The 55173-nt window shown below is 69.4% G+C and carries 52 protein-coding genes and 1 pseudogene; 25 read left to right on the forward strand and 28 right to left on the reverse strand.

Features of this window, described 5'->3' with window-relative positions:
- Positions 1–678: pseudogene (locus tag AC16DP_RS27520) on the reverse strand (AHH domain-containing protein); the annotation flags it as partial.
- Positions 679–962: 284 nt separating this feature from the next.
- Between AC16DP_RS27520 and AC16DP_RS27525 the strand changes: the two are divergent.
- The 3 genes from AC16DP_RS27525 to AC16DP_RS27535 are packed head-to-tail and all read left to right on the forward strand — an operon-like array spanning position 963 to position 2418.
- On the forward strand, positions 963–1574 hold the full coding sequence (locus tag AC16DP_RS27525; protein ID WP_329731471.1) for a hypothetical protein: 612 nt from the start codon (positions 963–965) through the stop codon (positions 1572–1574).
- Positions 1571–2188, forward strand: coding sequence for a hypothetical protein (locus tag AC16DP_RS27530; protein WP_329731472.1), 618 nt, complete (start codon positions 1571–1573; stop codon positions 2186–2188). The genes AC16DP_RS27525 and AC16DP_RS27530 overlap by 4 nt, the downstream gene beginning before the upstream one ends.
- The gene (locus tag AC16DP_RS27535; protein WP_329731473.1) at positions 2185–2418 is read left to right on the forward strand and encodes a hypothetical protein; all 234 of its coding nucleotides are present in this window, start codon (positions 2185–2187) and stop codon (positions 2416–2418) included. Before AC16DP_RS27530 ends, AC16DP_RS27535 begins: the two co-directional genes overlap by 4 nt.
- A 164-nt stretch (positions 2419–2582) precedes the next feature.
- On the opposite strand, the gene AC16DP_RS27540 is transcribed toward AC16DP_RS27535, so the two are convergent.
- Both AC16DP_RS27540 and AC16DP_RS27545 read right to left on the reverse strand, forming a co-directional pair.
- The gene (locus AC16DP_RS27540; protein ID WP_329731474.1) at positions 2583–3248 is read right to left on the reverse strand and encodes a retron system putative HNH endonuclease; all 666 of its coding nucleotides are present in this window, start codon (positions 3246–3248) and stop codon (positions 2583–2585) included.
- 1 nt (position 3249) lies between these two features.
- On the reverse strand, positions 3250–4491 hold the full coding sequence (locus AC16DP_RS27545) for an AAA family ATPase (RefSeq protein ID WP_329731475.1): 1242 nt from the start codon (positions 4489–4491) through the stop codon (positions 3250–3252).
- Between the two features lie 119 nt (positions 4492–4610).
- On the opposite strand from AC16DP_RS27545, the gene AC16DP_RS27550 reads away from it, so the two are divergent.
- From AC16DP_RS27550 to AC16DP_RS27560, 3 genes are all read left to right on the forward strand, one after another.
- Positions 4611–5240, forward strand: coding sequence for a YdcF family protein (locus AC16DP_RS27550; RefSeq protein WP_329731476.1), 630 nt, complete (start codon positions 4611–4613; stop codon positions 5238–5240).
- 123 nt (positions 5241–5363) lie between these two features.
- Positions 5364–6284, forward strand: coding sequence for a DUF2167 domain-containing protein (locus tag AC16DP_RS27555; RefSeq protein WP_329731477.1), 921 nt, complete (start codon positions 5364–5366; stop codon positions 6282–6284).
- Between the two features lie 31 nt (positions 6285–6315).
- Positions 6316–7476 carry an App1 family protein phosphatidate phosphatase gene (locus AC16DP_RS27560; RefSeq protein WP_329731478.1) on the forward strand — a complete coding sequence of 387 codons (1161 nt, stop codon included), beginning with the start codon at positions 6316–6318 and terminating at the stop codon, positions 7474–7476.
- A gap of 38 nt (positions 7477–7514) precedes the next feature.
- Here AC16DP_RS27560 and AC16DP_RS27565 read toward each other — a convergent pair whose 3' ends face one another.
- The gene (locus AC16DP_RS27565; RefSeq protein WP_329731479.1) at positions 7515–9686 is read right to left on the reverse strand and encodes a tryptophan synthase alpha chain; all 2172 of its coding nucleotides are present in this window, start codon (positions 9684–9686) and stop codon (positions 7515–7517) included.
- Positions 9687–9925: 239 nt separating this feature from the next.
- On the opposite strand from AC16DP_RS27565, the gene AC16DP_RS27570 reads away from it, so the two are divergent.
- Positions 9926–12205 carry a sensor histidine kinase gene (locus AC16DP_RS27570; protein WP_329731480.1) on the forward strand — a complete coding sequence of 760 codons (2280 nt, stop codon included), beginning with the start codon at positions 9926–9928 and terminating at the stop codon, positions 12203–12205.
- A gap of 56 nt (positions 12206–12261) precedes the next feature.
- Positions 12262–13011, forward strand: a complete 750-nt coding sequence (locus AC16DP_RS27575; protein WP_329731481.1) for a hypothetical protein — start codon at positions 12262–12264, stop codon at positions 13009–13011.
- A gap of 12 nt (positions 13012–13023) precedes the next feature.
- Here the strand turns inward: AC16DP_RS27575 and AC16DP_RS27580 are convergent, their stop codons facing one another.
- Positions 13024–13950, reverse strand: coding sequence for an MBL fold metallo-hydrolase (locus tag AC16DP_RS27580; protein ID WP_329731482.1), 927 nt, complete (start codon positions 13948–13950; stop codon positions 13024–13026).
- 154 nt (positions 13951–14104) lie between these two features.
- On the opposite strand from AC16DP_RS27580, the gene AC16DP_RS27585 reads away from it, so the two are divergent.
- The 3 genes from AC16DP_RS27585 (at position 14105) to AC16DP_RS27595 (ending at position 16012) form a co-directional block, all read left to right on the forward strand.
- The gene (locus AC16DP_RS27585; protein ID WP_329731483.1) at positions 14105–14758 is read left to right on the forward strand and encodes a site-2 protease family protein; all 654 of its coding nucleotides are present in this window, start codon (positions 14105–14107) and stop codon (positions 14756–14758) included.
- Positions 14759–14868: 110 nt separating this feature from the next.
- Positions 14869–15396, forward strand: coding sequence for a hypothetical protein (locus tag AC16DP_RS27590; protein ID WP_329731484.1), 528 nt, complete (start codon positions 14869–14871; stop codon positions 15394–15396).
- A gap of 178 nt (positions 15397–15574) precedes the next feature.
- Positions 15575–16012, forward strand: a complete 438-nt coding sequence (locus AC16DP_RS27595; RefSeq protein WP_329731485.1) for a hypothetical protein — start codon at positions 15575–15577, stop codon at positions 16010–16012.
- 123 nt (positions 16013–16135) lie between these two features.
- Here the strand turns inward: AC16DP_RS27595 and AC16DP_RS27600 are convergent, their stop codons facing one another.
- The gene (locus AC16DP_RS27600; RefSeq protein ID WP_329731486.1) at positions 16136–17032 is read right to left on the reverse strand and encodes a TIGR02266 family protein; all 897 of its coding nucleotides are present in this window, start codon (positions 17030–17032) and stop codon (positions 16136–16138) included.
- Between the two features lie 461 nt (positions 17033–17493).
- Between AC16DP_RS27600 and AC16DP_RS27605 the strand changes: the two genes are divergently transcribed.
- A complete protein-coding gene (locus AC16DP_RS27605; protein ID WP_329731487.1) occupies positions 17494–17880 on the forward strand; it encodes a hypothetical protein in 387 nt (128 codons plus the stop codon).
- 8 nt (positions 17881–17888) lie between these two features.
- Here AC16DP_RS27605 and AC16DP_RS27610 read toward each other — a convergent pair whose 3' ends face one another.
- Positions 17889–19241 (reverse strand): RtcB family protein, encoded by a 1353-nt coding sequence (locus AC16DP_RS27610; protein WP_329731488.1) that lies wholly within the window; start codon positions 19239–19241, stop codon positions 17889–17891.
- 197 nt (positions 19242–19438) lie between these two features.
- On the opposite strand from AC16DP_RS27610, the gene AC16DP_RS27615 reads away from it, so the two are divergent.
- On the forward strand, positions 19439–19726 hold the full coding sequence (locus AC16DP_RS27615) for a hypothetical protein (protein ID WP_329731489.1): 288 nt from the start codon (positions 19439–19441) through the stop codon (positions 19724–19726).
- A 15-nt stretch (positions 19727–19741) separates the two neighbouring features.
- Here AC16DP_RS27615 and AC16DP_RS27620 read toward each other — a convergent pair whose 3' ends face one another.
- Positions 19742–19870: a hypothetical protein gene (locus tag AC16DP_RS27620; protein ID WP_329731490.1), complete on the reverse strand. Its 129-nt coding sequence runs from the start codon at positions 19868–19870 to the stop codon at positions 19742–19744.
- Here AC16DP_RS27620 and AC16DP_RS27625 point away from each other — a divergent pair.
- On the forward strand, positions 19854–19985 hold the full coding sequence (locus AC16DP_RS27625) for a hypothetical protein (RefSeq protein WP_414640769.1): 132 nt from the start codon (positions 19854–19856) through the stop codon (positions 19983–19985). The genes AC16DP_RS27620 and AC16DP_RS27625 overlap by 17 nt on opposite strands.
- Here AC16DP_RS27625 and AC16DP_RS27630 read toward each other — a convergent pair.
- On the reverse strand, positions 19951–20628 hold the full coding sequence (locus tag AC16DP_RS27630) for a tetratricopeptide repeat protein (RefSeq protein WP_483956888.1): 678 nt from the start codon (positions 20626–20628) through the stop codon (positions 19951–19953). The two genes, AC16DP_RS27625 and AC16DP_RS27630, sit on opposite strands and share 35 nt — an antisense overlap.
- Positions 20629–20788: 160 nt before the next feature.
- On the opposite strand from AC16DP_RS27630, the gene AC16DP_RS27635 reads away from it, so the two are divergent.
- On the forward strand, positions 20789–21574 hold the full coding sequence (locus AC16DP_RS27635; protein ID WP_329731491.1) for a pilus assembly protein N-terminal domain-containing protein: 786 nt from the start codon (positions 20789–20791) through the stop codon (positions 21572–21574).
- A 73-nt stretch (positions 21575–21647) separates the two neighbouring features.
- Positions 21648–22244: a DUF2059 domain-containing protein gene (locus tag AC16DP_RS27640; RefSeq protein ID WP_329731492.1), complete on the forward strand. Its 597-nt coding sequence runs from the start codon at positions 21648–21650 to the stop codon at positions 22242–22244.
- Positions 22245–22278: 34 nt separating this feature from the next.
- Here AC16DP_RS27640 and AC16DP_RS27645 read toward each other — a convergent pair whose 3' ends face one another.
- The 9 genes from AC16DP_RS27645 to sitA6 all read right to left on the reverse strand — a co-directional run bounded on the left by AC16DP_RS27645 (position 22279) and on the right by sitA6 (position 29995).
- Entirely contained in the window at positions 22279–23115 is an 837-nt protein-coding gene (locus tag AC16DP_RS27645; protein ID WP_329731493.1) for a hypothetical protein, read from the reverse strand.
- A complete protein-coding gene (gene dgt, locus AC16DP_RS27650) occupies positions 23108–24541 on the reverse strand; it encodes a dGTP triphosphohydrolase (RefSeq protein WP_329731494.1) in 1434 nt (477 codons plus the stop codon). The genes AC16DP_RS27645 and dgt overlap by 8 nt, the downstream gene beginning before the upstream one ends.
- A 178-nt stretch (positions 24542–24719) precedes the next feature.
- Positions 24720–25178 carry a PaaI family thioesterase gene (locus AC16DP_RS27655; RefSeq protein ID WP_329731495.1) on the reverse strand — a complete coding sequence of 153 codons (459 nt, stop codon included), beginning with the start codon at positions 25176–25178 and terminating at the stop codon, positions 24720–24722.
- A gap of 3 nt (positions 25179–25181) precedes the next feature.
- Complete coding sequence (locus tag AC16DP_RS27660; RefSeq protein WP_329731496.1) at positions 25182–25634, reverse strand: PaaI family thioesterase; 453 nt, start codon at positions 25632–25634, stop codon at positions 25182–25184.
- Between the two features lie 20 nt (positions 25635–25654).
- A complete protein-coding gene (locus AC16DP_RS27665) occupies positions 25655–26587 on the reverse strand; it encodes a tetratricopeptide repeat protein (protein ID WP_329731497.1) in 933 nt (310 codons plus the stop codon).
- A gap of 4 nt (positions 26588–26591) precedes the next feature.
- Positions 26592–27068: a hypothetical protein gene (locus tag AC16DP_RS27670; protein WP_329731498.1), complete on the reverse strand. Its 477-nt coding sequence runs from the start codon at positions 27066–27068 to the stop codon at positions 26592–26594.
- A 2-nt stretch (positions 27069–27070) separates the two neighbouring features.
- Positions 27071–28420 carry an ATP-binding protein gene (locus tag AC16DP_RS27675; RefSeq protein WP_329731499.1) on the reverse strand — a complete coding sequence of 450 codons (1350 nt, stop codon included), beginning with the start codon at positions 28418–28420 and terminating at the stop codon, positions 27071–27073.
- A gap of 107 nt (positions 28421–28527) precedes the next feature.
- Positions 28528–29253, reverse strand: a complete 726-nt coding sequence (gene sitI6, locus AC16DP_RS27680; RefSeq protein ID WP_483956889.1) for a SitI6 family double-CXXCG motif immunity protein — start codon at positions 29251–29253, stop codon at positions 28528–28530.
- Positions 29254–29278: 25 nt separating this feature from the next.
- Positions 29279–29995 (reverse strand): SitA6 family polymorphic toxin lipoprotein, encoded by a 717-nt coding sequence (gene sitA6, locus AC16DP_RS27685; protein WP_329731501.1) that lies wholly within the window; start codon positions 29993–29995, stop codon positions 29279–29281.
- Positions 29996–30075: 80 nt separating this feature from the next.
- On the opposite strand from sitA6, the gene AC16DP_RS27690 reads away from it, so the two are divergent.
- The gene (locus AC16DP_RS27690) at positions 30076–33402 is read left to right on the forward strand and encodes an FAD-dependent oxidoreductase (protein WP_483956890.1); all 3327 of its coding nucleotides are present in this window, start codon (positions 30076–30078) and stop codon (positions 33400–33402) included.
- A 40-nt stretch (positions 33403–33442) separates the two neighbouring features.
- On the opposite strand, the gene sitI6 (AC16DP_RS27695) is transcribed toward AC16DP_RS27690, so the two are convergent.
- The 3 genes from sitI6 (AC16DP_RS27695) to AC16DP_RS27705 are packed head-to-tail and all read right to left on the reverse strand — an operon-like array spanning position 33443 to position 36910.
- Positions 33443–34168 (reverse strand): SitI6 family double-CXXCG motif immunity protein, encoded by a 726-nt coding sequence (sitI6, locus tag AC16DP_RS27695; RefSeq protein WP_329731503.1) that lies wholly within the window; start codon positions 34166–34168, stop codon positions 33443–33445.
- A gap of 52 nt (positions 34169–34220) precedes the next feature.
- A complete protein-coding gene (locus AC16DP_RS27700; protein ID WP_329731504.1) occupies positions 34221–36083 on the reverse strand; it encodes a protein kinase domain-containing protein in 1863 nt (620 codons plus the stop codon).
- Positions 36080–36910 carry a DUF2381 family protein gene (locus AC16DP_RS27705; RefSeq protein WP_329731505.1) on the reverse strand — a complete coding sequence of 277 codons (831 nt, stop codon included), beginning with the start codon at positions 36908–36910 and terminating at the stop codon, positions 36080–36082. The genes AC16DP_RS27700 and AC16DP_RS27705 overlap by 4 nt, the downstream gene beginning before the upstream one ends.
- A 243-nt stretch (positions 36911–37153) precedes the next feature.
- Here AC16DP_RS27705 and AC16DP_RS27710 point away from each other — a divergent pair, with 243 nt between their 5' ends.
- On the forward strand, positions 37154–37450 hold the full coding sequence (locus tag AC16DP_RS27710) for a hypothetical protein (protein ID WP_329731506.1): 297 nt from the start codon (positions 37154–37156) through the stop codon (positions 37448–37450).
- A gap of 33 nt (positions 37451–37483) precedes the next feature.
- Here the strand turns inward: AC16DP_RS27710 and AC16DP_RS27715 are convergent, their stop codons facing one another.
- From AC16DP_RS27715 to AC16DP_RS27725, 3 genes are all read right to left on the reverse strand, one after another.
- Entirely contained in the window at positions 37484–38320 is an 837-nt protein-coding gene (locus tag AC16DP_RS27715) for a hypothetical protein (protein ID WP_329731507.1), read from the reverse strand.
- Positions 38317–39024: a hypothetical protein gene (locus AC16DP_RS27720; protein ID WP_329731508.1), complete on the reverse strand. Its 708-nt coding sequence runs from the start codon at positions 39022–39024 to the stop codon at positions 38317–38319. The genes AC16DP_RS27715 and AC16DP_RS27720 overlap by 4 nt, the downstream gene beginning before the upstream one ends.
- Before the next feature lie 104 nt (positions 39025–39128).
- The gene (locus AC16DP_RS27725) at positions 39129–39848 is read right to left on the reverse strand and encodes a tetratricopeptide repeat protein (RefSeq protein WP_329731509.1); all 720 of its coding nucleotides are present in this window, start codon (positions 39846–39848) and stop codon (positions 39129–39131) included.
- Positions 39849–40049: 201 nt separating this feature from the next.
- Between AC16DP_RS27725 and AC16DP_RS27730 the strand changes: the two genes are divergently transcribed.
- The 3 genes from AC16DP_RS27730 to AC16DP_RS27740 are packed head-to-tail and all read left to right on the forward strand — an operon-like array spanning position 40050 to position 43172.
- Positions 40050–40568 carry a PepSY domain-containing protein gene (locus AC16DP_RS27730; RefSeq protein ID WP_329731510.1) on the forward strand — a complete coding sequence of 173 codons (519 nt, stop codon included), beginning with the start codon at positions 40050–40052 and terminating at the stop codon, positions 40566–40568.
- A gap of 4 nt (positions 40569–40572) precedes the next feature.
- Complete coding sequence (locus tag AC16DP_RS27735; protein WP_329731511.1) at positions 40573–42789, forward strand: TonB-dependent receptor; 2217 nt, start codon at positions 40573–40575, stop codon at positions 42787–42789.
- Positions 42786–43172, forward strand: coding sequence for a hypothetical protein (locus AC16DP_RS27740; protein ID WP_329731512.1), 387 nt, complete (start codon positions 42786–42788; stop codon positions 43170–43172). Before AC16DP_RS27735 ends, AC16DP_RS27740 begins: the two co-directional genes overlap by 4 nt.
- 123 nt (positions 43173–43295) lie before the next feature.
- Here the strand turns inward: AC16DP_RS27740 and AC16DP_RS27745 are convergent, their stop codons facing one another.
- Both AC16DP_RS27745 and AC16DP_RS27750 read right to left on the reverse strand, forming a co-directional pair.
- Positions 43296–45671: a WD40/YVTN/BNR-like repeat-containing protein gene (locus AC16DP_RS27745; RefSeq protein ID WP_329731513.1), complete on the reverse strand. Its 2376-nt coding sequence runs from the start codon at positions 45669–45671 to the stop codon at positions 43296–43298.
- 185 nt (positions 45672–45856) lie between these two features.
- On the reverse strand, positions 45857–48811 hold the full coding sequence (locus AC16DP_RS27750; RefSeq protein WP_329731514.1) for a serine/threonine-protein kinase: 2955 nt from the start codon (positions 48809–48811) through the stop codon (positions 45857–45859).
- Between the two features lie 303 nt (positions 48812–49114).
- Here AC16DP_RS27750 and AC16DP_RS27755 point away from each other — a divergent pair, with 303 nt between their 5' ends.
- The 3 genes from AC16DP_RS27755 to AC16DP_RS27765 all read left to right on the forward strand — a co-directional run bounded on the left by AC16DP_RS27755 (position 49115) and on the right by AC16DP_RS27765 (position 52603).
- On the forward strand, positions 49115–50452 hold the full coding sequence (locus tag AC16DP_RS27755; protein WP_329731515.1) for an MFS transporter: 1338 nt from the start codon (positions 49115–49117) through the stop codon (positions 50450–50452).
- A gap of 577 nt (positions 50453–51029) precedes the next feature.
- On the forward strand, positions 51030–51662 hold the full coding sequence (locus AC16DP_RS27760) for a DUF6932 family protein (RefSeq protein ID WP_329731516.1): 633 nt from the start codon (positions 51030–51032) through the stop codon (positions 51660–51662).
- Positions 51659–52603, forward strand: coding sequence for a hypothetical protein (locus AC16DP_RS27765; protein ID WP_329731517.1), 945 nt, complete (start codon positions 51659–51661; stop codon positions 52601–52603). Before AC16DP_RS27760 ends, AC16DP_RS27765 begins: the two co-directional genes overlap by 4 nt.
- A gap of 449 nt (positions 52604–53052) precedes the next feature.
- Here AC16DP_RS27765 and AC16DP_RS27770 read toward each other — a convergent pair whose 3' ends face one another.
- A complete protein-coding gene (locus AC16DP_RS27770; RefSeq protein WP_329731518.1) occupies positions 53053–54024 on the reverse strand; it encodes a bestrophin family protein in 972 nt (323 codons plus the stop codon).
- A gap of 130 nt (positions 54025–54154) precedes the next feature.
- Between AC16DP_RS27770 and AC16DP_RS27775 the strand changes: the two genes are divergently transcribed.
- Positions 54155–54799 carry a carbonic anhydrase gene (locus tag AC16DP_RS27775; protein ID WP_329731519.1) on the forward strand — a complete coding sequence of 215 codons (645 nt, stop codon included), beginning with the start codon at positions 54155–54157 and terminating at the stop codon, positions 54797–54799.
- On the opposite strand, the gene AC16DP_RS27780 is transcribed toward AC16DP_RS27775, so the two are convergent.
- Positions 54796–55164: a hypothetical protein gene (locus AC16DP_RS27780; RefSeq protein WP_329731520.1), complete on the reverse strand. Its 369-nt coding sequence runs from the start codon at positions 55162–55164 to the stop codon at positions 54796–54798. The two genes, AC16DP_RS27775 and AC16DP_RS27780, sit on opposite strands and share 4 nt — an antisense overlap.
- Between the last annotated feature and the right edge of the window lie 9 nt (positions 55165–55173).

A 55173-nucleotide genomic window follows, 5' to 3' on the forward strand; every position in this document is an offset into this window, starting at 1 on the left:
GCCCAACCACGCGAGCAGCACCACGGACAGCGCCGCCGCAGCCGCCTTCGTGCTCGGCTCGGGTAGCAGCCAGAGCGCCAGGTACAGCCCCGCGGCCCACACCAGCGACGAGAGGATGGCCTTCGGGCTCAACTCTCGCCCGAGGGCCGCCTGCGTCTCGTAGAGCACCGTGCCAAAGGCCAGCGCCAGAGCCAGGGTACGCCTGTCGTCCGTGCGCAGGTAGGGCCCATCCGTGAAGAGGCCCAGGCAGTCGCCACCACCCCGGTGCTCGCACCAGCGCAGGTACTTCTCCTTGAGCGCCGCCTCCGCCTCGGGCACGAGCGGGCCCTTGTCGTTGAGGGGCACCAGGGAGAGCACTCTGTCGCGGTAGACCTCGGCGAGCAGCTCTTCCTCCGGCATGACCTGGAGGAGCCCCTGGGCCGTCTCCTGGGCCGTGCCCTTCACCTGAAAGCGCTGGCCGAGCAGCTGCACCGCGCGCTGGTACTCGGCCGCCGTGAGGGCCACCACCTGGGTGTTGCCGTGCGCCGTGGGGCTGTCGGCAAAGACGACAACCACGGGCTCGAGCTTTCGCGGCGCTGAGCGGGCCTCCTTCGTCGGCGCCGGCCGCCAGCGACTTCCCCCGGCGAGCTGCCCACCCATGGGCGCCTGCGTCGCGCACGCCGAGAAGAGGAAGAGCACGATGAGCCCGAAGGCTCCAGCGGGTGCCCAGCGCGGCGGGCCCCCCGTCCTCCCTCTCCGAGTCTCGAGCTGCGTACCCCCGCCATCCCCCGCCCCAGGACTTCGGTACTCATTCGCCATGGCGCTGCCCTTTCCCCCAGGAGAAACAATCCTGAAGGAGAGAATACAGGCTGCGCTCGGCTCCACGGCCACCTGCGTGGCGGCCAGGGTCGGCGCGATTCCCAGGTGTGTCGTGGAACAGCCGCGGTGTCGACATCGCCGGCCCGGGCGGACAGAGTGACCTCATGAGTCAGCCGGATTTTACAGACGTGGATGTTGCCGCCCTGCGGCGCGCGGGGGAGGTGGTGGACTCGAAGGCCTGCCAGGATGCGCTCAGGAGGCTGCTGCTCCGCATGCCGGCCCCGCGTGCATGGGAGTTGGCCCGGCAGCAGGTCGCTTCCCGATGGACATTGTTCGAGCGCCATCAGCCAGGGGTGGAGTGGCCGCTCAGGTTCATCGAGGCCGCGAAGAACCCCGGCGTGCGGGAGCAACTGGAGTGGCCCGATGATGATGACTTCGCGGGCCCCGGTGCGAACAACTTCATCCGTGCCGTGGAATACCTCTGGGGCGCCAGTCGTATCCTGAATGACGACGAGAAGCGGGTCACGGCACTGGTGGACGCCATTGCGAATGCCATCATGTCGGAGCGGTTGGAGGATTGGGGCGCCCGGCACCCTTCGCAGTGGCGCCGTTGGTACCAGGACATGATGGAGGGGGGGTGGAGGGTGGAGAACCAGAGGATGCAGAGGGAGATGGTGCTCGGACCAGAGGGGATGAAGGTGGGACGCGCGGCGTGGCTGGCGCTGGCCGACGACATGGAGAGGGCCGTGCGCCACCGGGAGGGCACGGCTTCTTGAGGGAAGTCGAGTCCGAGCCCATGCCGATTTCAGCGGAGTCCCTGCTTGCTGTCGCCCGGAACTACTGGCGTTCGGACCATGCCTTCGATGGCAGACTGGAAAGGAGCCCGGAAACGGAGAGGTTCCAGGCCTTGTGGGAGGAGGCGCTCGAGAGGATGGGGGAATGGCACATGCTCATGGATGAGCTCCAGGCGGCGTTGCCTCGGTTCCTCATTGGGAATGCCACGGCCACCTGTGATGCGTGTTTCCGCTGCTCCGTGTACATGGAGCGGGAGCCCCTCCGTTCGAATCAGGGGAATGAACAGTTGACGCGCCGCCAGGTGGTGGTCGGCTGCGTCAGCATTCTGGCTCCTGTCTATACGGTCCACGGCGCGCAGTACGATTACAGAGGCGAAGAGCGCATCGCCGACAGGGCATTATTCGAGCCGCTTCCTCCTGAGATGCGCGCTCCCGCGGAGATCGTGGCCAGGAAGATCGAGGCGAGGTTCGGGGTCGAGGCCGTTCCTCGCGAGATCGCCGAGACCCGGATCCCGCTCATCGTGGGTCCACGTGAGCCGCCCGATACCACGCTCTTTCATGCGCTCTTCACGGGTTGGCCCGAGCGCGTACCTTGATGCGCTGGACGTACAAGGTGGAGCAGCCACTGCCGGACGGCGGACGTGCCGTGACCCGGGTAGTGGGGGCCGTCTCCATCCTCGCGCCGCTGTACCTCGTCTACGTGACCGCGCAGAGGATAGGTCCCGACGACACGGCGACACGGCCGCAGCTCGACTTCACGCCCGGCGGCGAGGCGAAGTCCGCCGCGGACGCGCTGGCCAGGATCATCGAGCAGGTGTTCGGCTAACGCCCCTTTCCAATGGAACTGGCGGACGTTCCCTGCCGGAGCTCCGTGTCGAGTCGCTGCACGAGTCCGCCACGCTCCTCGGCGCCTTCTTCGCGGACCGGGGCCCACGGCCAACCTGCCCTGAACACGGTTGGGGGCCGAGCGCGGGCGGGGCTTCGTCCCGGTCAGGCGCTGCTCTGGCCGAGCCGTCCCATCCGCTTCTTGATCCAGAAGATCGGAACCTGGCAGTACTCGCCGAGCCTGCCGGAGGCGTCCGGCCGCGTCAGCTCCTCGAGCTCGCGCGTCATGGCGGCTTCCGTCCAGGTGGTGCCGGGGTACTTCCGCTTCATCGCCTCCAGGAAGCCATCCAGGGTAGCTCGCCGGTTGTGCTTCAAGCGGGCATGGTTCAGGTTCAGCGTCTGGTTGAGGTCGCCGTCGATGGTGGAGTCCTGGGACGCGATGGTGCCATCCGCGAGGAAGCGCACGAGCCGCTCGCAACCCTCGTCGGTGGGGTTCACCTGGATGGGGGTGTCCCCCTTCCGGGTGTCACAGTGCTGCTGCCGCTGCGGGCTTCCCTCTCCTCCCTTGCACGCGCCGAGGAGGTTCTTCCAGTCGAGCTGGCGATGGCGGGTGGCGGGCGCGCTCTGCGAAGCCCAGTGCTCGATCTTCATCCCCTCCGGTTCGGGCTTGATGCGTTGCATGCAGTAGCAGCACAGGAAGCCCTGCTCCCGGGCGAGGCGTTCGCGCAGCGCGTCCTTCACTTCCTGCGGAAGGCCCTCGTAGGTGGCATGGGGCGTGAGCCGGTACCCCAGCAGGCTCTCGGGCTCCTGTCCCTTGCGGATGTAGCGCATCTCAGGCGTCCAGGAATCCGATGAGGGCGCGGAGACGGACCACCTCCGAGTCGTGCTCTCCGAGTTGCCGCGCCAGCTCGTCCAGGGCCCGGCGGGCCTCGGGCAGCTCCTCCCGGTCGATCATCCTGGCGATCTCCTGGATGCGCTCGGCCGTGGCTTCCGGCCGCTCGGGCACTCCCATGACCTCGGTGAGAATCGAGTTGCTGTCCCTGCCGAGCGTCCCGGTCGATGGCTCCGCACGCTGGAACCGGTCGAGCAGGATGACGGCTTCGGCGGGAACCTGGCTCAGCACCTGGGGGGAGTGCGTCGTCAGGATGAACTGGCAGTTGGGGAAGGTCTCCTGGAGGCGCTTCACGACCATTCGCTGCCAGCCGGGGTGGAGGTGCAGTTCGATCTCATCGATCATCACCACGGCCTCTCCCTGGAGAGGGTTCTCGAGTGAAGGATTGGCCATGGCCAGCCGGCGCCCGAGGTCCCCCGCCATGGCCAGCAGGGTCTTCTCTCCATCCGAGAGTTGGTTGACCTCGAGCCGGGCATTGGGGGCGTCGTCCTTGAGGATCACCATGCGTTGAGGGGCTCGCTCCACCTGGATGCCCCACATGCCTGGCACGAGTCCGGCGATGGCGCCGCGCACCGCTTCGAGCTGTCCATCCCGGTACCCGTAGTCCTGCAGTCTGCGACTCTGTTGGTTCTCCAGGTCCTCTCGTTCCCGGAACCATTCGAAGAAGAGACGGAAGTTCCTGCCCCCCCCCTCCAGTGCCTGATCGAACGCGGAGAGAGGCCCGAACTCATGCTGTTCCCGGATTCGTGAGGGAACATCCGGTGCGCGGTTGACCGGGTAGTAGATCGCCAGCGGGAGTTGATACTGCCCGCGGGCATTCTCCTCCTGCACCAGGGTGATGAGCTCCTTCAAGCCGGAGAGGTTGCTCGATACGATCCGAGGCATTCCCTTGCGCACGAGCGCGAGGGACCACTTGACGAGTTTCTCCCCGAACGCCGCCTCGACCGAGTTGAGGGTGTGGGGTTGCCCATACTGGATGTCCGATTCGTAGAACCGGCGGCCATGCCCCGTGCCGGACAGGATTCCCGAGGAGACCTGCGAGAGCAGCACCGCGAGGCAATCGAGGATCGATGTCTTGCCAGCCCCGTTGGTTCCGACGAGCACGGTCATCGGCCCGTTGAACTCCAGGGTGAGCTCGCGGAAGCCGCGGAAGGAGGTCATGTCGAGACGGCGGACCTTCATTCGGAGAATCGACTCCCAGTCAGGAGCGCACGACGCTACAGCCGTGTCGCCCCGAGTGCGAGAAAAGCATCGCCTGCCCCATCCGGACACGCGCTCCCCGATGGCGTAGCCTGCGCCCCATGCCTCCGCTCGCTCTCCGCAAGGGGCCCGGTGCCTTGCGCAAATGGCTCTTCGTGGGCCTCGGTGCCGCCACCTTCGGCCTCTATGGCATGGCCTTCGTCGTGGACCGCTTCGGCCAGCACGAGCGCGCCGTCCCCTCCGATGTCCTCGTGGTGCTCGGCGCTCGCGTCCTTCCCGGCGGCCAGCCCTCTCCCGCCCTCCGCGCCCGCATCGAGAAGGCCGTCGAGCTCTACCACCAGGGCCTCGCCCCCCGGCTCCTCTTCTCCGGCGGCGTGGGCGTCCACCCTCCCGCCGAGGCCCGCGTCATGCGCGACCTCGCCGTGAGCCTCGGCGTCCCCCCCGATGCCTGTCTCCTCGAGGACCAGAGCCACTCCACCGAGCAGAACGCGCGCTTCTCCTCGGACATGCTGCGCTCGCTCGGCGCCCGGCGCGTCCTCGTCGTCTCCGACCCCTACCACCTCCTGCGCGCCCGCCAGTACTTCCGCCTCCACGGCTTCGAGGTGGCCACCAGCCCCGCCTTCCTCACCGAGCGCAACCTGCGCTTCGTCGATCGCGTCTACTGGACCGTCCGCGAGGCCGCCGCCCTCCTCCTGCATCCCCACGTGCTCCTCGCTCGCAAGCCCTCCTGAAGCCCACTTCCGGACTGTCTTCCCCCCTCCGGGTCTACCGGGGGGGTGGGTTGTGTCCGCCCGGGCCGAACGGCTATACCGCGCCGCCATCTCCCCGCTGTCTCCGTGAAGAGAGGCCGAGCGATGCGAATCGCCTGGAGTTGGACTGTCGCCGCCGTGCTGGTCCCCCTGCTGGTGTGGGCCGCTCCTCCTCCCTCGCAGGACTCCGAGCCCCAGGAGGAGTCCGGGCCCGCGTTCCACTGGCTGCCCGGTCCCCGCACGGTGGAGCTCGGCCACGAGCTGACGTTGGACCTGCCCGAGGCGCACCTCTTCCTCGAGAAGGCCGAGGCCTCGACGCTGCTGGAGATGAACGGTTCGTTCCACAACGACAACCTGCTCGGCGTGGTCACCTCCAAGGACGAGGCCTCGTCCTGGGTCGTCATCGTCCGCTACGAGGACGAGGGCTACATCCAAGACGACGAGGAGATCGACGCGAAGGAGCTCCTCACCGCCATCCAGGAGGGCACCGAGGAGGCCAACAAGGAGCGCGTGGAGCGCGGCTTCAAGCCCCTGCACGTCAATGACTGGTCCGAGGCCCCCCACTACGACAAGGCCCGCCACCACCTCATCTGGGCGCTGGAGGCGCTCTCGGACAACGGCACCTCGGTGAACTACAGCACGCGCGTGCTCGGCCGCCGCGGCTATGTGTCCATGAACCTGGTGGTGGATCCGGTGGGGCTCGCCGGCAGCAAGCCGCACATGGCGAAGCTGCTCGAGAGCACCCGCTTCAACCCGGGCGCCCGCTACGAGGACTTCCAGGAGGGCACCGACAAGGTGGCCGAGTTCGGCCTCGCGGGCCTGGTGCTCGGGGGCGCGGGCGTGGGCGCCGCCAAGCTGGCCAAGGTGGGCTTCCTGGCCAAGTCCGGCAAGTTCTTCGTGGCCCTCCTGCTCGCCGGCAAGAAGGCCCTCCTCCCCCTGCTGGTGGTCATCGGGGCCCTGTTCTCCAGGCTGTTCGGTGGGAAGAAGACGGAAGCGGCCCCTCCCCCCGCCAATCCGGGCGAGTAGTCGCGTGGGCCGCTGGTAGACTCCGGCGGCCATGTCCCGGAAGCCTCCACATCCCCTCGTCAGGCTCGCCTTCCACGTCGAGCACAACGTCGAAGCCTGGGGCTGGCGCGTCCGGCGCAAGCTGGGGCTGGCGCGTCCGCCGCGCATCCTGCCGTACCGCGGCTACGGCTCCTCCCGTCAGTGCGTCATCAAGGCCCGCGTGCTGGAGAACCGGCACGTGCGCCCGCCCTGGAGGCGCCACACGCTGCTGGGCAGCGCGATTGCCTCGTGGAAGCGCTACAACACCGTGGAGATTCCCCGCGCCCGCGTGCTCGCGCGCTGGGGCGAGCACCGCTGGGAGGGCACCACCGACGAGGAGGGCTTCCTCGAGCTGTGGGTGGAGCCTCCCCCCGAGGCCAAGGCCGGGTGGAACGACGTGGAGCTGGAGCTGCTCTCGCCCTCGCCCGGCGGGGTGGAGCGGGTGCGCGCCCCCGTGCTGCTGGCCGGCCCCGAGGCCCGCTTCGGCGTCATCAGCGACATCGACGACACCGTCATCGTCACCAACGTCACCAACTTCCTCAAGCGCGCCTGGACGCTCTTCCTCACCGAGCACCGCACCCGGCTGCCCTTCGAGGGCGTGGATGCCTTCTACGAGGCCCTGCACCTGGGCAGCAGCGGCGCGGCCGTCAATCCCATCTTCTATGTCTCCTCCAGCCCGTGGAACCTCTACGAGCACCTGGACGAGTTCCTCCAGTTGCACCGGATTCCCGCCGGGCCGCTGCTGTTGCGCGACTGGGGCCTGAGCCGTACCGGTTTCGCGCCCGGCGGCGGGCACGGGCACAAGCTGGAGAAGATTCGCGGGCTGATGGGCACGCTCGAGTCGCTGCCCTTCATCCTCATTGGCGACAGCGGGCAGGAGGACGCCGAGCACTACCGCACCATCGTGCGCGAGTTCCCCGGCCGCATCCGCTGCGTCTACATCCGCAACGTGTGGCACCGCGCGGGGCGCGAGAAGGAGCTGGCCTTCATCGCCGCGGACATCCGCGCCGCCGGCAGCGAGATGCTCACCGTGGATGACACCGTGACGGCCGCCCGCCACGCCGCGAGCCAGGGATGGATTCGCTGGCAGGAGGTGGCCGAGGTCCAGGCCCACCAGGCCGAGGACGCCCAGGCGCGCACCCTGCTCGACAAGCTGGACCGCGAGCACGGGTGAGCCGCGCTCCCTCTCCCTCTGGGAAAGGGGACGACGCGTCAGCGGCTGGTTTCTCGGGACACGGACTCGGTGATGTGCAGCGTGTAGCGGATGGGCGAGGCCGTCTCCGTCCCGCTCATCCCATCCACCACCACCAGCACCCGCTGTCCCTTCTCCAGCGTCAGCTTCACCACCGGCGCGCCCGTCTTCCCCGCCGTCCGGCTCGCCGAGCACCCCAGCTCCAGGCCCCGGCACCCCGTCAGCACGTACAGCGCGTTGCCATACCCACCGCCCACCGTGTCGAAGACGAAGGTGCCCGCCTTCGGCGCCGTCCACAGGTGCGCCCGGTCCTGCTGCAGCAGCGCGCCGCACGTGCCCTGGTAGCCGTCTCCCGCCCGCGCCGTGTCCCCGGAGAACGTCACCGGCAGCGCGCTGCCCAGGTCCGTGTCCGCGCACCCGCGCCCGTCGCAGAAGGGCTCGCCCTGGCAGTCCGTGTCCGCGCAGTCCACCCACCGGTCCCCGTCGTTGTCCGCTCCGTCGAAGCAGTGCCCCGCCTCCGTGGCCGCCAGCTCCTGGATGTGCAGCTCGAAGTCCCCCTTGCCGAAGCTCCCCCCCGTGGCGCCGTCCACCACCACCAGCACCCGCTGGCCCGCCTCCAGCGCCGCCGACACCCGCGCCCCTCCGCCGTAGCTGATGCCGCCCGTGGCGCACGCGAGCTCCTCGCCCCCGCAGCCCTCCCGCTTCAGGCACAGGAGCGTGTCCATCGCCGAGCGCGCCGTGTCGAAGGTGAAGGTGCCGCTCCTCGGCGCCGTCCACAGCAGGCCCCGGTCCGGCGTGCCTCCGCCCCCGCACGAGGCCATGTGGTCATCGTTCGCCCACAGCGTGCTGCCCTTCAGCCGCACCGGCAGCGCGTTGCCCAGGTCCCGGTCCACGCACACCGGCGGGGCGCGGTAGCACACGTTGGCCACGCCTCCGCCGCCACACGTCTCCCCCGCCGCGCACGTGCCGCACTCCAGCACCCCGCCGCACCCGTCCGGCACCGGGCCGCAGTCCCTTCCCAGGAAGGCGCACGTGGCGGGCCGGCAGCCGGGCTCGGCGCAGACGTTGGGCACGCCCCCGCCGCCGCACACCTCGCCCGCCGCGCACATGCCGCAGTCCAGCACCCCGCCGCACCCGTCCGGCACTCCGCCGCACTTCGTGCCCAGCTCGGCGCACGTGGCCGGCAGACAGCGCGCGCTCCCGCACACGTTGGCCACCCCGCCTCCGCCACACGTCTGTCCCGAGAAGCACTCGCCGCAGTCGAGCAGCCCTCCACAGCCGTTGGAGAGGGTGCCGCAGTTCTTCCCCTGCGCCGCGCACGGGGTGGGAATGCACGAGGCCGGGCCGCACACGTTGGGGCCGCCGCCTCCGCCACACGTCTCGCCCTCGGGGCAGGTGCCACACTCCAGCACGCCGCCGCACCCGTCCGGAATGGGGCCGCAGTTCTTCCCCAGTCCCGAGCACGTCAGGGGCGTGCACGCGGGAATGCCGCAGACGTTGGACACGCCGTCGCCGCCGCACGACGTCCCGTCCGGGCAGGTGCCGCAGTCCAGCACGCCGCCGCACCCGTCCGACAGCGTGCCGCAGTTCTTCCCCAGCTCCGCGCACGTGGAGGGCCGGCAGGTGGCGCGGCCACACGCGTTGGGGGAGCCGCCCCCGCCACACGTCTCGCCCTCGGGGCAGGTGCCGCAGTCGAGCGTCCCTCCGCACCCGTCCTGCACGCCCCCGCAGTTCTTCCCCAGGCCCGCGCAGGTGGCCGGGGTGCACGAGGCCTGGCCGCACACGTTGGGCACGCCGCCGCCGCCACACGTCTCGCCGCCCGCGCAGGTGCCGCACGAGAGCGTGCCCCCGCACCCGTCCGGCATGGCGCCACAGTTCTTCCGCGCGGACGCGCAGGTGGCCGGGGTGCAGGGCGCCGGGCCGCAGACGTTGGGCACGCCACCGCCGCCGCACACCTCGCCCCCGGGGCAGGTGCCACAGCGCAGCACGCCGCCACAGCCGTCGATGGCCGTGCCGCACTCCAGGCCCTGTTGCTCACAGGTCCGGGGCTGGCACCCGTTGCGCGCGAGGGTGCCGGGTACCGGGTCCGCCGTCTCCGTCCCACCGCATGCCAGCCACCCGCACACCAGCCACCCGTACGCCAGCCACGAGGCCAGGGTCACCCACCCCGGCCCGCTCCCTCGCCCGCCCATGTTCCGTCCTCCACTCGGCCTCCGAGTGGCCCTGGGGGCACAACCTGGGGTGGCGCCCCTCGGGACGGAAGGGGCCCCGGCACGCGAGCCGCCCGGTGGTGAACGCAGGGGCCTGCCCCCGGGGACAGGGGAGGTGCCCGGTTTCCGGCGTCCCCCTGCCCGCGCGCCCCGATTCCTGCCCCCGCGCGCGTGCGCCACTTTGTAGGGCTGGCCACGCGCAGGTGGGTGGGGGGAGGAGCTTGAGGCGTCCCTGGACTTTCGCGAGGCGCATCGCCGTGGGGCTCGCCGCCTCGCTGGGGGTGGCCCTGGCCATCGCCGCCATCACCGCGCTCGCGTTGAGCTCGGTGCTCACCGGCAACGAGCACGTCTCCGCGGAGGGCCTCCAGCACCGGCTGGCGGTGGAGCAGCTGCGCCGGGCCTTCAGTGACAAGCTCGCCAGCCAGCATGCCCATGCGCTCACGGACGAGCCGTCCCTCCTGGAGGAGGCGCGGCAGGCCCGGCTCCAGTTCCAGGCGCTGCTGCGGCTGTTGCGCTCGCACGAGGAGGGCCAGGAGGCGCGGGGCCTGTTGGACGGGCTGGAGCTGGCCGAGCAGGCGCACGAGGACGCCACCCGGGCCCTGGAGGCGGCCCGGGGCCGGGGCGTCTCGCGGGAGGAGCTGGAGGTGCTGCGCGGCGGGGTGGAGTCGGCCCGCTACGGCACGTACGAGGCCCTGGACTGGCTGGCCTGGTACACCGAGGCCGCGTTCAGCGAGCTGGCGATGCGGGCGGACCAGGCGGAGCGGCGGGCCTTCTGGCTCATCATCCTGGTGGCCACGCTGGGGCTGCTGGTGGCCATGGGGTTGGCGTGGGTGCTCACCCGGGCGTTGTGGCCGCTGCACCACGAGGCCCGGGCGAGCGAGACGCGCTTGCGGCTGCTGGTGGAGGGGGTGAAGGACTATGCCCTCTACATGTTGGACCCGGAGGGCCGGGTGGTGAGCTGGAATCCCGGCGCCGAGCGCATCCAGGGCTGGCGGGCCGAGGAGATCATCGGCGGCAGGGCGGACGTCTTCTACACGCCGGAGGCGCGCGCGGAGGGGCAGCCGGGGAGGGACCTGGAGCGGGCGGCGCGCGAGGGGCGGCTGGAGTGGGAGGGCCCGGGGGTGCGCAAGGACGGCTCGCGCTTCTGGGCCGAGTCGCTCGTCACCGCGCTGCGGGGCGCGGACGGACGGCTCGAGGGCTTCGCGGTGCTCACGCGCGACAACTCCGAGCGCAAGCGGCTGGAGCGGGCCCGGCACCTCTTCGTCGAGGCCGAGCGGCTCTTCCTCACGGAGAAGGATCCGGATCGGGCGGTGGAGGCGCTGGCGCGGCTGCTGGTGCCGGAGCTGGCGGAGGGCTGCCTGCTCTTCCTGCTCTCGCCCGAGGGCGCGCTGGTGCCCCGCGCCGTCACCCACGTGTCGCCGGAGAAGGAGCGGCTCTTCTGGGAGCTCATCCGTCACAGCAACGGGCCGAGACGGGGCCGGCCGCACGGCGCGTGGCAGACGCTGCTCACGGGGAGGACGGAGCGCATCCCGGAGGTGACGCGGGAGTTCCTGGATGAAACGGCGGACGACGCGGTGTTCCTGGAGCGGCTGAGGGCGCTGGCGGCGGCCTCGCTGATGTTGGTGCCGCTGCGCGCGGCGGGGCAGTCGGTGGGGGTGTTGATGCTGGTGTCGCACCGGCCGGAGCGGCGCTTCACGGAGACGGACCAGGTGTTCGTCGAGGAGCTGACGGGCCGGGCGGCGCTGTCGCTGGAGAACGCGCGGCTGTTGCGCGAGGCGCAGGCGGCGTTGGACCTGATAGGCGTGGCGGCGCATGACCTGGGCAATCCGCTGCAGGCGCTGCAGTTGATGCTGGGCAAGCTGAGGAGGCAGCCGCCGCCGGAGCCGGAGAAGCTGCGCGAGGTGCTCACCGCGGCGGTGCGGCACACGCAGCGGCTGGGGCGGCTGTTGCACAACCTGTTGGACCTGTCGCGGCTGTCCTCGGGGAGGATGGAGCTGGAGGTGGGGGAGGTGGACCTGGGGGAGCTGGCGCACGAGGCGGTGGAGCGGCACGCCGAGCAGGCGGCGGAGGCGGGCAGCCAGGTGGTGCTGGAGGTGGAGCCGGGGGTGGTGGGGCGGTGGGACCGGCTGCGGCTGGAGCGGGTGCTGACGAACCTGCTGTCCAACGCCTTCAAGTACGGGAAGGGCAAGCCCATCGAGCTGCGCGTGGAGCGCACGGAGGGGCACGGGCGGCTGAGCGTGAGGGACCAGGGGCCGGGGATTCCCGAGGCGCAGCAGCGCGCCATCTTCGAGCGCTTCCAGAAGGCGCCGGCCAGGGGCGAGAAGAAGGAGGGCTTCGGGCTGGGCCTCTACATCGTCCGGCAGCTGGTGGAGGCGCACGGGGGCAGCATCCACGTGGAGAGCCGGGAGGGCGAGGGGGCGACGTTCACCGTCGAACTTCCATGGGCCGTGGCGGGCCGGGAAGTGGAAGCAAGCGCACAGCCTCCAGGGATGTTACATTAATCGGATTGAGCGGGATGACGGGCTGGTTCAACGTGGGGAAGTTCTCGAGGTGAGTCATGGTGAAGCTGGCCCTTCTGGGTGAGTCCTATCCGGCGCAGCTGCGGGAGAATCCGCAGGCGCTCCGGGACGTGGAAGTGGTGTGGTCGGGCAACTCGGTGGAGGCCTTCCGGGAGGAGGTGCCGAGGAGGCGGCCGGACGTGCTGGCGTTGGACTTCCTGGAGCTGAACGGGGTGCAGACGGGGGAGGTGCCGGCGCTGCTGGAGGACAGTGGGGCGAGGCACGCCATCGTCACGTACCGCTTCGCGCGGCGCGGGGTGCTGCAGCAGTACCCGGCGGGCAAGGTGCGGCTGCTGCAGGGCCCCATCTCGCTGTCGCTGCTGCGCGCGCACGTGCACCTGGCGGTGCTGGACGACATGCTGCAGCCCCCGCCGGTGAGGACGGCGGCGGCCCCCAAGGCCCCGGCTCCGGCGGCCCCCAAGGCCCCGGCTCCGGCGCTGCAGCTGGGGGCACCGGGCGCGGTGTCCACGGTGACGGTGCCGGCCACGCCGAAGGCGCCGCTCTACTCGCCGGAGCAGCTGGGCGTGCTGCTGGAGATCTCCAGCGCCGTGCAGTGCGAGTGCCCCAACCACCTGTCGCAGATTGTGAGCAGCCTGCAGGCCTTCGAGGAGTACTCGAAGCACTGCGAGAACCGGAACGAGGCGGACCGGCAGGTGCACGCGCTGCTCTACCGGTACACGGCGGCGGCGCGCGCGGTGATGGAGGAGGCGCTCACCGCGCTGGTGAAGCACGAGAACATCAAGCTGTAGGCCCCGCGGGACTCACACCGTGGGGATGTTCGGCAGCGGGGGCTCGGGGAGCTCCACCCGGGGCTCCTCCACCAGCACCTCGCCGCGCAGCGCGTGGGCGCGGGACTCTTCCTCGAGCCGCTCGAACTCCACCGCGTCGTGTGCGCAGAAGACGCGCACGTCCCGGCTGTGCAGGCGCACCAGCTCGCGCAGCCGCTCCTGGTTGAGCTTCCGCAGCCGGCCGTCCTTCTGCATCATCTCCTGGTAGGCCAGCAGGCCCGGCGTGCACCGGGGCTGGTGTGGATCCATCTCCTCGTGGAAGAAGTACGCGTCACCCGCGTGCAGCAGCCACTGGCCGGACTGGCGGATGGCCACGCCCGCGTGCCCCAGCGTGTGCCCCACCAGCGGGACCAGGAGGATTTCCGGCGGCAGGCCCGACAGCTCGCGCACGCACTCGAAGCCGAACCAGCGCTCGCCCCCGAAGGGCATGGGGTACGTCACCCAGTGCGGCTGCGTGCTCCACTGCCTCGGACGGAAGCGCCTGCGGTCCAGCCACGTCGCCTGCGCCACCGCCGCTTCCGCCTCGGCCGCCATCACGTGCACCCGTGCCGCCGGGAAGTCGTCCAGCCCTCCGGCATGATCGAAGTCCAGGTGCGTCAGCACGATGTGCCGCACATCTCCGGCGTTGAAGCCCAGGCGCTCGATTTGACGGATCGCCGTCATCTCCTCGTTGAAGCTCGGTCGGTTGAGCGTGAGGAAGAAGGGGCTGAGGCGAGGCCTCGGGTTGCGCACGTCCTCGAGTCCGAAGCCCGTGTCCACCAGCACGAGTCCCTGCTCCGTCTCCACCAGGAGGGTGTGGCACACCAGCGCCGCCGGGATGCCCTTGGGCCTCCGCCTCCCATCCATCAGCCGCCCGCCCGGTGGGCACATGGTGATGCAATTCAAATGGTGGACGCGCATTCCCCGATACCCCTTTGGCGTGGTTCGCCGCAAAGGTGGTGTGTGTTCCGGGAACGGACCAGCGGCCCCCGGGTGCATGGCCGCCTGCTCTCCGGACGGGCGTGTTCACTCGCATGGCGGGCCGCTCGCCCCGGCCTTATTGGCACACACCACCATGGACAATCCCCTGCTCGAACGGGCGTTGATGCTCATTCCCCTCGTGCTGTCGCTCACCGTGCACGAGTTCGCCCACGCCTGGAGCGCACGGCTCCTCGGAGACGACACCGCCGAGCGCATGGGCCGCTTCACCCTCAACCCGCTCGCGCACATCGACGTCTTCGGCACGCTGCTGCTGCCGCTGCTGGGCATCCCCTTCGGCTGGGCCCGGCCCGTTCCCGTGGATCCCTCGCGCTTCCGCCGTGATGTCTCCATGCGCACCGGCTGGATGCTCACCGCCGCCGCCGGGCCCCTGTCCAACCTCGTCCTGGCCGCCCTGAGCGCGCTCGCCTTTGGCCTCACGTGGCGCCTGGCTCCGGGCTTCCTGCCCTCCAACCCGGGGCTCGAGTTCTTCCTGAAGATCATGATGGTGGCCAACGTGGGCCTGGCCCTCTTCAACCTGCTGCCCGTGCCTCCGCTGGATGGCAGCCGCGTGGTCGAGGGACTGCTCCCCCAGAAGCTGCTCGGCCCCTGGCAGCGGGTGCACGCGCTCGGGCCGCTGTTGCTGATCGCCGTCGTCGTCTTCGGCGCCCGGCTCATCTCCGGGCCCACGCACTACGTCATCGGGTTGCTGGAGCGGCTCATCACCGGCGTGGCGCTCATCGGGGCGTAGCCTCCCCCGGGGCGAGCGGGGTAGGGTTCCCGCCCATGCGTGCCTGGTTGCGGATGTGTCACCCGGCTGTCCGCCGCCGGGCTCTCCTTCTGGGCCGAGGGTCCCCTGCCATGAGTCTCTCCACGCTTGTCCTCCTGTCCACCCTGGCCACCTCGCCCGCCGCACCCGAGGAGGCCGTGCCCCCGCGTCACCAGCTCTCGCTGTATGGGCGCTCGGGGGCGAGCATGTACCTGTCGTCGGCGCGCACCCATGGGGGCGTGGGCGGTGGCTTCGGTCTGCGGGACACGGTGGATGGACGGTGGTTGTTGCAGGTGGACGCGAATGCCCTGACGGGCCTGGGCACGGCGTTCGCGGTGCGGGTGGGGGCGGGCGTGCAGCGCCAGGGGTGGTGGGCTCCCGCCGCGCTGGTGAACCTCACGGGCCTCTTCGGAGACAGGTTGGACTTCCTGACGCCCGAGCACCCCGTGCCCGTGGTGGGGCCCTCGCTGGGGCTCGGACTGACGCTGGCGCCCGCGCGCTTCACGTTGGGGAAGGCGCAGGTGTCCGTCCTCGAGCTGGGCGTGGGCGTGGGCACGGACAGTCCCGGGCTCGGCCTGCTGTATGGGCTCACCCTGCTCGAGGTGGGCGTGGCGCTGTGACGCCTGGCTCCACCCCGTGGGCAGGCTCGTGTGAAGAGGGCGCTTCGTCTCAGTCGCGCTCCCACGTGAAGGTGATGCGCTTGCCCGCGGTGGTGGCCTGGTCCATGTCGATGGAGGTCACGAACTCACCACCTCCCTGGGCCGCTCCGAGGTCCTGCCCGCCGGGTACGCCTGGGCGTTGACGCCCATCAACAACGGCCCGGCCGCCACCTTCACGCTCCTGTCCCCGATGACTTCCTCCTCCCCGGTGCTGGGCGCCTGTGACTCCCCGCCCACCACCGCGCTCGAGGGCTTCGGCCTCCGCTGGAGCGTCGATCCCACCGCGAACGTGGGGCAGCTCGACTTCCTCCTCCAGAACTCCGCTGTCCCGGGCGTGGTCTTCTCCTGGCGCGTGATGGCTCCCTCCTCCCGCACCTCCTTCACGCCCTTCCCCCTCCCCAGCGAGGTGTCGCCCCTCTCCACGTTCCCGCCGGGGCTCTACAGCCTCTCGCTGCGGTCCTCCTTCCGGGGTGACGTCGCCAGCTATGCGAGCCTCTTCGCCCAGGTCGTCAGCAAGGCCCCCCCTCTCGTCGAGTCGCGGAGGACCGGGTTGACGGGGTGCTTCACGCTGCGGTGACCGCGGTTCTCGAGGGAGGCACGGCCTCGGGATTCAACCCGGGGCCTCGATACCCTCACCCCGTCCCTCTCCCGGGGGGAGAGGGGAAATTGGGGGGAAGTTGGGGGAGGTTGGGGACGGGGCTCAGTCCGGGAAGAACATCGGCTCGCGCGTGGCCACGAAGTCCGAGATGACCTCGCTCACCTCCGGCGGCAGGTAGCTGAACTTCACGCCCAGCCCCGGCATCAGCTCGGGCGTCTTGTCGTTCACCTCGCGCGTCCAGCGCACCACCCCCGTCACCGTCATCGACCGCGTCCCCGGCAACAGCACGTCCAGGTCCACCGTCGTCCCTCTCGGCACCGACTGCACCGTCGCCACGAAGATGCCGCCCTCGGTGATGTTCGTGGTGAAGCCCGTGAAGAAGTTCGAGTCGCTCCGCTGGTCGATCGCCGCCACCATCCGCGGCCGCGACCTCGCTCCCTGCGGATGGGGGTCCAGCTGCGTCGTGTTCCCCTGCGCCTTCGCCGGGCGCGCCGCCGCCCTCGCCGGGGGTGCCTCGCGCGCGCGTTGGGCCCGCTCCGCCGCCTCGCGCTCACGCTGCGCCCGCGCCGCCGCCTCCGCCGACCGCTTCAGCCCCGCTTCCGCCTCGGCCAGCTCCTGCTGCGCCCGCACGTTGAGCTGCTGCAGCGAGTTCAGCGTCCGCTGTGAGTCCTCCACCGCCCGGCGCCGGGCCTCCAGCGCCTCGCTCCGAGACGCCAGGGCCTGCTCCCGCGCCTCCTCCGTGATGCCCGTGTGCACCGACGCCGATTCGAGCCGCGTGCCCGCCCCGCGCACGTGCTCGTCTCCCGGGCGCTCGGCCATCAGCCGCTCCACCTGCTGTCTCAGCTCCATCAGCCGGCGCGAGAGCGTCTCGGCTTCCGTCGCGGCCCGCGTCAGTTGCTCCCCGAGCTTCGCCTCCTGACTGGCCAGCTCGGACTCGGCGCGCGCGAGCTCGGTCTCACGCGAGGGCGGATGGGTGGGGGCGGGGGACGGCGCGTTCATCTCGGCCGTCCATTCTAGCGCTCCTCCCGGGGACCGACGAGTCCGCCGCGCCCTCCTCCCACCCCGCGCGTATGGGCTTCCTCGTACCCCGGGTGTCTCCCCTGGCGCATGACCCGGCGCGTCGCGTGGCTCGTGACGCGGTCAGGTGACGCCATGCCGTGCCGCGCCAGAGCATGAGGCTGCAATTTTCGGCGAGACATTGAAAGGGAGACACGGAAAACGGGTGAGCCCTTTTTCCGGCTCTCACGACTGTATCTGTTTGATATGGGCAGACTTCCGTCTGTCCGAGAGGAAAACCTCACATTTCCGGCGTCTGGGATATGTCTTTTCCCGCGAGCCCCTTATCATGTGCTCGCAGGGTGATGGACGGCACCGGCCGCGCTGTCACGCCGCACCAGGGGGGCGCTCGAGGGACGCGCAAACGCAAGACGTGGGCAGTTCACTCCACCCAGGGAGGAAAAATGGACGCTCGGCAGATCGCGGCGGGGATGACGATGCTGGCCAACGAGGATGTGGCGGTCCAGGCGGGCCGTCTGCGTGGCGAGCGCCGCCGCAGGATTCGCCAGGCCCGGCACCACCTGGACGCCACCTACGAGAGCATCGCCGAGCGCAATGCCGCGCTCGCCGCCGCCTGTGGGGCGTGCACCTGTTTCGGAGCGCCGGACTGCCTCGACTGCGGCGGAGAGGGCAAGCCCGGCTGGCAGCGGCCGGATGAGAGCCTGTTCCGCCAGTACGTGGCCCCCGTCCTCGAGCAGCTCGGCGTCCATCTGGAGGACGAGGCGCCCCACCACGCCTCCCTGCGCGCCCTGTCCTGGGCCGACGCCTCCGCCCAGAGCGCCAGCTTGTAAGCGCGGGCTCAGTCCGCTCCCTTGATGCAGGCGATGGGCTTGAGGCGCTTGTCCACCTTCGCCAGGCCCGCCATCTCCACCGTGTCCAGCACGTCGTCCAGGTTCTTGTAGCAGGGCCCGGACTCGTCCAGCGGCGTCGTCCGCGTGTTCAGCAGGATGCCCGCTTCCGCCATGCGCCGGTCCGTCTCGGACTGGTTCAGCACCCGCCTCGCCTCGCCTCGCGACAGCCTCCGCCCCGAGCCGTGGTTCACCGAGTAGATGGACTGCTCGGCCCCCTCCTGCGCGAAGAGGATGGCGCTGCCCGTCTCCATCGAGCCCGGAATCAGGATGGGGTGCCCCGTCTTCTCCCACTGCGTCTTGCGCAGCGCCGGGTGCCCGCCCGGGAACGCCCGCGTCGCGCCCTTGCGCGCCACGAACTTCCCCGCCTCCTTCTGGATGAGGTTGTGGGAAATCTCGTAATAGATGTCCGCCGTCCCGCCGAACACCTCCTCGAGCGCCGCGCACACCGCCTCGCCGATGATGAGCCGGTTGGCCACCGCGAAGTTGGCCGCCATGTTGTGCAGGTTCCAGTACTCGCGCCCCAGCCGGCTCTCCGCGTCCAGCCAGATGAAGTCCTCGCTGCGCTTGCTCAGCCCCAGCGCCGCCGCGCCCTCCACGAAGTAGTGCTTCGCGATGTTCCACCCGAAGCCCCGGCTCCCCGTGTGCAACATCACCCACACGCGGCCGTCCTCGTCCAGCTGCATCTCCGTGAAGTGGTTGCCGCCTCCGAGGCTCCCCAGCTGGTCCCTCTTGCCGTAGGCCCGCTCGGGGATGTCCACCCGGTCATCCTCCACCGGGATGAAGTCGCGCTCCGTCGTGGACGCGTTGCGGCCCAGCGCCTTGGCCCCGTGGCGCACCACCTCGGCGAACGTGCGCGCGTTGATGCTCCGCTGCTTCTGCACCCGCGAGGCTCCCACGCCCACCGCGATCCGCTTCGTCACCTCGTCGATCCACTGGCGGCGCTTGGCCTTGTCGGCCACGTCCTCGGCCGTCAGCGTCGTCTTGAGCTGCACCATGCCGCAGCCGATGTCGTAGCCGGCGGCGGTGGGCAGCAGGATGCCGTCCGTCTCCACCACCGTGCCGATGGGCACGCCGTAGCCGAGGTGACAGTCCGGCGTCACCGCCACCCGCGTCACGCCCGGGAAGGACGCCGCGTTGACCACTTGATCGAAGACACCTTCCTCCAACCCCGGCAGCTCGGGGCCCTCGCCCCACAGCAGCTTGTCCGAGAGGAACAGGTGCGCATCCACGCGCATCGTCTTCGTCTTGGGCAGGACGAAGTGGCCCTCGGCGACCTTCTCCAACCTTTGTGTCCAGCTCATGGCCTTTTCCCCCTGGATGGGTTCAACCGCTGGGAGCGACGGACGCTTCCTCTGGAAGCTGACGAACAGAGGGGGCGGCCGGGCTTGCGACCGGTCAACGGCTGGCGGCTCGCGGGTGTCATCCACAGTGTGCCCGCAGTTGCCCCTTCACTGAAGAATTCCCATTCCTATTCCTGGAGCTTCAAGGGGGTAGGGAGATGGGGATTCTCGGTGCGTTGCTGGTGGCGGTGACGGTGAACGCGGGGCCGGTGGAGGTGAAGACGGCGCCGGTGTTCAACCCGTCGGTGTGCAGCAAGAAGCGCGTGGACGCGTGTGGATGCCACCACGTCTACGGCGTGCGTCACTGCCACCCCAAGCGCAGGAGCGAGCACTGTGAGGCCATGGTGCGGGCCTCCGAGCCCTCCAAGCCCACCTGGGAGGAGCTGCTCTCCCACGAGCCGGAGCCCGCCACCGGGCAGGAGCCGGTGGACTTCGCCGCCCTGTAACCCGGGGCCCCGCATTCAGTCTCGCGGGTGGGGCGGGTAGAGTCCCGCTCCATGCGCGGCCGGCCTGGGCGCGGGCACCACCGCCGCGTCCACCCGCGCCGGTGTCCCCCAGCTCGTCGTTCCCCACATGTTGGACCCGTTCATGAACGCGCACTCCGTGCGCACCGCTGGCATCGGCCTGTCGCTCTCCCGCAATCGGCTCGGGGTGGAGCGGGACGAGGGGCTCACTCCTCGGCCGTCACCGTCACTTCCAACGTGAACTCCCGAGACATCACCCGCTCGAGGTCATCCACCTCGTAGGCCGTCAGCGGCGTGCGCGAGGAGATGACCACCCAGCGCGTCCCCGGCGCCGCTCGCAGGGCGAGGGTGTTTCCCGACAGCCGGCGCACCTCGGCCGGAGAGGGCAGGGGCGCCGCGGGCACGGCCGGTGCCGGTGGCAGGGCGAGACGGCCCGGGACGTTCGCCTGCCGCGTGTGCAGCTCCACCATGTCCCGCTTGTGCTCGGGGATGCGCGAGGGCGGCGGCACCGCCGGAGGCACGTGCACCGCCTGGCGCGCCGCGTTCCCCGTCGACAGCCGCTCCAGCGCCCGCGCCACCTCGTTGTCCCTCGGGTCCAGCTCCAGCGCCACCTTCAACGCCGCCCGCGCCCTCGCCTCGCACCCCAGCTGCAGCAACAGCTGCGCCGCCGTCCGGTACGAGCTGATCGCCTTCTGCCTGTCTCCCGCACGCCTCCACGCCTCGGCGTGGCGCACGTACAGGTGCGGATCCCTCGGCTCCAGCTCCAGCAGCTTCCCGTAGGTGCGCGCGCACTCGGCGAACTTCCGCCGCGAGTACAACTCCAGCGCCTGCTCCTTCAGCTCCCGCACACCCATCACCACCCCCACCACCGCCCCGAGTCCCACTCCGCCAGAGATCAGTCCCTGGCCTCACAAGCATGGGCCGTGCCGGAGGGACACGGCGCTCCACACCGGGGGAATTCCAGCGCCCCCGGGTTCAAACCGCCTTCCCAGTCCCTGTAAGAAAGGAGGGGAGCGCCGTTCCACCCTGTAAATCCCGGCCCCCATGTCCCAGCCCTCGCCGCTCGCCCGGTTGCTCGCCTCCGCCCGCGCGGCGTGGCCCCGGGTGCGGCTCGAGGACGCCGTCTTCCTGCGCTACCTCGCCGAGCGCCTCGCCCCCGCCTCCGTCGCCCGCGTGCACCCCCGGTGGCTTCCCGTGGCGGCGCGCGCCTGCGACACTCCCGACGCGATGTCCCTGGAATCGAGGTTCCGCGCGCCGGACGGGTGCCCGGACGAGAATGTGCTCGCGGGTTTCGCCTCGGGCGCGCTGTCCCACGAGGACACGCCGCGCCTGGAGCAACACCTGGACGGGTGCGCCGCGTGCCGGGCCCTGGTGGCGGCCGAGGCCTCGCGGCCCGGGGACAGCCACGCCCGCGCCGGCCTGGACACGGGCACGCCCACGCCGCCCATGCACCCCGGAGCGCTCCCGCTGGAGCCGGGGGCGCACGTGGGCCGCTACGCGGGGCCCCGCTGGCTTCCGGTGGTGACGGGGGTGGCCGGGCTGGGGCTGGTGCTCGCGGGGGCGGACGTCGTGGTGTGGAAGTCGCGGACACCGGAGGAGGTGCCGGCGCGGGAGGCCATGCCCGTGGCGCTGATGCCGGGCACACCCGTGGAGCTCGAGATTCCCGGGATGGTGCGCGTGGCGGTGGGCGCCCCGGACGTGGTGGAGGTGAAGGTGCTGGACGGGGACAAGGTCCAGCTCCTGCCCCTCGAGACGGGCACCACCACGATGCGGGTGTGGACGCGGGACGGTACCCGCCGGACGTACAACGTGTCCGTGGGCCCCTACTGAGCGGGCCCCCCCTTTACGGGCGCGTGGGCGGGGGGACTATCGTGGGAGTCCACTCGTCGCGGAGGGCTGCGCGTTGCGCTCCATCAATCCCCTGGCGTCCTGGCGGTGGTGTCTCCTCGCGGTCCTCGCGGTGGGCTGCGCGCACTCGAGCACCGGCCCCGCGGCCGGGACTCCGGAGCCGGCGCCTCGCGCCGAGGCCACGCCCGTGGACACCAACACCGCGGAGGCCCGGGCGCTGGTGGACCAGATGTTCGGCCCCGAGGAGCAGGCCACGCGGCGCAAGCAGCGGAAGGTGCGCCGGCTGATGGCGCTCACCGGGGCCGAGGACACCGGCCAGCAGATGCTGGAGATGATGACGAGCCACTTCTCCCAGTCCGCGAGCCTCCCGCCGGGCTTCCTGGAGAAGTTCCGCGAGGTGGCCCGGGAGGAGTCCATCGTGGACCTGCTGGTGCCGGTGTACATGAAGCACTTCTCCGAGGAGGACCTGGACGCGGCCATCTCCTTCCACGAGTCCCCCGCCGGCAAGCGCTTCCTCGCGGCCCAGCCCCGGGTGCTGCAGGAGGCGAAGGAGGTGGGCGAGGAGTGGGGTGTACGGCTCGCGGAGAAGGCGCTGCGGGCGCTCGCGGAGGAGGAGGCCCGGCCCGCGAGCCACGCGGGTCAGGAGTTGTAGGCTGTTGGGCCCGATACCTGCTTCACTGATGTTTCTACCCGTAGACCTCGTCAGATGTTGCGGCTTCGCTCCACCGTGAGCGCAGGTCGAGTTGTCGCTCGCGTGGCAACGCGATGGGATGGACCTTCATGCTCCCCGCCTGCTCTCGTATCAAGTTGGAGAGCAGGTGCAATTCATGGCGGTCGAGCCGAACACGACCGTAGTGCGACCTCTGGACGGCCTCGAGCTCCTCGAACGGAATCCGGCTCGCATGGTGGAGGATGAACCGCACCAATCGGGGGCCTAGTGAAAAATGAAGCCGCTTGGCCGTCAGGAGCGCCCTGATGACGCAGAGGGCGGGAAAGGGATTGTCCTCCAGGTTGATCTCTACCTGCCGCTCTTGAATGCCACGGAAGAATCCCTGCGAGTACACCGTGCGGGGTCGGCCTGGTTGTGCCTGGAATTCAGCGGTGATGGCTTCGACGTTCAGGAACGTCGTCCGCGGGAGGTCCGCGAAGTCACACCCATGGACCAGCCCTTCGCGGAAGGCCCAGGTCGAGTCCAGCGTCCAGATATCGACTGGCAGCTTTTGGATGAGCAGGTGGAGACCACCGAATCGGTTGACCCGCACCACTTTCTGTCCGAAGGCGGACTTCAGCGCCTCTGTTGTCGTACCCGCGACGACGAGATCTAGATCTCGTGGGATGGTGGTGGGGGAGAGCGCGAGCAGATCCCTCAGCGTTCCGCCGAAGACGAAGACCGTCCAGTTCTGCCCTTGGGATGTTTCCAGCAAGGCACGAAGGGCTGGGCGCCACGGGGAGGCCCGATGGATGAATGAACTCAGCCTCCGGCGAAGGAGGGCCTCGAGCTGTCGGTTCTCCGCGCTATCCATTGGTGATCTCTGCGTGGAGCTTGCAGGCGAACGTGTCCGTCATGCCGCACACGTAGTCCGTTACCAACTGGAACTGGTGATACCGGATAGGGAGCTTCGAGGACTTGAGCACGTTTTCGAAAACGGCACGGTAGTTGTGCGAGAGAAGGTTGTAGATTTTTCCCTCGAACTTCCTGGCGAATTTTTGAGGATCGGGTGGGGGATGGCCGAAGCTCGAGGCCCCTTCCCAGAAAATGTCCATCAGGTCGTGTATGACCCGACGGCCCAGGACTTCCAACCGGAGGGTCTGGTCCGCGCGGTAGATGTGGCGGCGCCCGACCTCCTTGCATGCATCAATGAGCCCCTTCGCCGCGCTGTCCGAGATGAGTTCTCCAGGATAGCTGCCACTCATGATGGCATCGTAGTTCGCGTCGAAGGACTGAATCACGGCTTCCTTGGTCGTGGCGATGACGACCGTCCTGAACAGCTGGGCTCGCGCCTCGTCGAGCGCCTTCCCGCTGAGCTCCAGACCGGGTTCTCCTTGGATATAGTCGGATGCGTCTTTCAGGTGTTTCTCGATGAGGGCTCTTGTCTCCGAGGAGCTGGATTCTGCTTTCAATGCCTGCTCAAGCGCCTGCCAACTGATGACACCTTTCTTGATGCCGTCTTCGATGTCTACCGTGGCATAGATGGTATCGTCACAGGCTTCGACCAGATAGGCGATGGGATTGCGTGCGGTGCCCGTTCCTGTCTGCTCGCGAATGATATCGACGACGTCCTGCTCGGAAGCGAAATGGCCGGGCTTTTCCTTCTCGTGGGGCACCTTGCTCATTTCATGGGATGCAGCCGTGTACTTCATGGCCGCCGAGAGGGTGCCAACGGTCAGATTGAGCCCGTGTCGGTCCGCGAGCAGTTGGAGCTTGGAGACGATCCGCAAAGTTTGAGCATTGCCCTCGAACTCCAGGAAGTCACCGCGAAGCTGGGCCGCCTGGGGGTGCTCGTCGAGCGCTTTGAAGAAGGCCGGCTCCTGCTTGAGCTTCTTCTTGAACCAGCTGCTGATCGCTCGCTCTCCCGCGTGTCCGAATGGAGGGTTTCCGATGTCGTGGAGCAACCCACAGGTGGCGGCAATGGCTTCGATGCCGAAGGCCTGGTCCTGAGAGATGAGCTTTCTGTCGACAAGCCGTTGAACGACGGCTCGGACGACACCGCGGGTGAGTGTGGAGACCTCGAGGGAGTGGGTGAGCCGCGTCCGCACGGCGTCGTTGGGTTCCAACGGAAAGACCTGGGTCTTGTCCTGGAGACGCCGCAGCGGTGTGGAGAAGACGGTCCGGTCGTAGTCGCGGTCGAACTCGGTGCGGACATCCTGGGCTGCACGCGTCGATGCCCGGCCCCCTCGGAGTTCCCGGATGCGCTTCGTACACAGCAGCTTGTTCCAATCGAGAGCCATGCCCCGATACCTCGCTTCTTCGTTCTTGAGCAACAACTCGACGCCACCCTATGGCTTCGGGAAGGGGAGGCGCATCATAGAGTCCACCTCCGTCAGAAGCCCCTTCCTGGCGACGGGAGTCGTCATGCAGATGGCATGCCGCTGGAGATGTCGTCCATGATCGGGACTTCTGTGGCCCTCACGACAACAGGAACAGGGCATTGGCGCTGGCGATGGGGCGGGAGCGGTCCTCCTGCCAGGCCTGCACCTGCAGGTTGGCCACGCGCCGGCCGAGCCGGGTGAGGGTGGCCTTGGCCAGCGTGTCCTGGGGCCGGCCCGAGCGCAGGAAGTCCACGGTGATGCTGATGATTTTGGGCACGCGGTCCGTCTGGGTGCGGAGCAGCAGCTCGAAGATGGCGGCGGACTCGAGCAGGCCGCCGAGCGTGCCACCGTGCAGCGCGGGGATGGAGCTGTTGCCGATGAGCATGGGGGCGTAGCGCATGCGGCACAGCACCTCGCCGGTGGTGTTCTCCACGCCGATGCCGAGGAAGCGCGTGTAGGGGATGACCTCGGCGAGCAGGGGGTACTCACCCGTGAGGCGCACCTGGCGCAGGATGTTGGCGATGCGGGGCGAGGGGCCCGGGGGCGTGCTGTCCATGGCTCAGTCCTCCACGATGATGAAGGTGCCCTGCGCCGAGGCCACCGGGTTGGACGCGTCTCCATGGTGCGCGAGCGCTCGCACGAAGGCCACCGCGCGCGTGAGCTTGTAGCACTCGGCGCGGGCCAGCAGATCCTTGCCGGGCGTGGCCGGGTGCAGGTAGTCGATTCGCAGGTCCAACGTGGCGATGCGCGCCATGCGCGCCATCTTCATGAAGACGGAGAGGCCACACGTGGCGTCGATGAGCGTCGTCACCGCGCCGCCGTGCAGCACGCCCGTCTCGGGGTTGCCCACCAGCTTCTCCGCGTAGGGCAGCCGCATGGTGGCCTCCGACACCCCGAGGTCCACCACGCTCAGCCCCAGCTCGTGGTTGTGCGGGACGGAGTCGCGGAGGAAGCCGTTGATGAGCTCCATCATCTGCCGCCGGTCATCGGGGAACGTGTCGTCGCTCGCCATGCGGAAGGTGGATAGCAGGCTCAGAAGCGGGGATCCAACCGCACCGAGTCCAACTCCTGGCGCACCATGCGCTGGAAGAGGGCGGGGCCCACCCACGTGTACAGGGCGAGCCCCAGCCAGACGAGCTGGATGATGCCGGCCAGCCCGGGCTGGCCCAGGTCCTCCGCGGCCAGGGTGGCGAAGCGGTAGGCCACGTAGGCGCCGAGCAGCACGAGCGTGCTCTTGCCGTCGCCCAGCGAGCCCATGAACATCGCATAGCGCCACCACACGCCGAGCAGCCGGCTCTGGCGCGCCTTGATGCTGGCCAGCAGCCGCAGCGAGCCCTCGTCGGTGGCGTCCTGGCGCAGGGCCCACAGCGCGTGCTCGCGCGCGTCCTCGATGCGGCCCTGGCGCAGGTACACCTGCCCCATGAGCACCAGCCCGTCCTGGAGCTCGGGCTGGGCGGAGAGCGCGTCGCGGGCCCACTGCAGGGCGTGCTTCACGTCCCCGCGCTCCAGCGCGTCCCAGCCCAGGGCCACCAGCGTGGCCGGGTCGTTGGGATTCAGGGAGTGGGCCCGCTGCAGCACCTCGCGCTTGCGCTCCTTCTTGCCCGTCAGCTCGAGGAACCGCGCCTGGAGCAGGAGGTTCGGCGTGTCATCGGGCTCCAGCTCCAGCAGGTGGGTGAGGTGCTGCTCGGCGTCCTGGAAGCGGCGGCGTGCCATGGCCACCGAGGCCGCGGCGTAGTGGGCCAGGGGCAGCAAGGCCTCCAGCGAGAGGGCGAGGCCGGCCTCGTGCTCGGCGGCGTGCGGACGCTTGAGGGCCAGCAGCACCAGGGACAACAGGGCATGCGCCTCGGAGTCCTCGGGGTCCTCGGCGAGGGCGCGGCGCAGCGTCTCCAGCGCGCCCCGGTTCTCCCCGCGGCTGATTTGCACCCGCGCGTAGTGGAGCCATTGGGAGGAGGGAAGGTCACTCATGGCATCACCCGAGCAGTGTCAGCAGCAACCGGTTGCCACCGATGAGCGCCATGAGGACGCGCGGGCCGAGGAAGATGCTGGCCACCAGGACGAGCGCCCCGTTGCGCACCACGCCGCCGTAGTACTCGTGCAGCGCGAAGCCGCGCTGCTGGAGGTTGAAGAGCACGTAACCCACGGCGAGCTTCCACACGGTGATGCCCACCCCGGCGTAGGGCGCGGACGCCGCCGTCAGCACCTCGAGCCTCACCAGGGTGCCGAGCAGCAGGATCAGCAGCAGCGTCATGGGGACCAGCAGCACCGCGAGTGCCGTCTCCTTGCGGCGCGTGGTGCTGCCCATGGCGAAGCCGTTGAAGATGAACCACGGAACCCCGAGCCACGCGCCCCCCATCATGAGGGACAGCAGGGGGAACACGGGGTTGACGACCAGGTGCCCCAGGGTACCGGGGCGAGGCTCGTCCAGGATGCGGTAGGTGGCGCTCATGCTCAGGACTTCCCGTGGGCCTGGAGGAAGGCCAGCACCTCGTCGTACTGGCCGGCGTCATTGGCGTAGCGCGCGTAGTTGCGCGCGGTGGTGAGCCACTCCAGCGCGGTGGGCTTCACCTCCTTGAGGGCGCCCTTGAGGTCCGCCGAGGTGATGGGCGCCTCGTTGCCCTGCTCGAGCGAGCGCTCGATGGCGGCGTCGCTGGCCGTCTCCACCACGTTGGACAGGTCCGCGCCGGAGAAGGTGCTGGTGTTCTTCACCACGAAGCCGAGGTCGAGGTGGGAGTCCTGGGGACGGTCCTCGAGCAGGAGCTTGAGAATCTCCTCGCGCGCCACGGCGTCCGGCGGAGGGACGAAGAGGACGCGGTCGAAGCGGCCGGGACGGCGGAAGGCCGGGTCGATGGCCCAGGGCGTGTTGGTGGCACCGAGAATCAGCACCCCGGCGTTGTTCTGCGCGAAGCCATCCATCTCCGCGAGGAACTGGCTGACGAGCTTGGAGCTGGTGCCCTCACGGCTGAACTGGCGCTTGGCGGCGAGCGCCTCGAGCTCGTCGAAGAAGAGGACGGCGGGAGTCGTCTGACGGGCCTTCTCGAAGAGGGCGTGCAGTTTGCGCTCCGACTCGCCGATGTACATGTCGAGGATGTCGGAGATGGCGATGTTGTAGAAGGTGGCGCCGCACTCGCCGGCGGTGGCGCGGGCCAGGAGCGTCTTGCCGCAGCCGGGAGGACCATAGAGGAGGATGCCGCCGCCGGCCTTCTTCCGGAAGCGCTCGAAGAGGCCAGGCTTCTGGAAGGGGAGGATGATGCGCTTGCGGATCTGCTTCTTGATGTCCTCGAGGCCGCCCACGTCGGCGAAGGTGAGGGGAGGCTGGGGAGGGGCGAGGACACGGTCCACCTCGTTGGAGGTGGTGTCGTCGTTGGAGATGACGCGCAGACGCGGGCCGCCGGGCGAGGAGGGCTGCACATCGCGCACGGAGGCGGTGAGCTGGGAGAGGAGGTCGCGGTCCTCGAGGGTGGGGTTGAGGGCGATGGCGCGCTGGTAGGCGGAGCGGGCCTCGTCCTTGCGGCCGAGCGCGGCGAGGGCGCGGGCGGAGAGGAGGGAGGCCTCGGGGGCGGGGTGGTGGGCGCAGAAGAGGAGGGCGCGCTCGTGCTCGCCGGTCTGGACGAGGGTGCGGGCGGCGTGGAGGCGGTCGGGCTCGGAGAAGAGGTCCGGGGCGTGGTCGCCGAGGATGGCGCGGGCCTGGGGGACTTCGTTGCGATCGAGGTGGGCCTTGAGGACGAGTCCGCGCAGGGGCGCGTTGTCGGGGCTCGCGGCGAGCGCGGCCTTGAGGGAGGCGAGCGTGGTGTCATCCATGGCGGGAGGGAACGTCTCACAGCCCCGAGGTCCCCTTCAAATGCGAAGGCACGGGGGAGTACACGGAGCGTCCGGCCCCTCACCGCCGGTGTGGCCCGGCGTCCGGCTCAGCGGACCTCCAGCGCCTTGAAGACGACGCCGTCCAGCTCCAGGCGGCGCACCGCGTCCACCAGACGCTCGTTGGCGATGATGAGCGTGGAGGCGTCGGCCAACCGGAAGATGTCCACGTACTCCGGTAGCGAGGTGGCGTCGAGCAGATATGGGTCTGGGACGCTGTGGCCCATGGCGACACCACAGGTGGGGCATGGCGGATGCGGTGGTGGCAGGCAGGCCGGGTGGAAGCGCCCGTGGAGTTCGAGCTGGATGTCTCGCAGGTCGGGGGCGTGCTTGGTGCGGAACCGCACCTGGGTGGGGCAGCCGGTGAGGCCCCGGACACCCGCGCTCTGCAACTTCTCCAGGGCCTCACGGCGCATGCACAGGGACCAGGGATTCTGCATGACGAGCTGGCCGAAATAGCCCAGGCCACTTCCCTGCAGTGGGCCGAAGCGCGCTCCCGATGTCAGCACGGCGTAGGGCGGCGCCAGGGGGCGTACCAGCTCGCGCAGCCGGATGAACTCCTCACGCGGGAGGGGCCAGGAGTCCACCAGCGTTTCCTGGTCCTCGGGGGGCAGCGCTGACAGATCCACACAAGGGTATTGTCCCATCGTATACGGCTCTGGCTGCAAATCACAGACAGGACAGCGTTCCACACCGGGCAGCCCCCACTTGTGGGCTGCGTTCAGGTTGCCCGTGTAGCGTGGCGACGGGTCTCTTTCGAGTTGGTAGTATTTCATGTGTCCGAGTCTCAGGCCCCCAAGGTCAAGGGGCGAGGAGCTGGGGGCCGGGCGCAGGCACCGGAGCATGATATGGCCGAATGGGACCAGCGATGTCGAAGCGGAGGGCCAGCTCGAAGGCCTTGCGGATCAGGACCTCCCGAGACACGTCGCCTGGATTGGCCATCATGAATTGCTGCCAGGCTTGGTTCCATGGGCCGCCATTCGCACCGCGGTGGATGCGCAGGTGGACTTGTTCCGGGATGAGCATCGTCCACTCGTGGATGTTGATGCCGCGGTTCTTGAACCACGTTCTGAGTTCCTGCGCCTGGGGAAAAAGGTGGTGCTTGATCAGCGTGCCTTCGAGCCGCGGAAAGGCAGGGATGTAACCCTGGCGGTAGCGAAAGTGGAAGGTCATGCGGGGCCGGGCGTCCTCCCGAAGCCCCGCGCGTCTCCAGTTGCGGTGATTGCTTGGGGCACGAAAAGCCGGGCGAGGAAATCGCGCCAGCTCCGCACCATGCACCAGGGGTCCTTGTGTGAGCGCCTCCGGGTCCACGTCCTCGCAGTCGAAGAAGGCGCATTCGCCCTCTTCACAGGCGAGCACGACGCACTGGTCGGCATCCGCGTCGTCGCAGGAGGTGGTCTCCTCAGTCCCGGTGCCTTCCCGGGCACCCAAAGCGGGTGAGGTGGCGCACGAGGCCAACAGCAGAAGCGCGGAGAGCAACAGCGGCAGCACGGGTCGGGGCTGGATGAGTCGGGTCATGGGGCGCCGAGTCTACGGGGTACAACGGCGGGGTGGCATGACGATCAGGCGCTGGTAACCTCACCCTCCGGGGAGAGTGCATGGCCAGGGTCACGGAAAGCGACATTCTTCGGCAGATGGCCGTTCGCGAGGAGCCCGGAGTCTACGTCCTCGGGTGCTTCGAGCGGCGCATCACCCTCTACACGCAGCAGGTCCGCGCGCTCAACCTCATCCACTCGCTCTTCGTCGAGGAGCGGTTGAAGGAGGGCGCGAAGCTGGCGGTCATCGGCGGAGGCGCGGCCGGGCTCACGGCCGCGGCGGGGGCCGCCATCCGGGGAGCGAAGGTCACTGTGTTCGAACAGGCGAGCGACCTGCTGGCCATGTTCCGCAACAACCGCCAACGCTGGCTCCACCCCCACCTCTACGATTGGCCCGAGGAGGGCTCGGAGGAGCCGCAGGCGAATCTTCCCGTGCTCGATTGGACGGCGGACCTCGCGGGCAACGTGGCGGAGCGGCTCCTCGCGCAGTGGCAACCGCTGGTGCAGCGCCATGGCATCGAGGTCCACACGCGCGTTCGGCGGCTCCAGATCCACCCCGGGTCCAGCACTCCACGCCAGCTCGCGTGGAACACGGACTCCTTCGATGAGGGGGATTTCGACACCGTCATCCTGGCCGTGGGCTTCGGTACGGAGAGAACGTTGGAGGGGGCTCCATCCCGGTCCTACTGGGAGGACGACAACCTGGACCGCCTCCTTCACGCGTCGGGCACGTCCAAGCGCTACCTCATCTCGGGCACGGGAGATGGGGGATTGATCGATCTGCTCCGCGTCCGCCTCCGGGACTTCCGTCACGAGCGCATCATCCAGAGATACCTGGGGGAGACGTCGCTGGGAGCGGTGAGAACGGAGTTGCTGACGCTGGAGGAGGAGTTCCGCCAGGAGCGGCTCCAGGAGCGGGACTTCTTCAAGAAGTACAAGGAGCTTCCTGTTCCCAAGGAACTCGACGAGCGCCTGCGAGAGGACCTGCGGGGAGACACCACGGCAGTCCTCAACGGCAGGGATGTGTTTCCGCTCAGCGCGGGAGCCAGCATCCTCAACCGTTTCCTGACCTCACGGCTGATGAGGTTGGGCGGGGTGCGCTACGAGTCGGGAACGCTCTCCGTGAAGCGCGCCGAGAAGACGGAGTCCTACGCGGCTTCCTTCCTCGACGAGAACAAGCATCCGAAGCATGTCGAGGAGTTCGACGACATCATCGTGAGGCATGGCCCCGAGCCGGCGCTCGAGCGCTCCTTCGATTCCATCTGGAAGAAGGCGGGTGCGAGGATGCGTGAGCTCGCGGAACTGGACCAGACCCGGAGGCCGCTCTTCAGAGCGGAGGACTTCGCCAAGGCTCCGAGCGGTGCCCGCCCGCGCACTCCCGCCGCGCCCGTGAACAGGAGCACACCGACGGCGGCGCCCTCTCGAGGGGACTGTTTCGGCCGGGAGGAACTGACGCGTCAGCTCGTGGAGGAGGTCCTGGCGGAAGAGCCCCGGCCGACGATGGTGCTCGGTCCTCCGGGCATTGGAAAGAGCACCCTCACGCGCCAGGCGTACCACCACCCCGAGGTGGCCCGGCGGTACGGGAACCGGCGCTACTTCGTCCGGCTCGATGGCGCCACCTCGCGGGAGTGGGTGGTCAGCGCCGTGGCCGCCGTTCTCGGCATCGGTTCGGAGCCCCGGCTCTGGGACGCGGTGAAGCACTCGCTCCAAGCGGCTCCGGCGTTGCTGGTCCTCGATAATCTCGAGACCCCCTGGCACGAGGACCGCTCGGGGACGGAAGCGTTGCTGGCCGAGCTGGGCGCTGTTGCCGGGCTGGCGCTGGTCGGCTCGGTGCGAGGGGGGGAGCGTCCCTATGTGCCCCGCGGCCGTCCTCCCCTCGAGGTGACGCGGCTCGATGACACGTCCGCGCTCGACCTCTTCTGCTCCATCGCCTCGAAGGTCGACCGGAAGGAGCCTCTGCTCGAGTCTCTGCTCCGAGCGCAGGAGGGGCTTCCCCTCGCCATCAAGCTGCTCGCGTTCGCAGCGGAAGGGGCGTCACTCGAGAACACCTGGGCACTCTGGCGGACGGAGCGCGCGGCGCTCTACGAGAGGCCCGGGGGCTCCGACAGGGAGTCCAGCCTCTCGGTGTCGCTTGAGGTCTCCATCAAGGGGCCCCGCATGACGAACGAGGCCCGGCGGCTGTTGTCCTTGTTGGCGCTCCTGCCCGGAGGTGTGGCCCAGGGAGACCTGGAGCGATTGCTGCCGGGCGTGGCCCATGGCGCCGCGCAGGTGCTGGCCAAGGTGGGACTTGCCTTCTTCGAGCAGGGACGGATTCGCATGCTGGCGCCCATTCGGGAGTACGTGCGGCGCTTACGCCCTCCAGGGGCGGAGGAGCGCGAGCGTGTGCTCAACCATTACCTTGGAGTGTCACGGGAACATGGAGGGAGGCTGGGCCGCATGGGAGGCGGCGAGGCGTCGATGCTCCTCATGACCGAGTTCGCGAACATCGAAGGACTCATTGAGGAGGAACTGGATGGCAAGAAGGCCACGGATGCCATGGACGCGGCCATTGCCTTGTCGGAATTCATGCGTTTCTCGGGACATGGCACGTCGCGCGTATTGCAGCGTGCCAGCGCGGTAGCGCGGCTCAAAGGGGAGGCGGGACGTGAAGCCAACTGCATCCAGAGCCTGGGAGACATCGCGCTGGTGCGCTCGCAGCATGAGGAGGCGCGCAGGAGGTACGAGGAGGCGCTGCCGCTCCACGAGCAGGAAGGAGACGAGCAAGGGCGGGACAACTGCATCCTGAGTCTGGGAGACATCGCGCTGAGGCGCTCGCGGCATGAGGAGGCGCGCGGGAGGTACGAGGAGGCGCTGCCGCTCTACGAGCAGGAAGGAGACGTGCTCGGGCGGGCCAACTGCATCAAGAGGCTGGGAGACATCGCGCTGAGGCGCTCGCGGCATGAGGAGGCGCGCAGGAGGTACGAGGAGGCGCTGCAGCTCTACGAGCAGGTAGGAGACGTGCTCGGGCGGGCCAACTGCATCAAGAGCCTGGGAGACATCGCGCTGGTGCGCTCGCAGCATGAGGAGGCGCGCAGGAGGTACGAGGAGGCGCTGCCGCTCTTCGAGCAGGAAGGAGACGTGCAAGGGCGGGCCAACTGCATCAGGAGTCTGGGAGACATCGCGCTAGCGCGCTCGCCGCATGAGGCTAGAGATCTTTTCGAGCAGGCTCTTTCCCTCTACATGCTCATTCCCGAGCCCTACTCCATCGGGCAGACACATCGGCGACTCGCCAGAATCGCTCCCAGTGCTGAGGCCCGTCGTCGCCACATCATCGCCGCACGACAGGCCTGGGAAAGCATTGATCGTCCAGATCTCGTCCAAGAACTGCACGACGAGTTGGGTGATGGATGAAGAGCCGTTTCATCACGGCCGGCGCGGTCCAGTGTCCCGCTCAGCGGACCTCCAGCGCCTTGAAGACGACGCCGTCCAGCTCCAGACGGCACACTGCGTCCACCATGCGCTCGTTGGCGATGATGAGCGTGGTGGCGTCGGCCAGCCGGAAGATGTCCACATGTTGTGGGAGTGACGAGGCGTCTAGCAGATACGGATCCGGGACACTGTGGCCCATGGCGACGCCACAGGTGGGGCATGGCGGATTCGGGGGAGGCAGGCAGTCCGGGTGGAAGCGCCCGTGGAGTTCGAGCTGGATGTCTCGCAGGTCGGGGGCGTGTCTGGTGCGGAACCTCACCTGGGTGGGGCAGCCGGTGAGGCCCCGGACACCCGCGCCCTGCAATTGCTCCAGGGCCTCGCGGCGCATGCAGAGGGACCAGGGGTTCTGCATGACGAGCTGGCCGAAGTAGCCCAGGCCACTTCCCCGCAGCGGGCCGAACGCCGCTCCTGATTCCAGTACGGCGTAGGGAGGCGCCAGGGGACGCACCAACTCGCGTCGCCGGATGAACTCCTCTCGCGGGACGGGCCAGGCATCCAACAGCTTCTCCTGGTCCTCGGGCGGCAGACCCGACAGGTCCACGCACGGGTACTGGGCCATTGTTCCCCCCTCTGGTTGTAAACCGCAGACAGGGCAGGGCTCCACACCGGGCAGCGCCCACTGATGTGAGGCGTTCAGGTTGCCCGTGTAGCGGGGAGACGGGTCTCTCCCCAGTTCGTAGAATTTCATGCAGTCGAGTCTCGAGAGCTTTGCCCCGCTGTGCGCGCCCCGGGCCGTGAGGTCAGCGCCAATCGGGTGGGGCCAGGGTGAGGCGTGGCATCGGGTGGCCCTTGGGGTATTGCAGCACCGTCTCGAAGCGCGGGTCGTTGAGCACTACGCTGCCGGGGCTCCGGTCCACCTTCGCCGGGTCCACCAGCGAGCCGTCAATGGGCTCCTTTGCCCATGTGGGCACCCCGTAGGACGTGAAGTCGTCCACCGCCACGCCGCAGATGGGCCACCACGTGCCGTCCGGCAACTGCATCCGGTCGAACTGGATGTAGAGGCGGTAGGGCGTCGTCATCGCCACACCCGTGATCTTCGTTTTCACCTCCGTCCCTTTCACCGCCGCGTACATGGTGGCCATGACGGGGCCGGGCTTGACGTTGAGGGAGCCGCCCTCCTCGATGGGATCCTTCGAGGCCGGAGTGCCTGTCTTCAGGAACGTGGGGTTCTCCTCGGAGTCGAAGCCCAGCTTGACCGGGGTGTCGGCGGCCTCGGGAGGACAACGCGCGAGGAAGCTGGCGGGGTCGGGCCGTACGGGCGTGGTGGCGCACCCGGCGAGTTGCGCGGCGGCCACTCCCCCCAGCAGTCGGGTGAGCACCGAGCACAGGCGCGAGGGCGTCGAGCCGGATGCAGTGGGAGGCATTTCGGAAGAGGAGGCGTGCACGGGCTGTATTCCTTTCTCGGGGAGCGCCGGAGGAACCGGCGCGGTGGCTTCCGCGCGAGGGACGTCCTCCCGATGAGGAGCTCGTGCCGCGCGGACCAGCGCCCACCCTAGCCCGAGCACCCCCAACCCGAGCGCCAGCACGGCGAGCCGCGAAGGCCACCCCCGCTGTTTCCCCGTGCGCTCGGCGGAGCGGAGCTCGGGCGAGGACTCCGGCTCGAGCGCTTCCTCCAACATGTCCACGTCCGGAAATCGTTCCCGCACCCACGCGCACTCCGAGGGCCGTTTCGACGGAGACTGCCATGCGGCGGTGTGTCCTTCCTGTTCGCGCAGCCGCTCCAACTCCTCACGTACGGCGCGGGCGCTCGGGGGGCGCTGCCCGGGGTCCTTCGCCAGCAGCCGCAGGGCCAGCGCTTGCAGGGAGGCGGGCATGCCGGGCGCGAGCTGCCCGGGCCCCACGGGAGGCAGGGTGGCGATGGCGGGCAACAGCTCGTCCAGAGGCAACCGGGTGCTGAAGGGGCGGCAGTTGGTGAGGGTCTCGTAGAGGAGCACGCCAAAGGCATACAGGTCCGCGGCGGGCCGGGCCTCCAGCCGTGAGCCCGGGGGCGGAGGGTTTTCGGACAGCAGGGACGCCAGGAAGAGGATGGCCTCGGGCGGCTGGCAGTAGAGCGTTCCCGGGGCGAGTCCTTCCGTCAGTACACGAGCCCAGGGCAGGTGCGCCGTGCCGAAGTCGATGAGGAACGGTGTGTCGTCCTCCTTGCGCACCAGCAGGTTGTCCGCCTTCACGTCTCGATGGACGATTCCTTCTTCGTGCAGGGCCTCCAGCGTCTTCAATTGCTCGCACAGCACGCCCACCGCCCGGTCCAGCGTGGCGCGTTCGCACCAGCGCCAGACATGGAAGGTGCTTCCGGGGATGTAGGGGGTGACGAAATAGCCATGGCCTGTCTTCAGCTCGGGCCATCGGCCCCACTCCAGCACGGGCAGCAGGTGGGGATGGTGCACGTACTCCAGCGAGCTCACCTCGCGGCGCATCCAGGCGTCCACCCGGTCCGGATCCTTCTCCGAAGCGGGCCGGATCGCCATCTTCAAGGTGTAGCGCTGGCCTCCGCGCTCCATCAGGAAGACGAAGGCGAAGCCACCCACCCCCAACCGGCGGATGACACGGAAGTCGCGCACGCGGTGGCCCGCGCGCAGCTGGTCCGGGCGACGCGGTTTCCTCATGGCTGTGGGTCCCCTTCCTCTGGAAGCGGGCGGAATCTGCCCGGTGCGTCCTCTCCGTCCAACGCCACCTCCAGGTGCGAGGCACCCTCGGGAAGCACGCTGGTGAAGATGTGACGCAGTGCCTTCCTGTCCTGCGCTCCAGAGGCGAGGCCGGCGGGCCACTCCAGGAGAGAGCCGTCCGCGAGGCTGGCCCGTAGCCGCACCTGCACCAACCGCCACGGTGCAGCGCCTTCCCGGCCATTCCTTACAGAAATGGTGGCGAAGAAGCGCCGGCCCGTCCACAACACGGAGTCCACCCGCGCCCGGGTGGGCCCCGGGTCGCGCGCTACCTGGCGAGGCCGGGCGAGTGCCACTCGGGACGGCGGTGTGGTGAGCAGTTGGCGCGCCAGGTCCTGGGCGGCGTCCTCCTCGGTGGAGGGCTCGGCGCGGACCACACGCACCCGCACGTCCGTTTCCTCGCGCCGGGTGACGAGCGTGAAGCGGAGGGGCTCGATGCCGGCTCCGGCCTCGAGGGTGAGTGGCACCTGTTCGCCCTCGGCCAGGGAGGTGGAGGGGAGAAGCAGCCACGAGCCGGGACTCAACGGGACGAGCCGGATGCGGGCCTCGCCCACCGGGAGGCGTGGGGTGGAGGGCGGCAGCGGCGCTTCGAGCTGGAGGAGCGTGGGCACGCCGGCCGCCACGTGCAGCGCCAGGGGCGGTACCTCGCCAGGTCGCGCAGGGGCCACGAGCGTACGCGCGCGGAGCGAGGGCCCACCGGCCGGTTGCCGGGCGGCGACTGGGGCGGACACCAGGAGGAGCAGGAGGAGGAGCCAGGAACCGGAGCGCACGCGAGCCTCGACGAGCAGGCGTGCACGCTAGGAGCGGCCCGTTGCCGGGAGCAAGCACGAAACCACCTCCGCCGTCACCCCGAGGGAGGTGACTCGCGAGGACGTCCGGGGCGGGCACGCGGCCGGAGTGCTCGACCGCTGGAACCATCGGAAAAACCGAATGAATCCTCCCAGATTATCTCAACATCCTCATGGTCCCGCCTTCCGATGATTCCAGAGCACGAAAAGGCTCGGGAGGTGCGCATGAGGGTCAGCACGCAGGTGGGCCGCATGAACGTCCAGGACCCGTCCCAGGGCACGGGAGCCCGGGGGGTTGGCTCGACCTCGTTCCAGGCGCGTCTGGCGCCCGTGGCGGGCGGGCGCTCGTCCGTCCCGGAAGCAGGACCGACCGGGGCGGAGATCATCCAGCAGACCGCGCAGGAGATGCGCTCGCTGCTGCGCCTCCAGTACGAGCTCTCCCGGAGCACGACGTCCCTGGTCTCCAACATCCTGAAGACGCGGCACGAGACGGCGAAGAACTCGATCCAGAACATCCGCTGAGGAGCGGCCCCGGGGAGTGCTCCAGGAAGGGGACTATGCGTCGTTTCCTTGTGGCTTCGCCGCCAGGTCCTGGACCTCCGCTCGTTCGGTGGCCCTCTTCTTCTCTTCCCACTCCGCCAGCGAGGAGGCCACGGGATGGAGCGTGTGACGCTTCAGCCTCTTGTGGTGCACCGCGAAGTAGTACTCCCCGGCGATGGAGACGAACTCGAAGGGAGTGGCGGGGTGATTGTTCAGCCAGCCTTCTGCTTCCGCGCGGGTTGCGAAGGATGGCGCCGTGGGCGGTATTCCCCGCGCCACGAGCTCTTCGATGTAAGGCTCGATGACGGAGTCGCGTTCCAGGCCGCGAGCGTTGTCTTCGCGAGAGTACCAGGCCAGATGGTACTCATCCCCGATGAGGATGTCCGCCGGACTGGGGGGCTGCGCGAGTCCATTCAGCCAGGCCTCCGCCTCGGCGTGCGTCGGGAAATGGGCGATGGCGAGCGGAGCGTATTCGAGGCGGTGGAGTATGTAGTCCTCGCAAGCCTCGAGTTGTCCGGTGGCGGCGATGAAGTTGACCAGGTGGATGAGGACACTCGCGTACTGCTTCTCGGACGTCTCATCAAACGTCTTCAGCAGAAGCGTCATGACCTGTCGCGAGGTCGAATCCGGGCGCGCCTCGATGGCGGTACTCACCTGGGGACGTAGCGTGGGAGCGACTCCCTCGAGGTAGTCCTCGAACAGGTAGACCTGACCTGTGGAAGCAAGGAAGTCCCTGTACGCCTTCACCTGAATCCAGAGCCGTTGTTCTTCTTCCCTGCCGGCGAGCTCCGCTGCCTGGCGCTGGGATGAGGCAAGGCGCGCTGCTCTTGCCAGTGTTTCATGGATTCTCACCGGGTCATCTCCGAGATGGGAGGGGCCTCGCGCAACCCAGGGGAACTCTCCGCGACATACACGAGTGGCATCAGGAGCAGTAAGCCCCCGCCTGATGCGACAACGAAGGCGACTCCCGCGATGACGATGAGGGTGCCGGCGAGAAGTTCATCCCGGTGGGTCTTGATCCAATCCACCGCGGGCTCTATCGCATTGAACTCCGCCGCATGTTCTTCGGCCCAGTTGCCTCGCTTCCTCTTGCACAGGTCCGCCTGTTTCATGCAGTGCTCTGGACACCACCGCCATTTGGCATCACGCCAGGGCCGTTCCTTGGTGTTTTCATATCTCCAGTGGCCGACCTGGACCGGCCTGTTGCTCGCGAGGCAGTCCTGCTCGCACTGCTCTCTCCGGCCTTCGCAATACGCTTCCAGCCCTTCCGAGGAGACACGCACGAGGCCTCGATAGGCGCTCCTCGCGCTGGCGGTGGATGGGAACTTCGTCAGATCGAAGTTCTCGAGTGGTCTCCACTCATGCGTCACCTGTCCATCCGGCATTTCCTGGATGACGAGCACGTACTTGCCCAGATCAAGTGGGCTGGTGGGTTCCTGGGTGATGGGCCGTGTGGCACTACAGGAAACGAGCAGAAGACTGAGGAGCGACGCCACGAGTCGCTGGGCGAGCGTTCTGGTGGGAATGGCGAGCTCTCCGAGGGATGCTCCAGGCATCTCTCGATACCCGGCGAGGGGATGCGCATGTAGCGTGTGGTTTCGCCGGGAAGCAAGCGGATAGAGCGGCTCGCACTTCGAGTCTTGGAGAGCGCGACTCAGCGTCAGCCCATCTCCTGGCGCCTGTGCCGCAGGTCCTCCGCGAGCCCGGGTGGATCTCCCTCGCGCAGCGCCGCCAGCCCCGCCTCGAAGTCCGCGCGGGCCCCGGCCGTATCCCCCAATCTCATACGCAGCACGCCCCGGTCACGCAGCAGCTCCGCGTCCACCGGCTCGCCCTTCTGGGCGGCGAGCGCGTCCGTGATGTCCTTCACCGCCGCCTCCAGCCGGCCCAGCCTCGTGCGCGCCGAGGCCCGCTGGTGCAGCAGCCACGGATTGTCCGGGTCCTCCGCGAGCGCCAGCGTCCAATCCCTCTCCGCCTCCGCGTGCCGGCCAAGCACCTCCAGCGACTCGGCGCGCTTCATGTGGAGCACGAGCGCCTTGCGGAAGCCCACGGCCTCCAGTGCATCGAAGTCGGCCACGGCCTCCGCATGCCGGCCCAGCGCCGCCAGCGCCAGCGCACGGTGCAGGTGCGCCGAGGCATGGCCGGGTGCCATCTCCAGCACGCGCTCGTACCAGGGCAGTGCCTCCGCGGGCGCACTCCCCCAGATGCCGAGCGTCATCCCCATCTCCAGCAGCACGCGCGCCTGCCGCGGGTACGTCTCCGTGAGCTGGCGCATGCGCGAGAGCGCCTCCGTGTAGCGCCCGCTGCGCCGCAGCTTGTCCACCTTGCGCAGCAGCTCGGTGAGCTCCGGCGGCCACGCCTCGCGCCCGTTGCGCTCCGTCATCGTCTCCACTCCCGGGGGGCGAGGCGCCGCCGTTGTCGCCCCCACCCGATTCGCTATAGTCCCACGCTCAGGTCGAGGCCAGGGCCGTGCGCTCTTCCTCTCTCCGCGCCCCCCATGCCGTCGCCCGCTCGCGTCACCCGAAAAGCCTCGGAAGGTGAGGCACCCGCTCCCCGTCCGGGCCCCTCTCGTACCGTGGTCTGGTTGCGCCGGCTGCGCCCGGTGCACCGCTGGGTGGGCGTTCCGCTCACGCTCCTCATCCTCCTCAGCAGCCTGACAGGCCTCCTCCTGGGCTGGAAGAAGTACGTCGCCGTGCTCCAACCGCCCGTGCGGCACGGCGTCTCGCTCGAGGCCCGCGACTGGCAACCGCTCCACCTCCTCTCCTCGGCCGCGGAGGCGGGACTGCGCAACCACCTGGGCGCGGCTCCCGGTCCCATCGACCGGCTCGACGTGCGCCCCTCCAAGGGCGTGGCCAAGGTCCTCTTCCGCGAGGGCTTCTGGGAGGTGCAGGTGGACCTCACCACCGCCCGCGTCCTCTCGGTGGATCGCCGCGCCTCGGACTTCATCGAGACCCTCCATGACGGCTCCCTCCTCGGCGAGGCCTTCCGCGCCACGATGAGTACCCTGCTGGGACTCGGACTGTTGGTACTCTCCGTCTCGGGACTCTGGCTCTGGTGGGGCCCGAAGCGGGTCCGCCGCTCCACTCCTTCTCGTGACACCTGACACCATGCCTCAACCTCCTCGCGTCCGGCGCGCGCTCCTCTGGTCGTGCTCCCTCTCCCTGCTGTGCCACGCCCTCCCCGCGGGGGCGCAGGAGCAGCCCTCCTCCGCTCCTCCTCCCGCCGAGGCCTCGCCCCCTCCGGAAGCCCAGGCCGTGTCCCCGGACGTCTCCGAGGACACCGCCGGTGAGACGCTGGTGACGTCCACCCGCCTCCCCAAGCCGCTCATGCCCGCCTCGCGCGTGGGCTCGGAGGTGACGTCCGAGGAGCTCTCCCGCCGTCCCGCGCGCTCCACCCCCGAGGCGCTCCTCGAGGAGGAGGGCGTCTTCCTCCAGCGCACCAACCACGCCGGTGGCCACCCCATCATCCGCGGTCTGCTCGGCCACCAGGTGCTCGTCCTCGTGGACGGTGTGCGCCTCAACAACGCCGTCACGCGCGCGGGTCCCAACCAGTACCTCAACACGGTGGACCCCTTCCTCGTGGACCGGCTGGAGATCGTCCGCGGCCCGTCCTCGGTGCTCTACGGCTCGGACGCCATCGGCGGCGTCGTCAACGTGCTCACCCTCACGCCGCGCTTCTCCTCCGAGGGCCAGACGCGCTTGCCCGCCAGCTTCCGGGCCCAGGCGGGCAGCGCGGACATGAGCCTCCAGGGCAGCCTGCGCCTGGGCGTGGAATTGCCGAACACGGCGGCGCTCGGCGTGGTGACGGGGCGGGACTTCAATGACTTGCGTGGCGGCGCGGACATCAGCGTGCAGCGCTACACGGGCTACACCGAGTACGACGCGGCGGTGAAGGCGCGCCAGCGGTTGTCTCCCGGTGCCATCCTCCAGGTGCAGTACCAGGCCGCGCGCCAGAGCGACGCGCCGCGCACGGACCGCTCGCTGCCCGGCGACTTCCGCGTCTTCTCCCTCCAGGAGCGCGACTTCCTGCACGGCCAGCTCACCCTGAGTGGCGCGGGGCCCTTCCACCGGGTGCGCGTGGACGCGAGCGCGCTGCGCCAGGGCGAGCGCACGGACCGCTTCCGCATCGCCCGCGACCGCATCGAGCGCGAGGACGCGAACGTGTGGACGCTCGGCCTGCGCGCCGAGGGCGAGCGGGGGCTCTCGTGGAACAACGCGAGCCTGCGCGTGGGGGCGGATGTCTTCCATGACAAGGTGACGGGGGCGGCCACGCGGGGCGCCATCCTCGTGCCGGGGGCCTTCGAGCCGCGGCCGGAGCTGGCGCGCTACCCGGGCTCGCCCACCGCGCTGGCCACGGGCCTCTTCGGCCTGTTGCAGATGGACCTGGGGGCGAGCGCGACGGGCCACGTGGGCGCGCGGGCGCAGCTCAATCGCACGCACCTGCCCGCGGATGACCGTCTGGCCTTGCAGTTCCCGGGCAGCCCGGTGCTGCCGGCCACGGATGCGCTGGCGCTGGGCGCGGCGGGCGAGCTGGGCTTCCAGCAGCGCGTCAGCGGCGACACGACGCTCTTCGCCAACCTGGCCACGGGGTTCCGCGCGCCCAACGTGGATGACTACCTGCGTCTGGGCGCCGAGGGCCCGGGCTTCGTGCTGCCCGCGCGCGACCTGGTCCCCGAGTTCTCCTACACGGGCGAGGTGGGCGGGCGCTTCCAGCGCGGCAACCTGGCGCGGGTGCAGGCCGTGTATGCCTATACGTTCATCGACAACCTGGTGACGGCGGTGCCCACCGTGTTCAATGGCGAGACGCACACGCCGGACGGGCTGGCGTACCTGGCGCGGACGAACGCGGACAACGCGCAGGTGCACGCGGTGGAGCTCTCCGGGCAGGTGCGGCCGGTGGCCTCGCTGACGTTGCTGGCGCAGGCCGCGTGGGTGTTCTCCTCGCAGAAGCGGTTGGATCCGCTCGAGCCCGCGGCGCCGGCCCGGACGGAGCCCTTCAACAAGTCCCCGCCGCTCAACGGGCTGGTGCGCGCCACGTGGGAGCCGGTGCACTTCGCCTTCGTGGAGGGCGTGTTCCAGTGGGCGGCCAACCAGGAGCGGCTGAGCGCGGCGGACCGCGAGGACATCCGCATCTGCCCCGAGTCGCCCGGCTGCCAGGGGACGCCCGGGTGGGCGGCGGTGCACCTGAGGGCCGGGGCCCGCTGGCGCTGGTTCACCACGACACTGGAGCTGCGCAACCTCACGGACGCCTCGTACCGCTTCCACGCCTCGGGTGTGGACGCGCCGGGCCGCTCGGTGACGCTCGCGCTGGAGGCAAGCCTGTGAAGTCCGTGAGACATTGGCTGGTGTGGGCCGTGATGCTGGGCGCCGTGGGGTGCAACGAGGGCGTGGGGGACCGCTGTGATGCGTCCACCGCGTGCCCCGAGGGCCTGGTGTGTTCCTTCCCGCCGCCGCCCCGGAGCGGGCCGGTGGAGAACCCCCAGGGCATCTGTGACTACCCGTTGAAGGCCGAGGGCGAGCCGTGCTCCCAGGCCGCCGAGTGCCAGACGGAGCTGACGTGCTCCAACCACTTCGAGCCGAACACGCGCTATGGCCGGTGCGTGCGCAAGCACGGCCTGGGTGAGGCGTGTTTCCAGAACCGCGACTGCGCCGCTGGCACGTGCAAGGGCGCGGACGAGGACGGGCTCGGCGGCACCTGCACGCCCTGAGGCTGCCGGGCGCGGTCTTCCAGAAGTCGTCCAGCTGTTGGACAAGTCTGGGAGAAAGCAGAAGGGGCCCGGGCTGTGTGGCCCGGACCCCTCTGTCACTTCAGCTGCGCGTGAGGCTTCAACTTACGGCGTGAGCTCCCACACGGAGCGGCCGAAGGTGGCGGCGCGCACCAGGCTCGAGTCCGGGAGGATCTCGACGTCCGTCACGTTCACCAGCGGCATGCCCGTGCCGAAGCGCGTCCAGGAAGCGCCCGCGTCGGTGGAGCGGTACACGCCCAGGTGCGTGGCGGCGTACAGCGTGGTGTTGCTGCCCGGGTCCACGGAGATCTGGTTCACCGGCACGCCCGCGGGCAGGCCGTTCTCGATGGCCGTGAAGGTGGCGCCGAAGTCCGTGGACTTCCAGGTGTGGGCCTTGGTCGCGTCCGGCGCCACCGACGTCACGTACAGCGTGTTGGGGTTGGTCGGGTCGAACGCGATGCTGCTGGTGCTCAGCCCGTTGTTGGGCAGCACGCCGGCCTGCGTCCAGCTGGTGCCGCCGTTGTTGGTGAGGAACACGCGGCCGCCGCTGGCGACGATGCCGATGATGCTCCCGTTGCTCTTGGCCGCGCCCACGCCGCGGATGAAGATGCCGGCGGGCAGACCGGTGGTGCCCAGCGCGCTCCACGAGCCCGCGAAGTTGGTGGACTTGTACACCTTGGTGTTCGAGTAGGTGAAGACGGTGTTGCCCGTCGGGTCTCCATCCCACTTGGCCAGCACGGTGTTGAAGGGCGCCGAGGAGCTGTTGTTGCTCTCGGTGATGCCGGTGCTCGCCGAGGCCCAGTTCAGGCCGCCGTCGGTGCTCTTGTAGATGCGGGCGTAGTACAGCGTGCCCAGCATCAGCTTGCCGTTGGTGGCGTGGATCTCACAGTCGAAGCCGTCGCCGCCGAGCTCCTGGTTGTACACGCTGGTGGAGCCCACGCGCACGCGGGTGCCGTTGTCCTGCAGGCCCGCGATGACGGCGTTGCGGTCCCCCCCCGAGCTGCCGATGTCGTAGATGAGGTGCGAGGCGATGCCCACGTTGAGCGCGTCGCTGAAGGTGGTGCCGCCATCCGCCGTGACGAACAGTCCGCCGTCGTTGCCCACGTACAGCTTGCCCGAGGAGTCGAAGGCCGCCGCGTGGAAGTCCGCGTGCACGTACGGCAGGCTGAACTGGCCCAGCCAGTTGCTCACCTGCGAGTAGGTGGAGCCGCCGTCCGTCGTCTTCGCCAGGTGCAGCGCGCCGCCGAAGTACACCAGGTTCGGGTTGGTCGGGTGCACGACGATCATCTGATCGTACCAGCCCTGGGTGTTGAAGAGGGCGCTGACGGTGCGCGCCTCGGTGTTGCCGTTGCTGTAGCGCTTGGCCGCCGCGCCGAGCGCCGTGAAGCTGGTGCCGCCGTTGGTGGACTTGAAGATGTCCGCCAGGTCGCCGCCCGGGTTGGAGGCGAGCACGTACACGGTGGTGGGGCTGGAGGGCGCGGTGGCCACCGTCATGCGCTCCAGGCCGGCCGTGGAGGTGACGCCCGTGGCGCGCGTCCAGGTGGCGCCGGCATCCGCCGTCACCCACACCTGGCCCTGCGAGTTGCCGCTGGTGGCCGAGGGCTCCGCCTCGAGCGTGACGACGAACTTCGTGCCGCCCGCGTGGGCGATGGACCAGCCGGACGGCGTCTCCGCGTAGCCGGTGGCCAGGCTCACCTGGCTCCAGGTGGCGCCCGCGTCCACCGAGCGGAAGATGCCCGCGTTGGTGGTGGCCAGCACGAGGTTGCTGTTGCCCGGCACCACCTGGATGTCGGTGATGGAGGTGGCGTTGCCCAGGTACACCGGGGCCATCCACGTGGCGCCGCCATCCGTGGACTTCACCAGGCCGATGCCCGTGCCGTCGAACGGATCACCCAGGCCGAGGTACAGGGTGTTGCTGTTGTTGGGGTCCATCTCCAGGGAGCCCACGGAGAGGCTGCCCAGCGTCTCGGTGATGGGCGCCCAGGTGGTGCCGCCGTTGGTGGACTTCCACACGCCGCCGCCCGAGAAGGCCGCGTAGAGCGTGGTGGTGCCCGGCACGGGGATGATGTTGCGCACGCGGCCCGCGTCCGTCCTGGTCAGCTTGTAGCTGCCGTTCTCCAGGTAGTCCGCCTTGGTGGGGCCGATGTTCACCCACGTGCTGCCCGTGGCGGCGACGGTGGCGTTCGGGTCCGTCACCGCGGTGATGGTGGAGGAGGTGCCCGGGAGCTGCGAGGCATAGCGCTCGCGCTCGATGCGCGCCGCCTCGTTCATGAACTTGCGGAACTGGAGGGACCAGGGGCCGTCCTTCTTCGCCTTCTTCTTCGCCGCCTTGCCGTAGGCCTCGTTGTACCACTGCTCCCGGAACTCCCGCCGGGCGTTGGCGTCGTCCCGATCATGATCCTCGGCCAGCGACGTCACGGGGGCGAGCGTCACGGCGATCGCCGCGGCCAACAACCGGCGCCAGTTCTTCTGAGAACGCATTCCACTGCTCCTTGGCTGGCCTGGAATTCCACCAAGCCGGGGGTTGCGGTTCTCTCATGGCCGCTAACTTCTTGGCAAGTGAGAGAACCGTGTCGCTGGAGAAGAGGGAAGATATTGGAAAATCCCTCTGGAACCAGGACCCCGGGTTTGACGGCTCGCTCACAGTGGGCTGCGGGGGGAGGCGGCTAACCGCGGGGCGTCCGGGTGTCGAGCCACGCCTGGATGCGGGAGCGCAGGGACTCGGTGCCGGGCTGCTGCAGGGAGCTGGCGGCCTTCTGGGCGAGCACCCGGGCCCGCGCGGGGTCCTTGTGGGCGTCCGCCAGCGCGCGGGCGAGGGCGAAGCGCGTCTCGGCGAGCTCCACGGGGGCCACGGTGTGCGTCTCGCGCAGCGTCAGGGCGCGCTCCAGCGGGACGAGCGCCTCGTTGGGGCGGCCCAGCTTCAAGAGGGCCTCGCCGCGGCCGGTGAGGGGCCCGGCCAGGTCGGGGTGCTGCGCGCCCAGGGCGTGCTCGCGCAGGCGCACCGCCCGGTCGAAGTGGCCCAGCGCCTCGGCGAGGTGCCCGGCGTCCACCAGCACCAGGCCCAGCGAGGTGCTCGGCCCGGCCACGTCCGGGTGCTCCGGCCCGCGCGCCAGCTCCGCGGCCTCCACCGCGCGCTGGAGCACCTGGCGCGCCTCGTCCGTCTTCCCGTCCCGCCACAGCGCGCCGCCCAGCGCGTCCAGCGCCATGGCGCGGAAGGCATGGCGCGGGGACAGCGCGCGGTCGACGATGGCGAAGCCCTGGCGCAGCGGCTCCAGCGCCTCGGCGTGCCGGCCCAGGGCGCTGAGCGTGGTGCCCAGGCTCACCAGCGAGCTGCCCACGCGCGGGTGCTCGGCGCCCAGCGCCGTGCGGAACGTCTCGTAGGCGCGCTGGTACACCGCGAGCGCCTCGGTGTGGCGCCCCTGGGTGGTGAGCGTGTTGCCCAGCCGGCGCAGCACCATGGCCACCTCCGGGCTGTCCGGCGAGGACACCTTCTCCAGCGCGGCGAGCGCGTGGCGGTGCGACGTCTCCGCCGCGCCCGAATCCCCCTGGGAGGCGTACACCAGTCCGTGCGCGCTCTCGAGTCCGGCCAGCAGGCGGCCCTCGCGTTTGGTGCGCACCAGCAGGGCGCGCGCCTGGCGGTACCAGTCATGGCCGTCCCGCACGCGCGTGACGTCATAGGCCACCAGCTGGGTGAGGGCCACCAGCGCCTCGGCGCGCACCTCGTCCAGCCGCACCTCGTCGGCCATCCACAGGGCCTCCTTGAGGGTGCGCTCGGCCTCGGAGTGGCCGAAGCCCGCCTGCAGCTGGCCCAGCTCCAGCATGGCCTCGGCCTCCAGCGGGTGGTAGCCCAGGGTGTGCGCCTCCCGGGCCACCGGGCCGGCCACCTCCAGGCCCGCGGGGAACTGGCCGGAGATGCGCAGCGCCCGGGCGCGCGCCAGCGCCGTGTGCAGCTCCTCCACCCGCGCGGCCACCTGGGGATTGCTGGGCGGCTCGCTGGAGGCGAGGGGATCCGCCGTGTCGCACGGGGAGAGCTCGGACAGGCCGCGCACGGCCTCCACGGCGCGCTCCACCACGCGGCCATCCGCCTCGGCGAGCACGTCCGTGAGGGCCTTGAGCTCCGAGCGGCGGCGCTCCAGGCAGGTGGTGCGCGCGGCGAGCACCTCCTCGGAGGCGTCGCCGCGCAGCTTCGTCGCCTCGCACGCGACGCGCTGGCCCTTCACCCACTGGGAGGCGTAGGCGTCGAGCGCGTCCTTCACGCCCTTCCAGGTGTCGGCCGCGTAGGGGGCGCCGGTGGCGAGGAAGGCGCGCTGCATGGCCTCCTGGCGGGGCGCGTCCCACACGCCGTCCATGCGCGCGGCCACTCCCTGGCAGAGGCCCTGGCGCTGGTGCCACTCGCCCACGGCGCCGGCCACCATGGCCACGAGGAAGGCGCCGGCCACGGCGACGAAGGCCTGGCGGCGGCGGCGGGCGCGCGGGTCGTCATGGAGCGCGTCCAGCAGCGCCTGCATGGAGACGTAGCGCTCCTGGGGGTGGACCTGGAGGCCCTTGAGGACGACGCGCCGCACCCAGTTGGGCACGCCCGGGTCGCGGGGCGGCGGACGCAGGCGGCCCTCGAGGGTGGCGCGGGCGAGCGCGGCGGCCCCGCTGCCGGCGAAGGCGTGCTCGCGGTAGAGGGCGTAGTAGAGCGTGGCGCAGAAGGCGAACTGGTCCGCGCGGGCGGTGACGGCCTCCTGGCGGTACTGCTCCGGGGCCATGTAGCCCGGGGTGCCCATGATGTGGCCGTGGCGCGTCACCGGGGTCTCGGGCGGCTCGCGTGTGTTCAGGCCGGCGAGCGAGTGGGGCTCGCCAGTGGTGGGCAGCTCGGCGCGGAGGATGTCCGCCAGGTCCACCGGGGCGTGCGCGCCGGGATGGCCGGTGCCCTGCTCACAGGCGAGGCCGAAGTCGAAGACGAGCACGCGCCCGTCGCGCCCCACCAGCACGTTGTCCGGCTTGAAGTCCCGGTGGACGAGCCCGGCGGCGTGCGCGGCCGCCAGTCCCCGGCCCGCCAGCGTGAGGGCCTCCACCACCTCGCGCCAGCCGCGCGGCTGCTCCTTGAGCCACTGCCGCAGCGTGTGGCCCTCCACCAGCTCCAGCGCGATGAAGACCTGGTCCCCGTACTCGCCGATGTCGTAGACGGGCAGCACGTTGGGGTGCGACAGGCGCGCCATGGCCTGCGCCTCGCGCATCAGCCGCATCCGCGCCTCGCCCCCGTCCAGCCCCTCGCCTCCGGGCAGCAGCAGCTTGATGGCCACCCGCCGGTTGAGCTGGGGATCGAACGCCGCGTACACCTCGCCCATGCCGCCGGAGCCCAGGCGCTCCAGCACGAGGTAGCGGCCCACGGAGGTGCCCCGGGGCAGGGGCTGCGCCTCGGGGGCGGAGGTGGGCAGGGGCGGAGGTGGGCCGACGACGCACGTGGGCTCGGTCTCGCCCTCGCACATGCGGGCGCGGGCGCGCACCAGCTCCTCTTCCAGCACCTCCGCGAAGTCGTGGGGGTCTCCCGGGCGGTCGTCCGGCTGCCGCTCACCCGCCGTTTCCGGTAGGGCGGCCTGTTGCTCCGGTTGGGACCGCTTCAGGCTCTCCACTGCTTCCCCCTGACGACGTCAGGCCCTCGTTGCGATACAGGGCCAGAATATTACAAACGTGAAAAAACAGAAAGAAAGTTGAACCACTTTTCCGAGGGACTTCGCTTCTACACCGCGATGCATCATGGCCCAAGGAGCGCACGGTGTCTTGCAGCCGGACAGGCGGGCCCCTGGAGGCTGGCGAGGGCCTGGAAGGCGGGGCGGAGGCCCCGGTGGACCCTACTTTTAACGAGAGGTTGCGCCGTTCGCTCGGGGCCGGGAAGAAGCGGGGCGGAGCCGGACAGCGGGTGAGGAGAATCGGGAATGGCGGTGCGAGGAGCGGAAGGGCAGCGGGAGAGCGGGTGGAGGTTCCTGCTGAGGGCGCTGGCGCATCGCAACTACCGGCTCTTCTTCATGGGGCAGAGCGTGTCGCTGGTGGGGACGTGGCTGACGCGGGTGGCGACGAGCTGGCTGGTGTACCGGCTGAGCGGCTCGGCGTGGCTGCTGGGGCTGGTGATGTTCCGCGGGCAGATACCGTCGTTGGTGCTGGCGCCGCTGGCGGGGGTGCTGGTGGACCGGTGGAACCGGCACCGGCTGCTGGTGGTGACGCAGGTGCTGGCGATGCTGCAGTCCTTCGCGCTGGCGGTGCTGGCGCTGACGGGAGTCATCGCGGTGTGGCACGTGGGGGTGCTGTGCCTGGTGCAGGGGTTGATCAACGCCTTCGACGTGCCGGGGCGGCAGGCCTTCGTGGTGGAGATGGTGGACGACCGGGCGGATCTGCCGAACGCCATTGCCCTCAACTCCTCCATGTTCAACGCGGCGCGGCTGCTGGGCCCGTCGGTGGCGGGAGGGCTGATTGCGTGGGTGGGGGAGGGGGGGTGCTTCCTGATTGATGGCTTCAGCTACCTGGCGGTGATCGCCTCGCTGCTGGCGATGCGGCTGACGCGGAAGCCGCGGGAGGAGCCACACGGGCAGGTGTGGAAGGAGCTGAAGGAGGGGTTCCGGTACGCGTACCAGTTCACGCCGATCCGAGCGCTGCTGGGGATGCTGGCGGTGATGAGCGTGATGGGGATGTCGTACACGGTGCTGATGCCGCTGATGGCGACGCGGGTGCTGGTGGGAGGCCCGTCGACGCTGGGGTTCCTGATGGCGGCCTCGGGATTGGGGGCGTTGGGAGGTGCGGGGTACCTGGCGTCGAGGAGGACGGTGAGGGGGTTCGGGAAGACGATTGTGCGGGCGGGGGCGCTGTTCGGAGCGGGGCTGGTGGCGTTCGCGGTGTCGAGGTGGATGGCGGTGTCGCTGGTGCTGCTGGTGGTGGTGGGGTTCGGGATGATGGTGATGATGGCGGCGAGCAACACGCTGCTGCAGACGATCGTCGAGGAGCGGATGAGGGGGAGGGTGATGAGCTTCTACGCGATGGCGCTGATAGGAACGGCGCCGTTCGGGAGCCTGCTGGCGGGGGCGCTGGCGGCGAGGATCGGAGCGCCAGCGACGATCGGAGTGGGAGGGGTGGTGTGCCTGGGAGTGGCGGGATGGTTCGGGGTGAAGCTACCGGCGCTGAGGGAGCGGGTGCGGCCCATCTACGAGCGGTTGGGCATCATCCCCGAGGTGGCGAACGGGATGCGCGAGGGCGCGAGCCGGATGGGACCGGCGAAGGACTGAGCCGCTGTGCCCATTTCCCACGCCTGGTCCCCAGACGCAGCGCGCGAGTGATTCTACCGCCAAGTAGACGAGGGCACATCGCATGGCCTGAGCCTCCCCGGGAACTGGCCCAGCCGCTCCTGGCAGAGGCTTTTTCGCATCGTGCGGACCGGGCCAAGCGCCGCAACGGCTCGATAGAGATAGATCTATTCACGCCGTGCGGGTTGAACTGACTCGATAACGGTGGAGCTTTCAGGACTCGCTGGCGAACTCCCGCAGGTGTTTTTCGCGTGCTATCGCGGACGAGACATCTGCACTGCGAAGACAGAAGGGTTGGCCGTTGGCGACCCACACGCTCGGTCCCCATCTTCGCGGGCTGGTGGTGCTACCCGGCCGCGTGAGTTGGGGGCGAGGAGAAAATAGCCCAGCCGCCCTTCACTGCTGGAACGGGCCTTGTGGGGTCCGCGATCCTGTCCGTGGGGGTCCTCCTCAACACCGTCTAAGACGCAGGATGTGTGCCTGGGTCACCAGCAGCACGGTTCACTGTTCTCGGCGCCCCGGATGTGGGTAAGGTCCCGCCCACTTAGGGGAGGGAGCCGTGTCTTCGATTCCGGACCATTCGTGGGATGGCCTGCTGCCGCCATGGGAAGGGCGGGACCCCACGACGAACGTCAACCGCTCGCCGTACCGCTGCAGCTGGCAGGACATCATCAACCGCTTCGCCACCTCCCCGAAGCGCATCGACATCCTTCTCGGCCTGCTTGGCTACCGCGCGCTTCTGCGCGAGCACGGGGTCACCGTCGGCTTCCAGTGGCTCACTGGGAGCTTCGTCGAGCGTATCAACCGCGAGCCCAACGACGTCGACGTCGTTACCTTCTTCCAGGTCCCAGCGGGATTCAGCGAGGAGGACGCCAATGCGCTCTTCAATCACGGACACAACAAGAAGACGTACTTCTGCGACCACTACCCCGTTCCGTTGAGCTATCCTGCGTCGCCCGACACGGACCCGACGGAGCACGGGGCGGTGCTCGTCGACAACACCACCTACTGGTACGGCTTGTTCTCCCACCGTCGCGACACGTACGCCTGGAAGGGGTTTCTCCGCCTGGAGCTCCTCCCCGCAGACTACGATGACCCGGCACGTGAGTTGCTAGAGACCATCAAGGCGCACTTGGTGAAGCAGCAGGAATTGGCATCGAAGTTGGCGAAGACTGAGGGCCCTGGGCCGTGAACAGCGCGACACGTAGACAGTTTCTGCAAGCAGAGCGCGCCGCGGCAGCGTCGTTGCTCGCGCGTCTTTCGCCTGCGCATTTCATTGAGCGCATCTCCCTTCAGTCGCGCCTCGAGAGCATCGATCAAGAACTCCAGGAGCTCGGCGCGTCGCAAGCGGACTCCCTTGAGCCTGCAAGCACCACGGTCTACTTCGATGGCGGCCCGGTTGTGAGTCAGCGTGCGATCGATGCCTCGTTCGCTGCGTCTGCCATCGCTCAGTTCCAGGGGCTGGTGGAGCTCGTTGGTGCCTCGCGCCGCCACGGCCCACTCGGGCGAGGAGGCGCGGTTCCCGGAGGCCGGGACTTCCGGTTACACATTACGGACATCGCGCGCGGCTCCTTCGGTTTCCACTTCGAGCAGCTTGAGGGGCGCGAGTCCGCCGAGGAGATGCGGGCTGCAGTCGATGAGACAACGGAGCTCATTGATGGGCTCCGAGCCGAAGAAGAGGAGTTCTACGAGCGGATCGCCGAGCTGGAGCCGCGCGTCCGGACCGCGCTGAATGATTTCGTCCAGGTGCTGTCCAGGAGTGAGGCGACGCTTCGGATGGAGAGCCGGACCCGCAAGCTCAAGCTCACCCAGGATGAATTGCACATAGCGAGCACGCGCCTTTCCGAAGGCGCGCCGAGCGTGGATGACGTGCCGCTAAGAGTGAAGTACCTGGGTGTCCTGGGCGAGTCGCGGCGCTTCGAGCTCCAGGACCTGGAGACCGGGTTCGTCTACAAGGGAAAGCTCGCCCCCGGGCTCGATGCGAAGATGTTGGCAGAGGTTGCTCCCGTCCTTATGGAGACGTGTACTGCCATGCTTCGCATCACGACAGTGGAGCGTCCCGGACGAGAATCGAAGGTCACGTACCAGCTTCTGTGGCTGCGTCCCGAACGCCTCGGCGAACCGGCCCCGTAACGGCGCTGACGCCCCCTCATCTTCGCTTCTTCCCATGGGCGAAGCGCCGTTTTCTTGGCGGATAGCGCGCTGGGTCTGCGGCGTCTTGTTCGGTGCGTTAGCTCTCACCCAACTCATGGAGTGGGGAACTTGAAAAGGCGTGTCCGGCGGCGCACTTGGGGGGTTGAGTAATGCTCTCGCCGTGAATGTTTGTCGTTCTCACCAACGGCCCGAGTCTGCGCCCTGGGGCCTCATGGAAAATGGGTAAGGTCGAACGGTTCCTGGGTTGAACCCCGTGGTTGGTCGGCGTGCGCCTCAGGGCAAGGACTCAGGCTCACTCGTGCTCCCATAAGTCGGTGAGCCTTCTGTGCTCGGGGCTGCCATCGTAGGCCTTGTCGGCCCGCCAGTATCTCCGCGCAATGGCCACGAGCTCTTCGGTCGAGGGGAGCATGCGGTCAAAGACAGAGCCGTTACCCATCCGTGTGCCGGGGCTCGGAGATCCGCGACTCCAGGCGCCACGGCTGTGACGCCGTGAGCTCCTCGTCATCGAGCAGGGCGAGCAGGTTTCCCTGGATGGTGTCGCAGATGGGATCCAGCGGCAGGTGGCTGAGGTTCTTGGGCGAGAAGGGATTCTCCAGCTCGACGGCGATCTGATCGATGGCGAGGAGCGGGTAGGCGACGAGCGCCGTCACCAGCCCCGGGAACCACCACGTCCCCACGACGGCGATGGGCAGGGCGAGCAGGTACAGGACGATGAAGCGCCGCAGCTTGGACGTATGAACCTGGGGCAGGGGCGTCTTGAGGATGCGCTCGCAGCCGCCCACGTGGTCGATGAGCTGGGCGCGCTCGCGGTCGACGGCGAGCAGGGAGACAGGGTCCATCTCTCCGTGGTCGACGGCCTCACGAATCAGGCCGGCGATGCCCATGGCGACGAACGTGGGCATGTGTTGCGCGCGGGCGATGCGCTCCACCGCGCGGTCATCCTCGAGCAGGGGGCGCAGCTCGGGCAGCTCGCGCTCGCCGCGCAGGCTGCGCCGGGACACGTGGCAGAAGGCGGCCGTCCAGCGCACGAAGCGCTCGCGCCACTCCGGGTCTTTCGAGCCATACGTGAGCCCCGCGATGGCCAGGTTGCGCGACTGGTTGACGATGCCGCCCCACAGCTTGCGCGCCTCCCACCAGCGCTCGTAACCGCTGTTGGTGCGCAGCACGAGCAGCAGCGCGAGGAAGGCGGCGGTGAACTGCACCGGACCGCTGCCCAGGGGTTGCCAGTCGAGCACCTCGTGCACGAGCCCGACGAGCAGCCCGTAGAGCCCGAAGCTGAGCACCCGCGGCATCACGAGCGGCGTCACCGTGCCATGCCAGGCGAGCGCGTCCCGCCAGAAGCGCCGGGCCCAGTGGGCCTGCTGGGCGGCCACCGGCGAAGGAGGCGGAGGCGAGGCCATGTTCGAACTCGAGGGCATCCGCACAGAGGTAGGTCCCCGTGGGAGCCGTGACAAGGACGGGGACGGACGAGCAACCGCCGGGTGCGGATTCCCGTGGACGGCCCCACCCATGGAGGAGAGGCTCGCGGCCATGACCAGCACAGGCATTCCCCCGGCTCCCTTGCCCGCCGACCAGGCGCTCCAGCGCCTGCGGGAGGGCAACCGCCGTTTCGTCCAGCACATCCGCATCCCGGACGCGGCGGGCGAGCGGGCCGCGCTGGCGGCCGGGCAGAGTCCGTTCGCCACCATCCTCTCGTGCTCGGACTCGCGGGTGCCGTCGGAGATCGTCTTCGATCAAGGCCTGGGAGACCTCTTCGTCATCCGCGTGGCGGGCAACGTGGTGGCGCCCTCGCTGGTGGGGAGCGTGGAGTTCGCGGCGGCGACGTTCGGCACGCGCCTGGTGGTGGTGATGGGGCACTCGCGCTGCGGCGCCATCCAGGCGACGCTGGACTTCATCCAGCACCGCGTGGAATCGCCCTCGGAGAACATCCACGACATCGTGGACCGGTGCCGGCCGGCGGTGGCGAGCGTGGTGCACGCGGCGGGTCCGAACGTGGACCGGGCGCGGCTGGTGCACGAGGCCGTGCGCGCCAACGTCCGGCAGTCCTGCTCCCACCTGCGCCACGGCAGCCGACTGCTCGAGCGGCTCATCCAGGAAGAGGGCCTGCTGGTCGTCGGCGCCGACTACTCGCTGGACACCGGCGATGTCGACTTCTTCGACGGCCTCGGGCGCTAGCCCTTGGTGGCTTCAATCACCGCCTGCGCCATCTTGAATTGTCTCAGGACGTTCAGCGCCCGGCTGGAGACCTCCAATCGAGAGTCCGGAGTGAGGCAGAAATCGGCATCGCGGTCCTTCCCCGTGATCTTGAGCCACCGGAACTCCGGTAGCGCGCGCCCAGGGTATAGCTCCTGGAACTCTGGCGACGTGCTCACTTCGACATCGTCCAGGCTGAAACCCACCAGACCTGCCTCTTCAATGGCCTTCGCGAGAGCGGAGGAGACGAGAAAGCAGGGGAAGACCTCCAGCAGTTCATCCCCCAGCCACCCCTCGAAGCGATGATGGAAGTGAGACACCTCTGGGGGATGAACCGACGTATTCATGAGGGTGTT

It is taken from the genome of Archangium sp. (genome assembly GCF_057119385.1).

Excerpts from the sequence above, each read along its gene's own strand:
- AC16DP_RS27700 (WP_329731504.1), bottom strand. The coding sequence starts at position 36,083 with ATGAGGAAACCGCGTCGCCCGGACCAGCTGCGCGCGGGCCACCGCGTG.
- AC16DP_RS27770 (WP_329731518.1), bottom strand. The coding sequence starts at position 54,024 with ATGGCCTCGCCTCCGCCTCCTTCGCCGGTGGCCGCCCAGCAGGCCCAC.
- AC16DP_RS27675 (WP_329731499.1), bottom strand. The coding sequence starts at position 28,420 with ATGGATGACACCACGCTCGCCTCCCTCAAGGCCGCGCTCGCCGCGAGC.
- AC16DP_RS27540 (WP_329731474.1), bottom strand. The coding sequence starts at position 3,248 with ATGCGCTACATCCGCAAGGGACAGGAGCCCGAGAGCCTGCTGGGGTAC.
- AC16DP_RS27590 (WP_329731484.1), top strand. The coding sequence starts at position 14,869 with ATGAGTCTCTCCACGCTTGTCCTCCTGTCCACCCTGGCCACCTCGCCC.
- AC16DP_RS27755 (WP_329731515.1), top strand. The coding sequence starts at position 49,115 with ATGGCGGTGCGAGGAGCGGAAGGGCAGCGGGAGAGCGGGTGGAGGTTC.
- AC16DP_RS27580 (WP_329731482.1), bottom strand. The coding sequence starts at position 13,950 with ATGCGCGTCCACCATTTGAATTGCATCACCATGTGCCCACCGGGCGGG.
- AC16DP_RS27545 (WP_329731475.1), bottom strand. The coding sequence starts at position 4,491 with ATGAAGGTCCGCCGTCTCGACATGACCTCCTTCCGCGGCTTCCGCGAG.
- AC16DP_RS27655 (WP_329731495.1), bottom strand. The coding sequence starts at position 25,178 with ATGGACAGCACGCCCCCGGGCCCCTCGCCCCGCATCGCCAACATCCTG.
- AC16DP_RS27555 (WP_329731477.1), top strand. The coding sequence starts at position 5,364 with ATGCGAATCGCCTGGAGTTGGACTGTCGCCGCCGTGCTGGTCCCCCTG.
- AC16DP_RS27710 (WP_329731506.1), top strand. The coding sequence starts at position 37,154 with ATGAGGGTCAGCACGCAGGTGGGCCGCATGAACGTCCAGGACCCGTCC.
- AC16DP_RS27605 (WP_329731487.1), top strand. The coding sequence starts at position 17,494 with ATGGACGCTCGGCAGATCGCGGCGGGGATGACGATGCTGGCCAACGAG.
- AC16DP_RS27725 (WP_329731509.1), bottom strand. The coding sequence starts at position 39,848 with ATGACGGAGCGCAACGGGCGCGAGGCGTGGCCGCCGGAGCTCACCGAG.
- AC16DP_RS27600 (WP_329731486.1), bottom strand. The coding sequence starts at position 17,032 with ATGAACGCGCCGTCCCCCGCCCCCACCCATCCGCCCTCGCGTGAGACC.
- AC16DP_RS27565 (WP_329731479.1), bottom strand. The coding sequence starts at position 9,686 with ATGGGCGGGCGAGGGAGCGGGCCGGGGTGGGTGACCCTGGCCTCGTGG.
- AC16DP_RS27585 (WP_329731483.1), top strand. The coding sequence starts at position 14,105 with ATGGACAATCCCCTGCTCGAACGGGCGTTGATGCTCATTCCCCTCGTG.
- AC16DP_RS27560 (WP_329731478.1), top strand. The coding sequence starts at position 6,316 with ATGTCCCGGAAGCCTCCACATCCCCTCGTCAGGCTCGCCTTCCACGTC.
- AC16DP_RS27720 (WP_329731508.1), bottom strand. The coding sequence starts at position 39,024 with ATGCCTGGAGCATCCCTCGGAGAGCTCGCCATTCCCACCAGAACGCTC.
- sitA6 (WP_329731501.1), bottom strand. The coding sequence starts at position 29,995 with ATGACCCGACTCATCCAGCCCCGACCCGTGCTGCCGCTGTTGCTCTCC.
- AC16DP_RS27615 (WP_329731489.1), top strand. The coding sequence starts at position 19,439 with ATGGGGATTCTCGGTGCGTTGCTGGTGGCGGTGACGGTGAACGCGGGG.
- AC16DP_RS27735 (WP_329731511.1), top strand. The coding sequence starts at position 40,573 with ATGCCTCAACCTCCTCGCGTCCGGCGCGCGCTCCTCTGGTCGTGCTCC.
- AC16DP_RS27610 (WP_329731488.1), bottom strand. The coding sequence starts at position 19,241 with ATGAGCTGGACACAAAGGTTGGAGAAGGTCGCCGAGGGCCACTTCGTC.
- AC16DP_RS27665 (WP_329731497.1), bottom strand. The coding sequence starts at position 26,587 with ATGAGTGACCTTCCCTCCTCCCAATGGCTCCACTACGCGCGGGTGCAA.
- sitI6 (WP_483956889.1), bottom strand. The coding sequence starts at position 29,253 with ATGAAATACTACCAACTCGAAAGAGACCCGTCGCCACGCTACACGGGC.
- AC16DP_RS27780 (WP_329731520.1), bottom strand. The coding sequence starts at position 55,164 with ATGAATACGTCGGTTCATCCCCCAGAGGTGTCTCACTTCCATCATCGC.
- AC16DP_RS27550 (WP_329731476.1), top strand. The coding sequence starts at position 4,611 with ATGCCTCCGCTCGCTCTCCGCAAGGGGCCCGGTGCCTTGCGCAAATGG.
- AC16DP_RS27660 (WP_329731496.1), bottom strand. The coding sequence starts at position 25,634 with ATGGCGAGCGACGACACGTTCCCCGATGACCGGCGGCAGATGATGGAG.
- AC16DP_RS27635 (WP_329731491.1), top strand. The coding sequence starts at position 20,789 with ATGTCCCAGCCCTCGCCGCTCGCCCGGTTGCTCGCCTCCGCCCGCGCG.
- AC16DP_RS27745 (WP_329731513.1), bottom strand. The coding sequence starts at position 45,671 with ATGCGTTCTCAGAAGAACTGGCGCCGGTTGTTGGCCGCGGCGATCGCC.
- sitI6 (WP_329731503.1), bottom strand. The coding sequence starts at position 34,168 with ATGAAATTCTACGAACTGGGGAGAGACCCGTCTCCCCGCTACACGGGC.
- AC16DP_RS27670 (WP_329731498.1), bottom strand. The coding sequence starts at position 27,068 with ATGAGCGCCACCTACCGCATCCTGGACGAGCCTCGCCCCGGTACCCTG.
- AC16DP_RS27625 (WP_414640769.1), top strand. The coding sequence starts at position 19,854 with ATGTTGGACCCGTTCATGAACGCGCACTCCGTGCGCACCGCTGGCATC.
- AC16DP_RS27690 (WP_483956890.1), top strand. The coding sequence starts at position 30,076 with ATGGCCAGGGTCACGGAAAGCGACATTCTTCGGCAGATGGCCGTTCGC.
- dgt (WP_329731494.1), bottom strand. The coding sequence starts at position 24,541 with ATGGCTCTCGATTGGAACAAGCTGCTGTGTACGAAGCGCATCCGGGAA.
- AC16DP_RS27525 (WP_329731471.1), top strand. The coding sequence starts at position 963 with ATGAGTCAGCCGGATTTTACAGACGTGGATGTTGCCGCCCTGCGGCGC.
- AC16DP_RS27645 (WP_329731493.1), bottom strand. The coding sequence starts at position 23,115 with ATGGATAGCGCGGAGAACCGACAGCTCGAGGCCCTCCTTCGCCGGAGG.
- AC16DP_RS27775 (WP_329731519.1), top strand. The coding sequence starts at position 54,155 with ATGACCAGCACAGGCATTCCCCCGGCTCCCTTGCCCGCCGACCAGGCG.
- AC16DP_RS27620 (WP_329731490.1), bottom strand. The coding sequence starts at position 19,870 with ATGAACGGGTCCAACATGTGGGGAACGACGAGCTGGGGGACACCGGCG.
- AC16DP_RS27575 (WP_329731481.1), top strand. The coding sequence starts at position 12,262 with ATGGTGAAGCTGGCCCTTCTGGGTGAGTCCTATCCGGCGCAGCTGCGG.